The 57671-nt window shown below is 44.6% G+C and carries 41 protein-coding genes, 5 tRNA genes and 4 rRNA genes (1 of these 50 cut by a window edge); 28 read left to right on the top strand and 22 right to left on the bottom strand.

Translation table 11 applies throughout. From position 1 onward, the window contains the following. Window positions 1-104: 104 nt before the first annotated feature. From CIK80_RS07725 to CIK80_RS07690, 8 genes are all read right to left on the bottom strand, one after another. Window positions 105-180 (bottom strand) — tRNA-Ala (locus tag CIK80_RS07725). Between the two features lie 7 nt (window positions 181-187). Continuing rightward, a tRNA-Ile gene (locus tag CIK80_RS07720) sits at window positions 188-264 on the bottom strand. Window positions 265-338: 74 nt separating this feature from the next. After that, window positions 339-1877, bottom strand: a 16S ribosomal RNA gene (locus CIK80_RS07715). A 692-nt stretch (window positions 1878-2569) separates the two neighbouring features. Next, window positions 2570-2683 (bottom strand): 5S ribosomal RNA (rrf, locus tag CIK80_RS07710). 161 nt (window positions 2684-2844) lie between these two features. After that, window positions 2845-5699: ribosomal RNA gene (locus tag CIK80_RS07705) — 23S ribosomal RNA — on the bottom strand. Window positions 5700-6041: 342 nt separating this feature from the next. Beyond that, window positions 6042-6117 (bottom strand) — tRNA-Ala (locus CIK80_RS07700). A 7-nt stretch (window positions 6118-6124) separates the two neighbouring features. Then, window positions 6125-6201: transfer RNA gene (locus CIK80_RS07695), tRNA-Ile, on the bottom strand. A gap of 74 nt (window positions 6202-6275) precedes the next feature. After that, window positions 6276-7814 (bottom strand): 16S ribosomal RNA (locus CIK80_RS07690). Together the 16S, 23S and 5S rRNA genes with 4 tRNA genes alongside form the textbook arrangement of a ribosomal RNA operon. Window positions 7815-8836: 1022 nt before the next feature. On the opposite strand from CIK80_RS07690, the gene thrS reads away from it, so the two are divergent. The 4 genes from thrS (at window position 8837) to rnr (ending at window position 15311) form a co-directional block, all read left to right on the top strand. Next, window positions 8837-10771, top strand: coding sequence for a threonine--tRNA ligase (gene thrS / locus CIK80_RS07685; protein WP_095569470.1), 1935 nt, complete (start codon window positions 8837-8839; stop codon window positions 10769-10771). 23 nt (window positions 10772-10794) lie between these two features. Next, on the top strand, window positions 10795-11298 hold the full coding sequence (gene infC, locus CIK80_RS07680) for a translation initiation factor IF-3 (RefSeq protein WP_062845719.1): 504 nt from the start codon (window positions 10795-10797) through the stop codon (window positions 11296-11298). Between the two features lie 348 nt (window positions 11299-11646). Next, on the top strand, window positions 11647-12891 hold the full coding sequence (locus CIK80_RS07675; protein ID WP_062845720.1) for a toxic anion resistance protein: 1245 nt from the start codon (window positions 11647-11649) through the stop codon (window positions 12889-12891). A 155-nt stretch (window positions 12892-13046) separates the two neighbouring features. Further along, a complete protein-coding gene (rnr, locus tag CIK80_RS07670; RefSeq protein WP_095569469.1) occupies window positions 13047-15311 on the top strand; it encodes a ribonuclease R in 2265 nt (754 codons plus the stop codon). A 68-nt stretch (window positions 15312-15379) separates the two neighbouring features. Here the strand turns inward: rnr and CIK80_RS07665 are convergent, their stop codons facing one another. From CIK80_RS07665 to hisA, 3 genes are all read right to left on the bottom strand, one after another. Beyond that, the gene (locus CIK80_RS07665; RefSeq protein WP_257011703.1) at window positions 15380-15634 is read right to left on the bottom strand and encodes a hypothetical protein; all 255 of its coding nucleotides are present in this window, start codon (window positions 15632-15634) and stop codon (window positions 15380-15382) included. A 125-nt stretch (window positions 15635-15759) separates the two neighbouring features. Further along, on the bottom strand, window positions 15760-17385 hold the full coding sequence (locus CIK80_RS07660; RefSeq protein WP_095569468.1) for a mechanosensitive ion channel domain-containing protein: 1626 nt from the start codon (window positions 17383-17385) through the stop codon (window positions 15760-15762). A gap of 74 nt (window positions 17386-17459) precedes the next feature. Then, window positions 17460-18197, bottom strand: coding sequence for a 1-(5-phosphoribosyl)-5-[(5-phosphoribosylamino)methylideneamino]imidazole-4-carboxamide isomerase (gene hisA, locus CIK80_RS07655; RefSeq protein ID WP_062845724.1), 738 nt, complete (start codon window positions 18195-18197; stop codon window positions 17460-17462). 1075 nt (window positions 18198-19272) lie between these two features. Here hisA and CIK80_RS07650 point away from each other — a divergent pair. The 15 genes from CIK80_RS07650 (at window position 19273) to CIK80_RS07580 (ending at window position 36313) form a co-directional block, all read left to right on the top strand. Next, window positions 19273-20625, top strand: a complete 1353-nt coding sequence (locus CIK80_RS07650) for a Na(+)-translocating NADH-quinone reductase subunit A (protein ID WP_095569467.1) — start codon at window positions 19273-19275, stop codon at window positions 20623-20625. Between the two features lie 5 nt (window positions 20626-20630). Further along, complete coding sequence (locus CIK80_RS07645) at window positions 20631-21866, top strand: NADH:ubiquinone reductase (Na(+)-transporting) subunit B (RefSeq protein ID WP_062845726.1); 1236 nt, start codon at window positions 20631-20633, stop codon at window positions 21864-21866. Beyond that, the gene (locus tag CIK80_RS07640; protein ID WP_095569466.1) at window positions 21847-22761 is read left to right on the top strand and encodes a Na(+)-translocating NADH-quinone reductase subunit C; all 915 of its coding nucleotides are present in this window, start codon (window positions 21847-21849) and stop codon (window positions 22759-22761) included. Before CIK80_RS07645 ends, CIK80_RS07640 begins: the two co-directional genes overlap by 20 nt. 1 nt (window position 22762) lies before the next feature. Beyond that, complete coding sequence (locus CIK80_RS07635; protein ID WP_062845728.1) at window positions 22763-23434, top strand: NADH:ubiquinone reductase (Na(+)-transporting) subunit D; 672 nt, start codon at window positions 22763-22765, stop codon at window positions 23432-23434. Continuing rightward, a complete protein-coding gene (gene nqrE, locus CIK80_RS07630) occupies window positions 23434-24042 on the top strand; it encodes an NADH:ubiquinone reductase (Na(+)-transporting) subunit E (RefSeq protein WP_025652986.1) in 609 nt (202 codons plus the stop codon). The genes CIK80_RS07635 and nqrE overlap by 1 nt, the downstream gene beginning before the upstream one ends. A gap of 178 nt (window positions 24043-24220) precedes the next feature. After that, window positions 24221-25456 (top strand): NADH:ubiquinone reductase (Na(+)-transporting) subunit F, encoded by a 1236-nt coding sequence (gene nqrF, locus CIK80_RS07625; RefSeq protein WP_062845729.1) that lies wholly within the window; start codon window positions 24221-24223, stop codon window positions 25454-25456. A 319-nt stretch (window positions 25457-25775) separates the two neighbouring features. Continuing rightward, window positions 25776-26576 (top strand): SDR family NAD(P)-dependent oxidoreductase, encoded by an 801-nt coding sequence (locus tag CIK80_RS07620; RefSeq protein WP_095569465.1) that lies wholly within the window; start codon window positions 25776-25778, stop codon window positions 26574-26576. 169 nt (window positions 26577-26745) lie between these two features. Further along, window positions 26746-27864 carry an FAD:protein FMN transferase gene (locus tag CIK80_RS07615; protein WP_257011715.1) on the top strand — a complete coding sequence of 373 codons (1119 nt, stop codon included), beginning with the start codon at window positions 26746-26748 and terminating at the stop codon, window positions 27862-27864. A 120-nt stretch (window positions 27865-27984) separates the two neighbouring features. Beyond that, window positions 27985-28230, top strand: coding sequence for a (Na+)-NQR maturation NqrM (nqrM, locus tag CIK80_RS07610; protein WP_062845731.1), 246 nt, complete (start codon window positions 27985-27987; stop codon window positions 28228-28230). Between the two features lie 351 nt (window positions 28231-28581). Then, a complete protein-coding gene (locus tag CIK80_RS07605; protein ID WP_095569463.1) occupies window positions 28582-29844 on the top strand; it encodes an MFS transporter in 1263 nt (420 codons plus the stop codon). A gap of 94 nt (window positions 29845-29938) precedes the next feature. Further along, entirely contained in the window at window positions 29939-30781 is an 843-nt protein-coding gene (locus tag CIK80_RS07600; protein WP_095569462.1) for an arylesterase, read from the top strand. Continuing rightward, window positions 30781-31479: an ABC transporter ATP-binding protein gene (locus CIK80_RS07595; RefSeq protein ID WP_095569461.1), complete on the top strand. Its 699-nt coding sequence runs from the start codon at window positions 30781-30783 to the stop codon at window positions 31477-31479. Before CIK80_RS07600 ends, CIK80_RS07595 begins: the two co-directional genes overlap by 1 nt. Then, window positions 31479-34100 carry an FtsX-like permease family protein gene (locus tag CIK80_RS07590; protein ID WP_095569460.1) on the top strand — a complete coding sequence of 874 codons (2622 nt, stop codon included), beginning with the start codon at window positions 31479-31481 and terminating at the stop codon, window positions 34098-34100. The genes CIK80_RS07595 and CIK80_RS07590 overlap by 1 nt, the downstream gene beginning before the upstream one ends. 10 nt (window positions 34101-34110) lie before the next feature. Next, window positions 34111-34401, top strand: a complete 291-nt coding sequence (locus tag CIK80_RS07585; protein WP_095569459.1) for a DUF3969 family protein — start codon at window positions 34111-34113, stop codon at window positions 34399-34401. 586 nt (window positions 34402-34987) lie between these two features. Continuing rightward, window positions 34988-36313, top strand: coding sequence for a valine--pyruvate transaminase (locus CIK80_RS07580; RefSeq protein ID WP_095569458.1), 1326 nt, complete (start codon window positions 34988-34990; stop codon window positions 36311-36313). Between the two features lie 36 nt (window positions 36314-36349). Here CIK80_RS07580 and CIK80_RS07575 read toward each other — a convergent pair whose 3' ends face one another. The 3 genes from CIK80_RS07575 to hisB all read right to left on the bottom strand — a co-directional run bounded on the left by CIK80_RS07575 (window position 36350) and on the right by hisB (window position 38328). Continuing rightward, window positions 36350-36739, bottom strand: coding sequence for a hypothetical protein (locus CIK80_RS07575; protein WP_095569565.1), 390 nt, complete (start codon window positions 36737-36739; stop codon window positions 36350-36352). Window positions 36740-37045: 306 nt separating this feature from the next. Continuing rightward, window positions 37046-37681, bottom strand: a complete 636-nt coding sequence (hisH, locus tag CIK80_RS07570; protein ID WP_095569457.1) for an imidazole glycerol phosphate synthase subunit HisH — start codon at window positions 37679-37681, stop codon at window positions 37046-37048. Beyond that, entirely contained in the window at window positions 37681-38328 is a 648-nt protein-coding gene (gene hisB / locus CIK80_RS07565; protein ID WP_062845739.1) for an imidazoleglycerol-phosphate dehydratase HisB, read from the bottom strand. Before hisB ends, hisH begins: the two co-directional genes overlap by 1 nt. Before the next feature lie 361 nt (window positions 38329-38689). Between hisB and CIK80_RS07560 the strand changes: the two genes are divergently transcribed. Both CIK80_RS07560 and CIK80_RS07555 read left to right on the top strand, forming a co-directional pair. After that, window positions 38690-39112 (top strand): hypothetical protein, encoded by a 423-nt coding sequence (locus tag CIK80_RS07560; protein WP_095569456.1) that lies wholly within the window; start codon window positions 38690-38692, stop codon window positions 39110-39112. Window positions 39113-39235: 123 nt separating this feature from the next. Further along, window positions 39236-39311, top strand: a tRNA-Phe gene (locus CIK80_RS07555). 81 nt (window positions 39312-39392) lie between these two features. Here CIK80_RS07555 and CIK80_RS07550 read toward each other — a convergent pair. Next, window positions 39393-39740: a hypothetical protein gene (locus CIK80_RS07550; protein ID WP_143516789.1), complete on the bottom strand. Its 348-nt coding sequence runs from the start codon at window positions 39738-39740 to the stop codon at window positions 39393-39395. 167 nt (window positions 39741-39907) lie between these two features. Between CIK80_RS07550 and CIK80_RS07540 the strand changes: the two genes are divergently transcribed. Beyond that, complete coding sequence (locus CIK80_RS07540) at window positions 39908-40408, top strand: DUF4385 domain-containing protein (RefSeq protein ID WP_095569453.1); 501 nt, start codon at window positions 39908-39910, stop codon at window positions 40406-40408. Between the two features lie 11 nt (window positions 40409-40419). Here the strand turns inward: CIK80_RS07540 and CIK80_RS07535 are convergent, their stop codons facing one another. After that, a complete protein-coding gene (locus tag CIK80_RS07535; RefSeq protein WP_095569452.1) occupies window positions 40420-41265 on the bottom strand; it encodes a DMT family transporter in 846 nt (281 codons plus the stop codon). A gap of 314 nt (window positions 41266-41579) precedes the next feature. Here CIK80_RS07535 and CIK80_RS07530 point away from each other — a divergent pair, with 314 nt between their 5' ends. Then, window positions 41580-42272, top strand: coding sequence for a phosphoglycolate phosphatase (locus tag CIK80_RS07530; protein ID WP_095569451.1), 693 nt, complete (start codon window positions 41580-41582; stop codon window positions 42270-42272). Window positions 42273-42318: 46 nt separating this feature from the next. On the opposite strand, the gene CIK80_RS07525 is transcribed toward CIK80_RS07530, so the two are convergent. Then, entirely contained in the window at window positions 42319-43899 is a 1581-nt protein-coding gene (locus CIK80_RS07525) for a YifB family Mg chelatase-like AAA ATPase (protein ID WP_095569450.1), read from the bottom strand. Between the two features lie 216 nt (window positions 43900-44115). Here CIK80_RS07525 and CIK80_RS07520 point away from each other — a divergent pair, with 216 nt between their 5' ends. Further along, window positions 44116-46569: a penicillin acylase family protein gene (locus tag CIK80_RS07520; RefSeq protein WP_095569449.1), complete on the top strand. Its 2454-nt coding sequence runs from the start codon at window positions 44116-44118 to the stop codon at window positions 46567-46569. Between the two features lie 335 nt (window positions 46570-46904). Then, window positions 46905-48446, top strand: coding sequence for an oxygen-independent coproporphyrinogen III oxidase (gene hemN / locus CIK80_RS07515; RefSeq protein WP_095569448.1), 1542 nt, complete (start codon window positions 46905-46907; stop codon window positions 48444-48446). A 221-nt stretch (window positions 48447-48667) separates the two neighbouring features. Here the strand turns inward: hemN and CIK80_RS07510 are convergent, their stop codons facing one another. The 3 genes from CIK80_RS07510 to CIK80_RS07500 form a co-directional block, all read right to left on the bottom strand. Further along, window positions 48668-49528 carry an SPFH domain-containing protein gene (locus CIK80_RS07510; protein WP_087041727.1) on the bottom strand — a complete coding sequence of 287 codons (861 nt, stop codon included), beginning with the start codon at window positions 49526-49528 and terminating at the stop codon, window positions 48668-48670. 12 nt (window positions 49529-49540) lie between these two features. Next, entirely contained in the window at window positions 49541-50038 is a 498-nt protein-coding gene (locus CIK80_RS07505; RefSeq protein WP_218830309.1) for an NfeD family protein, read from the bottom strand. Between the two features lie 192 nt (window positions 50039-50230). Then, window positions 50231-50770, bottom strand: a complete 540-nt coding sequence (locus tag CIK80_RS07500; RefSeq protein ID WP_095569447.1) for a porin family protein — start codon at window positions 50768-50770, stop codon at window positions 50231-50233. A 286-nt stretch (window positions 50771-51056) separates the two neighbouring features. Here CIK80_RS07500 and CIK80_RS07495 point away from each other — a divergent pair, with 286 nt between their 5' ends. After that, on the top strand, window positions 51057-52289 hold the full coding sequence (locus CIK80_RS07495) for an 8-amino-7-oxononanoate synthase (protein ID WP_095569446.1): 1233 nt from the start codon (window positions 51057-51059) through the stop codon (window positions 52287-52289). A 65-nt stretch (window positions 52290-52354) separates the two neighbouring features. After that, window positions 52355-53179 (top strand): methyltransferase domain-containing protein, encoded by an 825-nt coding sequence (locus tag CIK80_RS07490; protein ID WP_257011702.1) that lies wholly within the window; start codon window positions 52355-52357, stop codon window positions 53177-53179. Window positions 53180-53237: 58 nt separating this feature from the next. On the opposite strand, the gene dnaK is transcribed toward CIK80_RS07490, so the two are convergent. Next, the gene (dnaK, locus tag CIK80_RS07485; protein WP_095569444.1) at window positions 53238-55181 is read right to left on the bottom strand and encodes a molecular chaperone DnaK; all 1944 of its coding nucleotides are present in this window, start codon (window positions 55179-55181) and stop codon (window positions 53238-53240) included. Between the two features lie 179 nt (window positions 55182-55360). After that, window positions 55361-55960, bottom strand: a complete 600-nt coding sequence (gene grpE, locus CIK80_RS07480) for a nucleotide exchange factor GrpE (protein WP_095569443.1) — start codon at window positions 55958-55960, stop codon at window positions 55361-55363. A 454-nt stretch (window positions 55961-56414) separates the two neighbouring features. On the opposite strand from grpE, the gene CIK80_RS07475 reads away from it, so the two are divergent. After that, window positions 56415-57671 carry the 5' portion of an alpha/beta hydrolase gene (locus tag CIK80_RS07475; protein WP_095569442.1) on the top strand. Its footprint extends 159 nt past the window's final position, so 1257 of the gene's 1416 nt are visible here — the first part of the coding sequence; the start codon lies at window positions 56415-56417; its stop codon lies off the right edge, out of view.

Here is a 57671-nt window from a genome sequence, read left to right as displayed (position 1 = left end):
TCATAGATTTCCGTATAAAACAGAAAGAAGTAATCTTATTAAAATCACTTATTTCTATTTAATACCTATTTTATTTATTCGCACTCTAAGCTTAACTAAAGTAGTGGTGGAGCCAAACGGAGTCGAACCGTTGACCTCCTGCGTGCAAGGCAGGCGCTCTACCAACTGAGCTATGGCCCCATATAAATGGTGGGTCTAAGTGGACTTGAACCACTGACCCCCGCGTTATCAACACGGTGCTCTAACCAGCTGAGCTACAGACCCAATACGTTCGCTAAAACGTAAGCTTAAACTAAAGAACAACTTGTTGTGAATTCTTGCTGACCGAATGCTGTCTATAAGGAGGTGATCCAGCCGCAGGTTCCCCTACGGCTACCTTGTTACGACTTCACCCCAGTCATCAACCACACCGTGGTGATCGCCTTCCTTACGGTTAGGCTAACCACTTCTGGTGCAATCAACTCCCATGGTGTGACGGGCGGTGTGTACAAGGCCCGGGAACGTATTCACCGCGGCATTCTGATCCGCGATTACTAGCGATTCCTACTTCATGGAGTCGAGTTGCAGACTCCAATCTGGACTACGATAGGCTTTTTGAGATTCGCATCACATCGCTGTGTAGCTGCCCTCTGTACCTACCATTGTAGCACGTGTGTAGCCCTGGTCGTAAGGGCCATGATGACTTGACGTCGTCCCCGCCTTCCTCCAGTTTGTCACTGGCAGTATCCTTAGAGTTCCCGGCTTAACCCGCTGGTAACTAAGGACAAGGGTTGCGCTCGTTGCGGGACTTAACCCAACATCTCACGACACGAGCTGACGACAGCCATGCAGCACCTGTATTCTAATTCCCGAAGGCACTCCCGCATCTCTGCAGGATTCTAGATATGTCAAGACCAGGTAAGGTTCTTCGCGTTGCATCGAATTAAACCACATGCTCCACCGCTTGTGCGGGCCCCCGTCAATTCATTTGAGTTTTAACCTTGCGGCCGTACTCCCCAGGCGGTCTACTTATTGCGTTAGCTGCGTCACTAAGTCCTCAAGGGACCCAACGACTAGTAGACATCGTTTACGGCGTGGACTACCAGGGTATCTAATCCTGTTTGCTACCCACGCTTTCGAGCCTCAGTGTCAGTATGATGCCAGAAGGCTGCCTTCGCCATCGGTATTCCTCCAGATCTCTACGCATTTCACCGCTACACCTGGAATTCTACCTTCCTCTCACCTACTCTAGCCTGACAGTATCAGATGCAGTTCCCAGGTTAAGCCCGGGGATTTCACATCTGACTTATCAAGCCACCTACGCTCGCTTTACGCCCAGTAATTCCGATTAACGCTTGCACCCTCTGTATTACCGCGGCTGCTGGCACAGAGTTAGCCGGTGCTTATTCTGCAGCTAATGTCATCGTCTCCGGGTATTAACCGAAGAGTCTTCTTCACTGCTTAAAGTGCTTTACAACCAAAAGGCCTTCTTCACACACGCGGCATGGCTGGATCAGGGTTTCCCCCATTGTCCAATATTCCCCACTGCTGCCTCCCGTAGGAGTCCGGGCCGTGTCTCAGTCCCGGTGTGGCTGATCATCCTCTCAGACCAGCTACAGATCGTCGCCATGGTAGGCCTTTACCCCACCATCTAGCTAATCCGACTTAGGCTCATCTAATAGCGAGAGCAACAAGTTGCCCCCTTTCTCCCGTAGGTCGTATGCGGTATTAATTCGAGTTTCCCCGAGCTATCCCCCACTACTAGGTAGATTCCTAAGTATTACTCACCCGTCCGCCGCTCGTCATCTTCTAGCAAGCTAGAAATGTTACCGCTCGACTTGCATGTGTTAAGCCTGCCGCCAGCGTTCAATCTGAGCCATGATCAAACTCTTCAGTTTAATCTTGCTATGAAGCTCTTTAAAGAAGCTTCTAAACTTGGCTCATCTAATCTGGCAAAATCGCTAAAAATTATGTTCGTAATGAATTAACTTTGAGTTTTTCTGCTGTCTTAAATGATAATTTTTATAGTTAATAATCTTCCCGAAAAGAAAAGATAGTCAACTTTATTTTTTAGCATCCTGAATCAGCAAAAATCCACACAAGTTGTTCTTTAGTTATGCTTTTAAATAATGCCTGTCACTGTCGTCCAGTAGCAGTTATCTCTTAACTAATTATTACATAGCCAATGTGGCTTATCCTAATTAGCGAGCTGACTATCATATCATGTTTTAATAGACTGTCAAGCTTCTTTTTTAATTCGTTTCAATAAGTTAGCTCGCTAATTTTAGTGATTACTCACTCAGTTATTAACTGCTTTGCCTTAATGAGGTGCGTATTATAGACGCTTTATTCTTAGTGTCAAGGGTTTATTTTAAGTTTGTTTGAATGACCTGAATCAATCAGATACTCAATTAACCTTCCCTTTCGACTGGGTGGCATTATACGCTTGTTTGAGGCTGGGTCAAGGTCAATTGACAGTTTTTTTAAGATTATTTTACTGAGTGACATTTGAGTCAGGTGGCCAGATTAAACAGCCACACAAAGAAAAGCCCCTTGATACGTTAGTATCAAGGGGCTAGTCAGAATAGAGAGCTGACGATGACCTACTCTCACATGGGCGAACCACACTACCATTGGCGCTACGATGTTTCACTTCTGAGTTCGAGAAGGGATCAGGTGGTTCCATCGTGCTATTGTCGTCAGCAAAGGGGGTTAGATATGAGTCTGTTTGTGTGACTTTGATAAGTACCACATAACCTAACTGAATCAAGGTTAACGGTGATATCGAAATGTTCTTTCTTATTCTAAAGCTTTCGCTTTACAAGATAGATTAATTAGACTTGATACAAACCACTTGGGTGTTGTATGGTCAAGCCAAACGAGCAATTAGTACAGGTTAGCTACACGCATCGCTGCGCTTCCACACCCTGCCTATCAACGTCCTAGTCTTGAACGGCTCTTTAGGGAAATCTAATCTTGAGGTGGGCTTCCCGCTTAGATGCTTTCAGCGGTTATCCCATCCGAACGTAGCTACCGGGCAATGCCACTGGCGTGACAACCCGAACACCAGAGGTTCGTCCACTCTGGTCCTCTCGTACTAGGAGCAGATCCTCTCAAATTTCCAACGCCCACGGTAGATAGGGACCGAACTGTCTCACGACGTTCTAAACCCAGCTCGCGTACCTCTTTAAATGGCGAACAGCCATACCCTTAGGACCTGCTTCAGCCCTAGGATGAGATGAGCCGACATCGAGGTGCCAAACACCGCCGTCGATATGAACTCTTGGGCGGTATCAGCCTGTTATCCCCAGAGTACCTTTTATCCGTTGAGCGATGGCCCTTCCATACAGAACCACCGGATCACTAAGACCTACTTTCGTACCTGCTCGACTTGTGGGTCTCGCAGTTAAGCGCGCTTTTGCCTTTATACTCTACGACCGATTTCCGACCGGTCTGAGCGCACCTTCGTACTCCTCCGTTACTCTTTAGGAGGAGACCGCCCCAGTCAAACTACCCACCATACATTGTCCTCGGTATTGTTATACCTGAGTTAGAACCCCAACATGACCAGGGTGGTATTTCAAGATTGGCTCCACCAAGACTAGCGTCTCGGCTTCAAAGCCTCCCACCTATCCTGCACAAGTCAGGTCAAAGTTCAATGTAAAGCTGTAGTAAAGGTTCACGGGGTCTTTCCGTCTAGCCGCGGGTACACAGCATCTTCACTGCGATTTCGATTTCACTGAGTCTCTGCTGGAGACAGCGCTGCCATCATTATGTCATTCGTGCAGGTCGGAACTTACCCGACAAGGAATTTCGCTACCTTAGGACCGTTATAGTTACGGCCGCCGTTTACTGGGGCTTCGATCAAGAGCTTCGCTTACGCTAACCCCATCAATTAACCTTCCAGCACCGGGCAGACATCACACCCTATACGTCCACTTTCGTGTTTGCAGAGTGCTGTGTTTTTAATAAACAGTTGCAGCAGCCTGGTATCTGCGACTGCCAATAGCTTACGGAGCAAGTCCTTCACCATCAGCAGCGTACCTTCTCCCGAAGTTACGGTACCATTTTGCCTAGTTCCTTCAGCAGAGTTCTCTCAAGCGCCTTGGTATTCTCTACCTGATCACCTGTGTCGGTTTAGGGTACGATTCGTTTATGACTATCGCTTAGAAGCTTTTCCTGGAAGCATGGTATTTGCCACTTCGCTGTACAAGTACAGCTTGCTATCAGATCTCGGTATAAAATAGCCCGGATTTACCTAAGCTATAAACCTACATCCTTCCACCTGGACAACCATCGCCAGGCTGGCATAACCTTCTCCGTCCCTCCATCGCATCATAAACAAGTATCGGAATATTAACCGATTTCCCATCGACTACGCCTTTCGGCCTCGCCTTAGGGGTCGACTCACCCAGCCCCGATTAACGTTGGACTGGAACCCTTGATCTTCCGGCGTGCGAGCTTTTCACTCGCATTATCGTTACTCACGTCAGCATTCGCTCTTGTGATACCTCCAGCATGCTTTACAACACACCTTCACAGGCTTACACAACGCTCCCCTACCACTTGAAAACAAATTCAAATCCGCAGCTTCGGCTCCTAGTTTGAGCCCCGTTACATCTTCCGCGCGGGCCGACTCGACTAGTGAGCTATTACGCTTTCTTTAAAGGATGGCTGCTTCTAAGCCAACCTCCTAGCTGTCTATGCCTTCCCACCTCGTTTCCCACTTAACTAGGAATTTGGGGCCTTAGCTGGCGGTCTGGGTTGTTTCCCTCTCCACAATGGACGTTAGCACCCACTGTGTGTCTCCCGGATATCACTCATCGGTATTCGGAGTTTGCATCGGTTTGGTAAGTCGGTATGACCCCCTAGCCGAAACAGTGCTCTACCCCCAATGGTGTTCGTCCGAGGCGCTACCTAAATAGCTTTCGGGGAGAACCAGCTATCACCGAGTTTGATTAGCCTTTCACCCCTATCCACAAGTCATCCCCTGGCTTTTCAACGACAGTGGGTTCGGTCCTCCGGTGCCTGTTACGGCACTTTCAACCTGCTCATGGATAGATCACTCGGTTTCGGGTCTATACCCTGCAACTAGACGCCCTATTAAGACTCGGTTTCCCTACGGCTCCCCTAAACGGTTAACCTTGCTACAGAATATAAGTCGCTGACCCATTATACAAAAGGTACGCGGTCACCCAACAAGTGGGCTCCCACTGCTTGTACGCACACGGTTTCAGGTTCTATTTCACTCCCCTCACAGGGGTTCTTTTCGCCTTTCCCTCACGGTACTGGTTCACTATCGGTCAGTCAGGAGTATTTAGCCTTGGAGGATGGTCCCCCCATCTTCAAACAGGATTTCTCGTGCCCCGCTCTACTTAATATGTTAATGCTAATGTTTCGAATACAGGACTATCACCTACTACGGTCAGCTTTCCCACGCTGTTCTTCTACATTAGTACTAATCGGCTTCTCCCCGTTCGCTCGCCGCTACTAGGGGAATCTCAATTGATGTCTATTCCTAAGGGTACTGAGATGTTTCACTTCCCCTCGTTCGCTTCCTAATAAATTAGGATACCTAGCTTATGCTAGGTGGGTTTCCCCATTCAGAAATCTCCGGATCACAGGATATTGCCGCCTCCCCGAAGCTTATCGCAGGCTGTCACGTCTTTCATCGCCTCTGACTGCCAAGGCATCCACCATGTGCGCTTCATTACTTGACCATACAACCCCAAGTAGTCTTTCGACTAAGTAGTGTCATACACTCTAATTAATGATAACGATATCACCTATGTTTACGCTTGATTCAGTTCTCTTATTTCTTTTTAGCAATCAACCCCTGGGATAACAACTGATGTCGTTAAAGAGCTGATTGCTAAGGTTAAGATGTGCGCGTGAACACGCTCATCCTAACCCAGACTCATATCTATGTTTTTAAATAGTCTCTATGCTCTCGTCGAGTCATAGATTTCCGTATAAAACAGAAAGAAGTAATCTTATTAAAATCACTTATTTCTATTTAATACCTATTTTATTTATTCGCACTCTAAGCTTAACTAAAGTAGTGGTGGAGCCAAACGGAGTCGAACCGTTGACCTCCTGCGTGCAAGGCAGGCGCTCTACCAACTGAGCTATGGCCCCATATAAATGGTGGGTCTAAGTGGACTTGAACCACTGACCCCCGCGTTATCAACACGGTGCTCTAACCAGCTGAGCTACAGACCCAATACGTTCGCTAAAACGTAAGCTTAAACTAAAGAACAACTTGTTGTGAATTCTTGCTGACCGAATGCTGTCTATAAGGAGGTGATCCAGCCGCAGGTTCCCCTACGGCTACCTTGTTACGACTTCACCCCAGTCATCAACCACACCGTGGTGATCGCCTTCCTTACGGTTAGGCTAACCACTTCTGGTGCAATCAACTCCCATGGTGTGACGGGCGGTGTGTACAAGGCCCGGGAACGTATTCACCGCGGCATTCTGATCCGCGATTACTAGCGATTCCTACTTCATGGAGTCGAGTTGCAGACTCCAATCTGGACTACGATAGGCTTTTTGAGATTCGCATCACATCGCTGTGTAGCTGCCCTCTGTACCTACCATTGTAGCACGTGTGTAGCCCTGGTCGTAAGGGCCATGATGACTTGACGTCGTCCCCGCCTTCCTCCAGTTTGTCACTGGCAGTATCCTTAGAGTTCCCGGCTTAACCCGCTGGTAACTAAGGACAAGGGTTGCGCTCGTTGCGGGACTTAACCCAACATCTCACGACACGAGCTGACGACAGCCATGCAGCACCTGTATTCTAATTCCCGAAGGCACTCCCGCATCTCTGCAGGATTCTAGATATGTCAAGACCAGGTAAGGTTCTTCGCGTTGCATCGAATTAAACCACATGCTCCACCGCTTGTGCGGGCCCCCGTCAATTCATTTGAGTTTTAACCTTGCGGCCGTACTCCCCAGGCGGTCTACTTATTGCGTTAGCTGCGTCACTAAGTCCTCAAGGGACCCAACGACTAGTAGACATCGTTTACGGCGTGGACTACCAGGGTATCTAATCCTGTTTGCTACCCACGCTTTCGAGCCTCAGTGTCAGTATGATGCCAGAAGGCTGCCTTCGCCATCGGTATTCCTCCAGATCTCTACGCATTTCACCGCTACACCTGGAATTCTACCTTCCTCTCACCTACTCTAGCCTGACAGTATCAGATGCAGTTCCCAGGTTAAGCCCGGGGATTTCACATCTGACTTATCAAGCCACCTACGCTCGCTTTACGCCCAGTAATTCCGATTAACGCTTGCACCCTCTGTATTACCGCGGCTGCTGGCACAGAGTTAGCCGGTGCTTATTCTGCAGCTAATGTCATCGTCTCCGGGTATTAACCGAAGAGTCTTCTTCACTGCTTAAAGTGCTTTACAACCAAAAGGCCTTCTTCACACACGCGGCATGGCTGGATCAGGGTTTCCCCCATTGTCCAATATTCCCCACTGCTGCCTCCCGTAGGAGTCCGGGCCGTGTCTCAGTCCCGGTGTGGCTGATCATCCTCTCAGACCAGCTACAGATCGTCGCCATGGTAGGCCTTTACCCCACCATCTAGCTAATCCGACTTAGGCTCATCTAATAGCGAGAGCAACAAGTTGCCCCCTTTCTCCCGTAGGTCGTATGCGGTATTAATTCGAGTTTCCCCGAGCTATCCCCCACTACTAGGTAGATTCCTAAGTATTACTCACCCGTCCGCCGCTCGTCATCTTCTAGCAAGCTAGAAATGTTACCGCTCGACTTGCATGTGTTAAGCCTGCCGCCAGCGTTCAATCTGAGCCATGATCAAACTCTTCAGTTTAATCTTGCTATGAAGCTCTTTAAAGAAGCTTCTAAACTTGGCTCATCTAATCTGGCAAAATCGCTAAAAATTATGTTCGTAATGAATTAACTTTGAGTTTTTCTGCTGTCTTAAATGATAATTTTTATAGTTAATAATCTTCCCGAAAAGAAAAGATAGTCAACTTTATTTTTTAGCATCCTGAATCAGCAAAAATCCACACAAGTTGTTCTTTAGTTATGCTTTTAAATAATGCCTGTCACTGTCGTCCAGTAGCAGTTATCTCTTAACTAATTATTACATAGCCAATGTGGCTTATCCTAATTAGCGAGCTGACTATCATATCATGTTTTAATAGACTGTCAAGCTTCTTTTTTAATTCGTTTCAATAAGTTAGCTCGCTAATTTTAGTGATTACTCACTCAGTTATTAACTGCTTTGCCTTAATGAGGTGCGTATTATAGACGCTTTATTCTTAGTGTCAAGGGTTTATTTTAAGTTTGTTTGAATGACCTGAATCAATCAGATATCCAACTAACCTTCCCTTTCGACTGGGTGGCATTATACGGGGTTTTATCTTGTTAGCAAGCGCTTATTCGAGTTAATTGTTGATTTTATGCTTATTGACCTTATATAACTACAAAGACAATGTGTAATACTATTTTGCTAAACCAGATCACGGTCTTAATGATAATGACTTGGCCGTTACTATTTACTATTTCTTTAAGGACTGTCAGTCCCTTGCTATCTAGTGTTTGTAGACAGTTTTTGCTATAATGGTTGATTGCATTGCATTGTTTTTCTTCTTTACTATCAAATCTCTTCTATATAGGTAAAATACTGCTCCTTATTATATGGTCCAGTCAGGTGTTATCCATGATTGGTTTTTAAGGTTGTATGCAGATTATCTAAGATAAGAAAGAGCATGCATGTAGTTTTATTAAATATCACAATGATTGAATATAATTGATGTGATCTTGCGGTTATATGATTGATGGTTGCAATCATCACTGCCAACGGATCCAAAAACAGGTGAATAGATTATGGTAGCGATTACTTTACCCGATGGTAGCGTAAAAAACTTCGAAGGCAATACAACAGTCATGGAAGTGGCGCAAAGTATTGGGACAGGACTTGCCAAGGCAACGGTTGCAGGACGTGTGAATGGGCATTTGGTCGATGCGCATGATCCTATTATTGCTGATGCTAATGTCGAAATCGTAACACCAAAAGACGCCGATGGTGTTGATATTATTCGCCATTCTTGTGCTCACTTATTGGGTCATGCCGTCAAACAACTGTATCCTGATGTAAAAATGGTGATTGGCCCGGTTATTGATGATGGCTTTTATTATGACATTTTTAGCGAAACACCATTCACACCTGATCACATGGAAAAAATTGAAAAACGCATGATGGAGCTGATTAAGCAAGATTATGACGTGATCAAAAAAATGACCCCACGTGATGAAGCGATTGACATTTTTCAATCACGCGGTGAAGACTATAAGCTCAAACTAATTAATGATATGCCGGGCGAAGAAGCCTTTGGTCTTTATCATCATCAAGAATATGTTGATATGTGCCGTGGCCCGCACGTACCGAACACACGGTTTTTAAAAGTATTTAAATTGACCAAGATGTCTGGTGCTTATTGGCGCGGCGATGCAAAAAATGAACAGCTACAACGTATCTATGGTACGGCATGGGCAGACAAAAAAGATCTGAAAGCTTACATTCAGCGTATTGAAGAAGCAGAAAAACGTGATCATCGTAAGATTGGTAAAGCGCTCAACCTGTTTCATATGCAAGAGCAAGCGCCAGGTATGGTGTTTTGGCACGCTAATGGTTGGACGATTTATCAAGTACTTGAGCAATATATGCGTAAAGTACAATATGATAATGGCTATGAAGAAATCAAAACGCCTCAAATCGTCGATCGCAGCTTGTGGGAGCGCTCAGGTCACTGGGGCAACTATGCGACCAATATGTTCACCACTGCCAGTGAAAACCGTGATTATGCTGTAAAACCCATGAACTGCCCTTGTCATGTACAGGTATTTAATCAAGGCCTAAAGTCCTACCGTGACTTGCCACTGCGCATGGCGGAGTTTGGCTCGTGTCATCGTAACGAACCGTCAGGTTCATTGCATGGTCTGATGCGTGTGCGCGGATTTACTCAAGATGATGCGCATATTTTCTGTACGCAAGCGCAAATTCAACAAGAAGTGGCCGACTTTATCAAACTAACCCTTGCGGTTTATGAAGATTTTGGCTTTGATAACATTATTATGAAGCTCTCTACCCGTCCTGAAAAACGTGTCGGCAGCGACGAATCTTGGGACTTTGCAGAAAAGGCTCTAGCAGATGCGCTTGATAGCTCAGGTCTTGATTGGGAATATCTGCCTGGCGAAGGCGCGTTTTATGGTCCGAAGATTGAATTTAGTCTGAAGGATTCTTTAGGACGTGTTTGGCAGTGCGGCACCATTCAGGTTGACCCCAACATGCCTGAACGCCTTGATGCAGAGTTTGTCAACGAACAGAATGAGCGTGAAGTCCCTATCATGCTACACCGTGCCATTTTAGGTTCATTTGAACGCTTTATCGGTATATTGATAGAAAACTATGCTGGTTGGATGCCCGTGTGGTTAGCACCGCAGCAAGTTGTGGTAATGAATATCACTGACAAACAAGCTGACGCTTGTGAAAACGTAGTTAGTGAGCTAAAAAATGCTGGTATTCGTGCTATTAGCGACTTGCGTAACGAAAAGATTGGATTTAAGATACGAGAGAAAACATTAGAACGTGTTCCCTATATGCTAGTATTAGGGGATAAAGAAGTGGAATCGGGCAGTGTCAACGTCCGAACACGCGAAGGTGAGAACCTTGGTGTGATGAGTATTTCTGAATTCACGACATTAGTACAGAACGCTGTCAGTAAAAAAGGCCGACAGACCCCAAAAACAGATGAGGAGTAATACCTATTAAACAGTCAAACCGTTTGAACATCAACGAAGATATCAATGTCAAAGAAGTCCGTCTCGTTAAAGAAGACGGCGAGCAAATGGGCGTGGTTGATATCGAAACCGCGATGAAAGCGGCACGTGATGAAAACCTAGATTTGGTTGAATTAGTTCCTGAAGCTAAGCCGCCAGTATGCAAAATCATGGATTATAAGCATTTCCTCTATGATCAAAAGCAAAAGGCAAAAGAAGCTAAGAAAAACCAAAAGCAGACTCAGCTTAAAGAGATGAAGCTACGCCCTAGTACCGAAGAAGCTGATTATCAAGTCAAATTGAGAAAGATCGTTAGCTTCTTGGAAGATCAAGACAAAGTTAAAATTAGCATCCGTTTCCGCGGACGCGAAATGGCGCACCAAGATATTGGTCGCAAACAACTTGATCGTATCATTGAAGATACCGCTGATATCTCAAACGTCGAACAGTATCCTAAGATGGAAGGTCGTCAAATGGGCATGCTGCTTGGGCCAACTAAAAAGAAATAATCGGCTCAATCGATTGTTTGTTAGTGGTGACTGTTGGTCGATGCTGTTATTCGATATAAACACCTGTCATTTGAACCATCAATATACCGTGCGATATTGATGGTTTTTTCATATTTCGCCCTTATATATTTATATGCATATAATAAGTCGACGCTACTTTACAAAACCTATCTTCTCAACCTTTTCATTACCAGTTAGTCTAAAGATCTGCTGCACTCTTTCACTATTATTCAAATAAAAACAGATAGGTGCATAAAAATTCCATTGATTATTAAGATGAGGTACGTTTCATACTATCTATGATCATTGGCTCAAATATTGTCCATTTTAGATACCATAGGAACCTTCATGCAAGAATTGACCCCACCAGAAAACGCGACAACTCCTAGTATTTCGCTGACAGCACCAGAACCTGTTAAAGAGATACAAAAAAGTGAAGCTGATCAGATGGTCAAGTTGGATGACAGCCAAATTCCAGAACTTGATGCCAAGGTCGACGCTTTTGTCGATCATGTGATTACCAACTCTGTGCACAGCCCAGAGTTTCAGCAAAATGTGCAATCCATTCATAATTTGGGTACGAAAGAGATTCGCGAATCGGCACAAGTTTCCAATCGCATGCTAGAGTTACCCGCAAAGAGTCTAAACGATAGCCTATTCGATAACTCCCCTATTGCTAAATCACTGACTGAGCTACGCGGCATCGTAGAAGATTTAGATCCCAGTAAAAAAGAGCTCACCAGCTCTCGCAAATTATTTGGTCTCATTCCATTTGGGAACAAAGTACAAGATTACTTCCGTCAGTATGAATCTGCGCAGTCGCATATCAATGCCGTTGTCACCAGTCTCTATAATGGTAAAGATGAGCTGCTCAAAGACAATGCCATGATTGAGCAAGAAAAAGTTAATATGTGGGAGCTGATGCAGTCTATTCGCCAATATATCTATGTTGGCAAAAAAATAGATGAGCAGCTAGAGCAAAAAGTTTATGCGATAGAAGCCACTGACCCCGAAAAAGCGCGCATTATCAAAGAAGAGATGTTGTTTTATGTGCGTCAAAAAAATACAGATTTTTTAACTCAGCTGGCGGTCAATGTACAAGGATATTTGGCGCTAGACACGATACGCCGTAACAACTTGGAACTCATTAAAGGGGTTGATCGCGCGACAACCACGACAGTGTCTGCCCTACGTACCGCCGTCGTCGTTGCGCAGGCCATGACCAATCAAAAACTGGTACTTGACCAAATTACTGCGCTCAATAAAACCACCAGTAGTTTGATTGAATCTACGTCGGCGATGCTCAAACGTCAGTCTGGTGAGATTCATGAGCAGGCTACCAGTAGTAGTATTGAGCTTGATAAACTCCAAAATGCCTTCAATAATGTCTATGATACGATGGATATGATTAGTAATTATAAAATTGAAGCACTAGAAAACATGAAGCAGACGGTCAATACGCTGACTACTGAGGTTGATAAAGCACAAAAATACCTCGATAAATCTAATCAGACCACTGTTTTAGAAGTCTCCAAAGAATTGGATAGTAAAAAAATCACCAGTAAATCAAATACCGTCGATATCGATATTTGAGTATTTATAACGTTTTTACCCCATACAGTTATTGCCTAATAAAGGTGATATCTCCAGCTATCGAATACATATAAGACAATTGACGCAAGATATTACAGCGTCGTTCGTGTTAAGATAGTACCTATTAATAATTTTAAAAATAGATACGGTAATTTATGAGTTGGAATGATCCAAACGCCTCAATTGAGGCAAAAAGATATGACAATCCTATTCCTAGTCGTGAGCTGATATTGAGCACGATTAATGAACATGGTGAAGTCACGCATCAACAGTTGGCCAAAGCCTTCAATATTGATGACCCAGACCAGTTTGATGCTTTAGGCAATCGATTAAAAGCAATGGCTCGTGATGGACAAGTAAACCGTGACGGTCGTCCTTATCGCTATCGTACGGTGACTCAGCAAGATATCGTCACAGGTACAGTATCGGCGCATCCTAAAGGCTTCGGTTTTGTCGTATTAAGCGATATGCCAGATTTGTTCTTACATGAAAAGCAAATGCGCTGGGTATTTAATGGCGATACAGTAGACGCCGTCGGTACGTCAACAGACAACCGTGGTCGTACAGAAGGCCGTATTGTCGATGTGGTTGAACGTCGTCAAAACAATTTTATTGGTACGCTAGCACGTGATGAAGATGGCTATTGTGTTGAGCTTGGTAGCCCAAACAATCACCAACCAATCACCGTCACTGATGATAATGTCCAAGCATTGAACATTAAGCAAGGTGCGCCTGTCAAAGTTGACATCATCGATTGGCCAAATCAGCACGAATTTGCCACAGGTAAAATCACTGAAGTATTGTCTGATGACAATGATCGTGAACTGATTATCGAAACCACGCTGCTCAATTATGATATTCCATCAGATTTTAGTGAAGCTGCGCTGAAGCAAGCTAGTGATTATCAAGAGCCAACAGAGAAAGATTTGAAAGGTCGTAAGGATTTACGTGACTTGCCACTCGTTACAATCGATGGTGAAGATGCACGTGACTTTGATGATGCCGTATATGCCGAAAAACGCTCTGGCGGTAATTATCGAGTAGTCGTAGCGATTGCAGATGTGAGCTATTATGTCACGCCAAACTCACCTCTTGATCAAGACGCGTTTGAACGTGGTACATCCGTCTACTTCCCGCATCGTGTGATTCCAATGTTGCCTGAAGTGCTGTCAAACGGACTGTGTTCATTGAACCCAAATCTTGATCGCCTCTGTATGGTCGCTGATATCAAGATATCGCGCGCAGGCAAGGTCACAGGATACGAGTTTTATCCATCAGTCATGCACTCACAAGCACGCTTGACTTACAATCAAGTAAATGCCTATCTTGAGAATCCACAAGATAAAAGCGTACCCACGTCACTGACTGGCAATAAAAATGTCAAAAAATCTATTGATACCCTTTATCAGTTATACGAGCTATTGCTTAAAAAACGTGAAGAGCGTCATGCAATGGAGTTTGAGACTGTCGAGACGTATATTAAGTTCAATGAAAAAGGTGGCATTGATGCTATCTTGCCACGAACTCGTGGTGACTCTCAAAAACTTATCGAAGAATGTATGTTACTTGCCAATACGTGCGCGGCAAATTTTGCCTTAAAGCACGAATTGCCAGTCTTGTATCGTAACCATGATAAGCCGGATAGCGAAAAGTCGATGCGTATCCATGAATATGCTAAAAACTTTGGCTTGCCGTTCCCTGAAGAGAGTCCAACACAGGCAGACTATCAGCGTATTATTGAAGCGACTAAAGACCGTCCAGATGCCATTAGCATCCACAGTATGCTGCTGCGTTCTATGATGCAAGCAAACTATGCACCTGACAATATCGGTCACTTTGGTTTGGCTTATGACGAATATAGCCACTTTACCTCACCCATTCGCCGTTACCCTGATTTGATGTTGCATCGTGCTATCAAAGCAAAGGTGACCAATAGCAAACAGCCAGTCATGGACTTTTCTTTGGATGGTGCTGGTACACAGACATCAGACACAGAACGTCGTGCAGAAAAAGCATCACGCTATGTTGAGTCTTGGCTAAAGTGTCATTATATGACCGATCATGTTGGCGAAGAGTTTGAAGGTGTAGTCACTACCGTGACCAATTTTGGCTTATTTGTGACATTGACTGATTTGTACATTGATGGCTTGGTCCATATCTCAAACGTCGGTGATGATTTCTTTGTTTACGATGAGCAGCAGCAACAGCTTATCGGTAAAGACAAAGGCACCTTATTTGGGCTTGGTGATTTGGTCAAAGTAAAAGTGGCTGGCGTGAACATGGATCTGCTACAAATTGACTTTGATTTGAAAGAAAAGCTGCAATCTAGTGAGATGAATCAAACGAAAAAAGGCCAGTCTAAAAGAAGTCCAGCAAAAAAAGGCAACAGCCGTAGTAGAAGCGCTAATAAGAAAAGCTAATATTAGCTAAAACGTCAAAACCATAAAAAAGGCTAACGTCATCGTTAGCTTTTTTTATGTGTACTATTTTACTTTGCTTCATCATCCATTTGTGCCAGTCGCGCTTGGTCAGTTTGTTGAGCTTGATCAATTTTAGTAGTGGCATCATCCAAGATGGCTTTGGGCTGCTCACCAAGCGGTTTATTAGCAATATTATTTGAGTTGCTTGTATCAGATACCAGTGTGTGCGCCGTTTTTTGCTCAGAAGTAGTGCTACTTAAAGCCATCTCTCTGTCTTTTTCACGCTGATAATCATTGATGATATTAAAAGCCAATAATGCCATTATCCCAACCAATGAAAATATAATCAGATGTTTTATTTGGATAAAAAATGTCTCGTATGTCATTAAAAAGTCTATATACGTTTTACTGCACTTTTTATGCCCAATTTTTAGATTGCCTATGTCGCTTACTCTTGTGGACTGGCACTGTCTAATAAATCGGTTTCATCTGAGCTTTCCGCAATTTCTTGCTCGACCTTTTCCATTAATTTATCGTTGGGACGCGCATCCAAAACCTCCTTGGCATCGTGACCTTGCAAAATATGCTTGGCTCGAGCTTTGGCTTTTTGCTTATCTTTATCGTCAATACTTGGCAGTTCATCATGATCATCGTGAGTAATAATGGGTGTGGCTGAAACTCGCGGTTTATGAGCAGTAGCACTACTGGTATCTAAGCTTCCTTGCATATGCTCAAGCGCTTTTTCGAGTTTTTTGTTGAAGCGTAGGCGGTAAATAGGTTCTGGTAAGCTAAATCCTGCGTTTTCTAAGGCATGCTTGGTCTCACGAATGGCAATACTACGCGCTTTAGCAAAATCTGTTTCTGATTGATTCACCCATATTTGAAACTCTAAGACAATGTTCGAATCGCCAACATTGGTAATCACCGCCATTGCTTTCGGATTGTCTAACACAAAAGCCAAATCATTGATGGCGTCAACGCCGACTTTGATAGCGGCCAACGGATCGTTATTGGCATCCACGCCCAACTCAAAGGTAAAACGGCGCTCAGGATTTTTGGTGTAATTTAAGATAGTGCCTTTAAAGACTTCAGCATTAGGAATTCGAAGCTGGTTACCATCTAAGGTCATCAATATGGTTGCACGTGACGTCAAACGCACCACAATACCTTCTTGCTGGTTGATCACGATATGATCACGGGCGCGAAAAGGTTGACGAATACTGAGCATCAAGGATGCAATATAATTTTCGATGGTATCTTTGACGGCAAAACCAACGGCGATACCAATGACACCCGCACCACCCAGCAAAGTACCCAAAATGGTTTCTGCACCGATTAAGCTCAATGCCAGAATAAGACCAAAAACAATAAAAATAACTTTTACCGTTTGGGCTAATAACTCAGCGACAAACGGATTGGGCGTTAAACGCTCCCACATTTTTTTGCGGTTCGACAGCCAACTGCCGAGCCATGTCACCAGTATGAATATCACCAAACCGACCAATAATAAAGGCAGCGCTTTGACCAAGTTTTTGACTTGTGCTTTTAGCGTTTGATAAACCGTCGTGACGTTGTCTTGTACATCCAGAGTACGGTCAATTCGATCATCAACAGTGACCACATCGGTCAAGCGATTGGTCAAATTAATGGCTTGTTGTGCCTTTTTCTCGTTTGGTGTCTCACCCGTTAAGGTGACAACCCCTTGGGCAACGCTAACATCGACAGCTTGCAGCCCTTCGATTTCAGAAAAAATACCTTTGATACGTTGACGAATGTCACTGTCTGTTTGTAGAGAGGGCGTGGTTTCGATTTGAGCATTGTTGGTGCTCTGACCATTAATTACTGGCGGAGCAGGCAAGGGTTCAGACGATTCCGCTACCTCGTTTGCTGATGTAGTAGAATCATCTGTTACCACTTGCTCGGTGGTCTCTATTCCTAATGCGGTGGTTATGCTGCTCACTTCTTCATCAGCAGCATGCGCAGGCAACCAGCAAATGACGATCAGTAGCAACCATGCCTGACCCCACGTTTTTAAACAACTACGTATTATCGAGTGGTCAAGATAAGCGGCCATAAGTATCTTCTACTGGGTTTTTATCGGCGTTTTTTATTGCAAATCTCTCTTGCTACAAAGATTTGCGTTAATTGTTAACGATCTAAATAAACCTGCGCTTCAGCCAAATTCAACGTACCTTCGTAGATTGCGCGACCAGTAATGATACCTTCGATACAGTCGCCGTATGGCTTTAATAGCTCAATGTCTTTCATATCTGTCACACCGCCTGAGGCGATCACCGGCAATCCACCTTCACGGGCTAAATTCACTGTTTGCTCAACATTCACGCCTTGCATCATACCATCACGAGCAATGTCAGTATAAACAATCGAGGAGACACCCACATCTGCAAAACGCTTAGCCAGCTCAGTTGCTTTAGTATCCGTCACATTTGCCCAGCCATGAGTGGCAACCATACCGTCTTTGGCATCAATACCGACGATAATGTGTCCTGCAAACTCGCGACAAGCCTCAGTGACAAAGCTAGGATCTTCAACGGCTTTTGTACCAATGATGATGTAAGTCAATCCCGCCGTAATATACTGCTCAATCGTGTTCATGTTTCTGACACCGCCGCCCAGCTGAATAGGCAAGTTTGGATATGCCTTGGCGATATCATGAACCACTTGTCTATGCACTGGCACACCATCAAACGCACCGTTTAAATCGACCAAATGAAGCCTACGTGCTCCTTCCTCTACCCAGCGCGCCGCCATGGCCACTGGATCGTCAGAAAATACCGTATCATCTTCCATACGGCCTTGTTTTAAGCGCACACATTTACCATCTTTTAAATCAATCGCCGGGATAATGACAGGCACAGCACACATACAGCATTCCTTATCTTATAAAGCAAAGTATTAAATAAATTTTGGGTATTAACCCTTAAAAATCAAACAGTAATAGACAGATATCCTCTAAGACGCTCATTTAGACCATATAGTCGCCAAGACAGATAACAAAACAAATCGTGCTTAAAGAGGATATGACTGATTGTGGGAAATAAATACTCATAACCACAAGTTTTGATATATCTATTTACTGTAAACATGAGGTAAATTCAATTACTGACTGGCAATTTTAGGTCAATTTAGCGTATAATCCTAGGTAAATTTTTATTTGTTTCTATGTGATAGTAACCATACGCTATGCTTTTAACTGAGTCATTCTTGGCTTAAGGTTGCATAGCAGTCAGGAAGAATCAGGCAGGAATTTACCGCATCTGTACGATGTTGGCTAATACCTTGCTAAGAAGGGTTATATTAGAAATTTCAACTGGTGGACGTTAAACCGTCTACTCTGCACTACCAAAATCTAATTAGATACCTTCTACGATGTCTCTATCATTAGTTAACTATTACTAACAGTCATTACTAGCGCTATGACAACTGATTGTAATAAGTGAGACTCACTTATCGGTTGCTCAGCTGGTTTGTCTTTTAACCAGTTTGCTATCTATTTTCATAGATTATTATTTGACTATTTTTTCTATTGAGCGTTGTTTTGTAAGACCTCAAACTGATAAGGAAAGTCAATCATACTGGCGTTACAAGCTTTAATTTTCAATGAAACGTGTGATAAGGCTGTTTGTTTTGAAAATAGTCACTTTTAGCTCACTGCTTTAGCGATTAATTTTGATGGAATGGTTTTAGCATACACCTTGGTAGCCAGTCGCCACTTTGGTAATTCGAATAAGACATTAACGTGTTGTTAAGGAGTCTGAGGTCAGCGTTAATACTCTTACTAGTAGTTTTGATCGTGCATTGTTTTAAAAAACCCGTTATCGCTATCCTACTATAGGAGTAGAGATTTGTGGGCTTTATTTAATGACGCAAATGTTCATGCTACCGATATACCAAACAGGACGTCTGGTATCGTTTTAGACTATGGACTAAGTTTTCGCTTATGATTACCATCAAAAAAGGTTTGGATTTGCCCATCACTGGTGAACCCTCCCGCGAGATATCTGAGCACCAACCTACACATGTAGCGGTTATTGGCTATGACTATGTGGGTATGAAACCCACGATGAATGTCAAAGAAGGTGACATTGTAGCCAAAGGCCAGCCCGTTTTTGAAGACAAAAAACGCGTTGGCGTGATCTACACTGCCCCTGCTGCTGGTAAGGTTATCGCGGTCAAACGCGGTGAACGTCGTGTGTTTGAAAGTCTTGTGATTGCGGTTGACCCAAACGGTGAAGAAGTAGAATTTGAGCGCTATGACTCCCAGCAACTTGCTGACCTAGATTCTGAAGTCGTTGAAACCCAGCTACTTGCCTCTGGCGAATGGACGGCGTTTCGCACGCGTCCTTACAGTCGTGCTCCAGAAATCGGTGCCCGTCCACACGCTATCTTTGTCACGGCCATGGATACCAATCCATTGGCTCTTGATCCGATGATGCTGATTAATGAACAGTTACAAGCGTTCAATGACGGTCTTGCTGTACTATCAACCCTTAGCCCCAAGACTTTTGTTTGTCATCACGGCAATACACCGTTGACGCCAGTTGCAAAAACGGCTGCCAATAATGTCACTGAGTATCATGGCTTTGCTGGTAAACATCCAGCAGGATTGGCTGGTACACACATTCACTTTTTGCATCCAATCATGCGCGGTGTTAGCGTATGGACGATTGGCTATCAAGATGTGATCGCTATTGGTAAGCTATTTACTACAGGGCGTTTGTATACGCGTCGTATGATTAGCTTGGCGGGTCCGGCAGTCACCAACCCACATCTAGTGGCTACTGAGCGCGGTGCTGACATTACTGCCCTTACAAAAGGTCAATTAGCAGCTGGCGAGAATCGTATTATTTCAGGTTCTGTCTTGTCTGGTCGCAAAGTGTTTGACAATATCGCTTATCTTGGTCGCTTCCATGACCAAGTCAGTGTGTTGCCTGAAGGTCGCGAGCGCCCTGCGTTCCACTTCTTTAGTGCGGGTGCAAACCGTTTCTCTAAATTGCCTATCTATATCTCTCAGTTCTTTGGTGGCAAAAAGTACAACTTCACCACGACAAGCAACGGCTCACCAAGAGCCATGGTGCCTATCGGGGTTTATGAAGAAGTGATGCCACAAGACTATCTGCCAACACAGTTACTACGAGCATTGATTGTCGAAGACATCATCAGTGCTGTTGATTTAGGCGTACTCGAATTGGACGAAGAAGATTTAGCATTATGCACCTTTGTATCTCCTGGCAAATATGAATTCGGTGATATTTTGCGTGATAACTTAACGCGCATTGAGCTGGAGGGCTAACCACGATGAAATTTTTACACAATATGTTCGATCGTATGGAGCCGTCTTTCACCAAAGGTGGCAAACACGAAAAATACTATGCCATTTTTGAGATGTTTGATACGTTCTTGCGTCAACCAAGCTCAACGACTTACGCATCTTCACACGTACGTGACGGTATAGACCTTAAGCGTATTATGATTACCGTATGGCTTTGTACGTTCCCAGCGATGTTTTGGGGTATGTACAACATCGGTCATCAAGCGCTAACTGCGATCGATCAGCTTGGCTTGCAGCCTGAAGGCTGGCGCACTGTCATCACTAGCATGGTAGGCTATAATCCAGAGAGTATCTGGGCGAGCTTCGTTTATGGTGCTATGCAGTTCTTACCGATTTATATCGTCACCTTTGCGGTCGGTATTCTTTGTGAGATTATCTTTGCCGTGGTGCGAGGACATGAAGTCAACGAAGGTTTCTTTGTGACCTCTGTCTTATTTGCCTTATGTCTACCACCAGATATTCCATTATGGCAAGTTGCCCTAGGTATTATCTTCGGTGTGGTAGTGGCCAAAGAAGTATTTGGTGGTACAGGTAAAAACTTCCTTAACCCTGCCCTATCAGGTCGTGCCTTCTTGTACTTTGCTTATCCAGCCTATATGTCTGGTGACTCAGTATGGACGGCAGTAGATGGTTTCTCAGGGGCGACGCCTCTTGGTCTGGCTGCCCTTGGTGTGGTTCCTCAAGATTTTGTTGATGTGTATGGCAATGCCATCACATGGGGCGATGCATTCTTAGGCAACATGCAAGGCAGTATCGGTGAAGTATCAACACTTGCAATTTTGATGGGTGCCGCTGTTCTACTATGGACGCGCATCGCTTCATGGCGCATCATGGCAGGGTGTGTGGTCGGTCTTGTTGCCACGTCTCTTGTATTCAATATGATTGGCTCTGAAGACAATATGATGATGAACCTGCCATTTTATTGGCATTTGGTTATCGGTGGTTTTGCATTCGGTGCTGTCTTTATGGCGACCGATCCTGTATCAGCTGCGCACACCAATAAAGGTCGCTGGGCATATGGTATCTTGATTGGTTTTATGACCGTATTGATCCGTGTGATTAACCCTGCTTTTCCAGAAGGCATCATGCTAGCCATTCTTTTTGCCAACTTATTTGCTCCATTGTTTGATTATTTTGTGACCCAAGCAAACATCAAACGCCAAACAGCTCGGAGGGTTCGCTATGTCCAAGCCCAAAAGTAACAATGCGAAAACCATCAGTGTGGCATTGACGCTATGCTTGGTGTGTTCAGTACTGGTATCAGCAGTTGCTGTTGGTCTCAAACCAGCACAAGTCGAAAATGCTCGCTTAGACCGTAACAAAAACATCTTGGTAGCAGCGGATATGTATAACGCTGAATCTGATACCGCAGAAGATGTTGCTGAGCGCTTCAAAGACTTTGATGTCGAAATTATTGATTTAAATAAAGGTACTTATCTTGATGATAGTGCCTTAGCAGACGCTGGCATCCCTGATCGTAACGCTTATGATGCAAGTCAAGCAACCAAAAACCAAGCATTGAGTGAAGACTTGGGTGACAACGATCCTGCTGGTATTGGTCGTAAGCCCAAATATGCCAAAGTCTATGTCAAAAAAGATGACGCGGGCAAACCTGAAGTGGTTGTACTGCCGATTCAAGGGTATGGACTATGGGGTACTATCTACGGTTTCTTAACCCTTGAAAGCGATATGAATACCATCAAAGGTATCAGTTTTTATGAGCATAAAGAAACCCCAGGTCTTGGCGCACGTATCGAAGAGCCAGAATGGCGTGCAAAGTGGACGGGTATCCAGTCCTATGACGAAAACGGTGATGTTGCTACTGGTGTAACCAAAGCAGGTGCGCCGAAAGAAAACTGGGTAGATGGTATCAGTGGCGCGACGCTTACTAGCCGCGGTGTCAGTAATATGATTCAGTTTTGGTTAGGTGATCAAGGCTACAAGCCGTATCTAGATATGCTACGTAAAGAAAGTGGTCAAACAGTTGAAGATGCTGATACGCAGGCGAATCAGTCAACGCAATCAAAGACCAGTCCAGCTCAACCTAATACCGAACTGGCAGCATTGCAGCCAGTAGCAAACGGCAAGGAGGCATAACATGGCTGACACGAAAACTATTTTAACCTCACCTATTTTTGATAACAACCCGATTGCGTTACAGATCCTAGGTATCTGTTCGGCATTGGCGGTCACCACGAGCATGGCCAATGCCATGGTTATGTGTGTGGCGTTGACATTAGTAACAGCATTTTCGAGCTTCTTTATCTCGATCATTCGTAAACAAATCCCTTCGAGCATTCGTATCATCGTACAGATGACCATTATTGCCTCGTTGGTTATTTTGGTCGATCAGGTACTAAAAGCGGTCGCTTATGATGTGAGTAAAGGCTTATCTGTCTTCGTTGGTTTGATCATTACCAACTGTATCGTTATGGGCCGTGCAGAAGCGTTTGCAATGAGCAATCCACCTGTACCTAGCTTTTTAGATGGTATCGGTAACGGTCTTGGTTACTCTGCGGTACTGCTGTTTGTTGCAACTGTCCGTGAGATATTAGGCGCAGGTACTTGGTTTGGTATTACCATTCTACAACCAGTCACTGACGGCGGTTGGTATTTGCCAAACGGTCTATTATTATTGCCACCATCAGCGTTCTTTATTATTGGTTTGTTTATTGCCATTGTTCGTATCTGGAAACCAGAACAGGTCGAAGAAGCTGAATTTGTAATGAAGCCGCAGTCTAAAGGCATGGCACATGGAGGCGGTCACTAATGGGACATTATGTTAGTTTATTTATAACCTCAGTCTTTATTGAGAACATGGCGCTGGCCTATTTCTTAGGTATGTGTACTTTCTTGGCAGTGTCAAAGAAAGTATCAACAGCCATTGGTCTTGGGGTTGCCGTGGTTGTCGTTATGGCGATTACCGTTCCGCTAAATAACTTACTTTTTCAGTTCATCCTAAAAAATGGTGCGCTGGCATGGGCAGGTTTCCCTGATATTGACTTAAGCTTCTTAGGGTTGCTCAGTTATATTGGTCTTATTGCTGCGACGGTACAGATCCTTGAGATGTTTTTGGATAAGTTTGTACCAAGTCTTTATAACGCGCTTGGGGTGTTTTTGCCTCTTATCACTGTAAACTGCGCCATCTTAGGTGGGGTTCTGTTTATGGTTGAGCGTGATTATAACTTTGGTGAATCCATGGTTTATGGTGTGGGTGCAGGTTTTGGTTGGGCACTTGCTATTACTGCGTTGGCCGGTATTCGCGAGAAGCTAAAGTACTCGGACATCCCAGCACCGCTACGTGGTCTTGGTATTACCTTTATTACGGTTGGTCTTATGTCGCTCGGCTTTATGTCGTTCGGTGGTATGTCCATTTAAACCGTTTGGTCTAGCGTTATTGACTCATAAAAGCATGACTTTCTTATCAGTTGATACGCTATCTTCAAGACCTTATTTAGCTATTTGACCTATTTAATTCATTTATTCGGTAGGCGTTCGGGTACAGCATAACATCCATGCCCCCGCACCCCTACCCCATAGATTAAGGATACATATCATGGATTATGCTACGGCGATTGGTGGCGTGGCTATGTTTACCTTGATCATCATGGGCCTTGTTGCCATTATTTTGGCAGCTCGTTCAAGATTGGTCAGTTCAGGTGACGTTACCATTCATATCAATGATAATCCCGATAATGATGTAGTGACACCAGCAGGTGGTAAGCTACTGCAAACACTTGCAAGCGAAGGTATCTTTTTATCTTCAGCATGTGGTGGTGGTGGTACCTGTGCACAGTGTCGCTGCCGTGTTATTGAGGGTGGCGGTTCTATATTGCCCACCGAAGAAGGCTATTTTACTCAAGGCGAAATCCGTGATCACATGCGCTTGGCTTGTCAGGTAGCTGTCAAACAAGACATGAAAATCGAGATTGACCCTGAGTTTTTTGATGTACAAAAATGGGAATGTGAGGTTATCTCTAACGATAACGTGGCAACCTTTATTAAAGAATTGGTACTTAAAATTCCAGAAGGCGAAGAAGTTAACTTCCGAGCTGGTGGTTATGTGCAGTTAGAAGCGCCACCGCACGAAGTTCACTATAAAGACTTTGTGGTAGATGAAGAGTACCGAGAAGATTGGGAAAAATTTGGCATTTTCAAATATGTGTCAAAAGTTGATGAGCCAGTGATTCGCGCTTATTCAATGGCCAACTACCCAGAAGAAAAAGGCTTAATCAAGTTCAACATTCGTATCGCAAGTCCACCGCCACGCGGCCCTGACAACATTCCACCAGGCAAAATGTCTTCTTGGGTGTTTAGCTTAGTACCTGGCGACAAAGTTACGGTTTCAGGTCCGTATGGTGAGTTCTTTGCCAAGAAAACGGAAGCTGAGATGATCTTTGTCGGTGGTGGTGCTGGTATGGCACCAATGCGTTCTCACATTTTTGATCAGTTGAAACGCTTAAACACCGATCGTAAGATTAGCTTTTGGTACGGTGCACGCTCTATCCGTGAGATGTTCTACGTTGAAGATTACGATCAATTGGCGGAAGAGTTTGATAATTTTGAGTGGCATGTGGCCTTGTCTGATCCATTACCAGAAGATAACTGGGAAGGTCCAACAGGCTTTATTCATAATGTCTTACTTGAAAACTACCTGAAAGACCATCCAAACCCTGAAGACTGTGAATTTTACATGTGTGGGCCACCAATGATGAATGCGGCGGTAATCGACATGTTACACAGTTTGGGTGTTGAAGATGAAAACATCATGCTTGATGACTTCGGTGGTTAGATTGTCTGATTAAGCAAAAAAGCTTGTTTAAGAATGTCTATAGAAAAGAGTCTCAATTGAGGCTCTTTTTTTGTTTGGATAACCCGTTCAAAATAAAATCGTTACATAGATAGCTACGTAATACTGGTACAAATTGTTTTTGCTTACTGATCGCAAGCGTGACAGAGGCTATAAACACTTTATACCAGTAGCATCTTACAGTTTTTAAAATAAATCGATTATAAGAAATACGCTTAGCCGTTAGTACTACAAATTAAAATGGTAGGTTGCGTTGTCTATCCTATATGATTGATGACTTAACCAATAAGAAGGGACACTTATGACAACCAAATATAAAGAACTGACCATATGGATAACAGGTGCTTCTAGCGGTATCGGTGAAGCCTTAGCCATAGCATTTGCTAAACGCGGTGCAACCATGATATTGAGTGGACGCGATCATGATAAGTTAGCAGCGGTAAAACAACGCTGCAAACATACTAAAAAGCATCTGGTCGTGCCTTTTGATCTTAGTGATGCTGAACAAGCAAAAGAAGCCTACAACATGGCTAAGGCTCACACGGGTAGCATTGATTGGCTAATCAATAATGCTGGCGTGAGTCAACGCTCTCTTATCGTGGACACTGCAGAAGAGGTGGAACGACAAATTATGGAGATAGATTACTTTGCGCAAACACGTCTAACCAGATTGGTATTACCAGACATGATGGCACAGGGTGGTGGCAAAATAGTCATGATCTCTAGCGTCGCAGGGCTATTAGGAACTCAATATCGCAGTGCGTACGGTGCTGCCAAAGCTGCCATTCATATGTGGGCCAACAGCTTACGTGCCGAATTGCATGATCAAGGAATAGAGGTCGCAACGATATTTCCTGGATTTATTCAAACCAATGTGTCCATTAACGCCCTGACAGGTGATGGAAGCCGGCAAGGTACGATGGATGAGGCGACCAGTAAAGGATTAACAGCGGCGGCATTCGCCAAACAAGCTGTCAAAGCACTCACAAAAGGGGAAGAATACATTATCATCGCAGGGGCGAAAGAAAAGCTGGCCACCAAGGTAAATCGAGTATCACCGCCTAGGCTGTATAAGCTTATCCGTGAATCAAAGGTAAAATGATAAACATCCCATGAATGATGTCTTTCATACTATATTGTTTGCTTAATTTTATTGATATTGGCTTTATGGGCGGTACGGGGTGTAAAATAGGTATCGCTTATTATCCAAAGCCACATTCACTTTCCGCTATAGCAACGAACTTATGAAAACTACATTCTTCGCTTCATCCATGCATGCTTTATCTTCTACCAAAACGACGCGCGCTACTTTGTATAGTGTCATCGGTCTTACCATTGCCTTGAGTCTCAGTGCTTGCCAGCAATCGCCAGAATATAACTATCTGAGCGGTGAGACGATGGGTACCAGCTATCACATCAGTTATGAGCTTCCTGATGATGCGGATGAAGCTGCCATACAAGCAGACATAGATAAGCGTTTGCAGGAAATCAACGACAGCATGTCTACTTATCAAGCAGACTCAACCATCTCTACATTTAACCGTGCAGCCAAAGACACCCCCATCACTATTGACACAGATTTTGATCGTGTGCTCGATGTATCTCGCATCGTATATAAGCAATCGGGCGGTGCATTTGATCCTACGGTCATGCCATTGGTAGACACTTGGGGATTTGGTAGCACCATGACGGTTGAGCGCCTGCAAAGTCCACCAACGGCTTTAGAGATTGCTCAAGCGAAAGCTTTAGTCGATTTTGAAGGCGTTATACAACAGGATAAAAAGATCCATAAAGTCAAAGGTGGTATCGGTCTTGACTTCTCAGCTGTCGCTAAAGGTTATGGTGTCGATGTGATTGCTGATGTACTCAAAGATAACTACCAGATTCGCAATTATATGGTCGAAATTGGTGGTGAAATTGCGACCTCTGGTGTCAATAACCAAAAACAGCCATGGCAAATCGCGATAGACGCCCCTATCAAAGACAGCACTGTGAGCGAGCGCCAGACGATATCCGCTATTCGCCAGCCAATCAATACCGACAACCAGATGCATTTGGCAACTTCGGGCAACTATCGTAACTCTGTCATCTTTGATGGAAGACGCTATACCCATACCATTGATCCTACGACTGGCGAGCCAATTGCTGGCGGCGCACCTTCAGTAACGGTTGCTGCAAAGTCAGTGGCACTGGCAGACGCTTGGGCAACAGCTCTAACGGCCATGCCTTATGAAAAAGCATTAGCGCTTGCTAAAGATAAAAATTTGGCCGCGATGTTTGTGGTATTGGCTGATGGCGTCGAAATGGATGGGACACATGACAGTGTTGACGATTGGCAAGTCGTGCAAACCCCTGCCATGCAGGCCTTACGTGCTGATAAAAAGCCCTAACTTTTGGTGACTCACGTTGAGTACACGATTAGCAACAACGAATCGCACAAAATTTGCTATACTATTAAGTAGTTAACATAAAAAACGACTGCCCTATCTTTAAAAATTGAGGTTTCCTCTATGCTTAGTCAATTGCTTCCCATGCTTGCCATCACCTTTTCGGTGTTTATTTTATTCTTTGTCTTTATGGGCATTGGTTATATGGTTAAAAAGAAGCCTCTGAGAGGGTCTTGCGGGGGCGTTGCTAAACTTATGGGGGATGAAAATTGCTCATTTTGTGGTAATGATCCCAATAAATGTGATTCTCTTATTGCTGAACAACAAGAGCATGCCTTAAAAGCCGCTCAACTAGGAAAATCCGTATAAACCTTTGATTTATTCTGGTACGCTGGTAGCTTTTACTTTACATTTGTTCTTATAATAGCGTCTAGTCCTTTAAAAGGGCTGGCGCTATTTTTCTTTGTGCCATTAGATATTTATAGGTGACTTCTCAAAGCCATTATCGACGAGAATCCCTACTCGTACATGATGCTACCTTGTCTCACCATCTAAAGTAGTAAGCTTATCTATCTTATGTTGTACTAGTAACTTCTTGTTCTAGTTTGCGATGTCGGTCACCGTCTTGGTGTGTTTTCTTTAGTGTTGTTTGCAAGCGGCGATTTTTCGACGCTGTGTAATGACGTGTCTTTTTTTTATACTCATAATAGGCGTATTGCTATGTCTACCTCTGGTTTGCCACCCAACTCTCACTTATCTCCTACCTCCGCATTTAAGCCATCACTCACGCCATCGAAGCGCTTTACTTTTTGGCTAGTATTGTGTGCCATGATTTTATTGGCCACCAATATGCGTGCGCCTATCGTTGCGCTTGGCTCTATTGCGCCAGTCGTCCAAGCGGCACTCGATATTTCTGAGACACAAATTGGCTGGCTGGGCGCTGTACCGATGCTCACTTTTGCCATCGGTGCCCTAATCTCGCCCTCTATTGGCAAACGATTCGGGCTTGAGAATACGCTCATTGTGATGATTGGGCTGTTAACCGTCGGTATGATCATCCGAACGATATTTCCCACTTGGATTGGATTTTTGGTTGGTACTTTGATGCTAACGCTCGCGATTGGGTTTGCCAATACATTAGCGGCGCCGGTTATCAAGCAACGTACACCCAAACACATTCCCCTAATCACAGGTCTATTCAGTCTTGTCATGACGGTGACCGCAGGCGTAGTAGCAGGCGTGGTATTGCCATTGTCTAAGCAAGTGGGCTGGCAATGGGCATTAGGAGGTTGGTCGCTGCTCGGCATCTTTGCCATCGTTATTTGGATATTTTTGCGTTTACGTCTTGGTTCATCCAGTCATCAGGCAGCGGATATACCGACGGCTGGACATTCAGATATTTCGATGTGGCGCACGCCTTTTGCGTGGCAGATCGCCGTCTTTATGGGTTTGCAGTCGTTATTGTTTTATACCGTTGCCAGTTTTTTGCCATCCATTTGGTTGAGTAAGGGCTTGCCTGCGGTTCAAGCAGGACAAATGAATTCGGTGTTTCAGTTTATGGCACCGATATCGATTTTGAGTTTGACGTGGTTGATTAATCGCGGGCGCCCTATTCAAGCATTGGCCGTGCTCGCGGCAGTGTTAAACGTGATAGGCGTGCTGGGCGTCAGTTATTTATCGACTGATCTGGCTTGGTTGTGGTCAGGTCTGATGGGCATTGGTTGCTCAGCGATTTTTACCTTGAGCATGATTTTGTTTTCTTTGCGCACTTATACGACCAATCAATCTAGCGAGCTGTCGGGTATGGCACAATCGGTCGGTTACTTGATTGCGTTTTTTGGTCCATTAGGAACCGGCTGGCTACATGAAGCCACGGGCAATTGGGATGTACCGCTTTTTATTATGCTGATATTAATGGTGGTCAACGTTGTCATTGCTTGGATGGTCAGTCGTCCTATAATGGTTGATGGCGAAAAAATGTAATGCTTTAAAGGAGATAAAGTAACCTTAGGATAATATTGGTGGCTGTCTTATTTTGCTACACTGGTTTTATTGACTATAGGACAGAACCATTACTATGAATGTATCCTCTCGTTTTACTCGTTACTTACACGCCGTGGCTATTTTGACCCTCGCTATGGTCATGAGTGGTTGTCAACAAGAACCCGAAACTGACATGACGGATGACAGTCAAAACACCACCAATCAGACTGCCAGTACGCAAACGTCTGAGGCAATGCCTCAAACCCAGCAAACAGCCCAATCAATCGAGCAGCACCAAGCGCCATTAACGATATTAGCGCTTGGTGACTCTTTGACCGAAGGGCTTGGCGTTGCTAATGACGACAACTACCCTGCGCAGTTGGAAGCGCGCCTGCATGAACAAGGCTATAAAAATGCCAAAGTGATTAACTCAGGTCTGAGCGGGGAAACCAGTACGGGTTTGGTCAATCGCTTAGATTGGGTATTACAGACCAAGCCAGATGTCACAATTTTGACCATTGGTGCCAACGATGCGATTCGCGGTATTGACGTGGCGACGGTTGAGGCTAACATTCGTACTGCTGTGAAGCGTCTGCAAGACAACGGTAGTGAAGTGATTTTGGGCGGTATGCAGATTTATGACAACCTTGGCTCTGATTATGTCAAATCGTTTGCCGCCATTTATCCTCGCGTCGCTAAAGATATGAATGTCACGCTGATTCCTTTTTTCTTAGAAGGTGTGGGCGGTGACCCTGCGCTGAACCAAGCTGATGCCATTCACCCAACCAAAGAAGGTTATACCATCATTGTTGATGACAATATTTTGCCTATCTTAGCGCCCAAGCTTGAGACATTTAAATCTGACGATGTGGCTGCCACTACGGTCGCCGATGACCCTGAGCCAGCACCCAAACTTATGCCAACAGAGGCCCTGTAATGACATTATCCAATGCAGCTAGCGCTTCTCATTCAAACATCTTGCTCAATGCCTCAAAACTTACCAAGACGGTACAAGTAGGCGAGCAAACACTGTCCATTATCAAAGAAGTCGACATCTATATCAATGCCGGCGAGTTCGTGGTCATCATGGGCAAATCTGGCTCTGGCAAGTCAACGCTGCTAGGGTTACTTGCCGCGCTAGATTATCCCGATAGTGGCTCAGTAGCATTGGCAGATCAGATGTTAAGCGATCTTGATGAAGATGCGCTCGCGGTCATTCGTCAACGCGACATGGGCTTTGTGTTTCAATCGTTCCATCTATTGCCAACATTGACGGTGGCAGAAAATATCGCTTTTCCGTTAGATATCGCAAGACGTCCAAATCAAGCGCGCGTGGACGAGCTGATTGAGGCAGTGGACTTGGGACACAGACGTGACAGCCTGCCCAATCAGTTATCAGGCGGTGAGCAGCAGCGTACGGCAGTTGCACGGGCGCTGGTATCGCATCCTAAGATTGTGTTTGCAGATGAACCAACAGGCAACTTAGATGAGCAAAATGCCAATCAAGTCATGCAGCTGCTATTGAACTTACGCCAACAGGTTGGCTCGGCACTGGTGGTTGTGACGCATGACCCAGCACTGGCAGAAATGGCAGATCGCGTCATCACCATGCATGATGGACGGATTGTATCTTAATGACCAAAACCTCAACTGATAAGTTGTCCTTGAACAGCACTCTGACTACTAACCACTCTGAGTCTCTCATCAGCCGAATATTTGCGCGTCATTTGGGCTCAAAAGCCTTAAGTCGTAGCTGGTGGCAACGCTGGGTCTATCCCGTGCTGTTTTCATTGACGCTCACTCTATCGCTTGCCACTTACCTGACTCTCGACTCCATCCAGCAGTCGGTTGACAGCTATGTCAATGACAATCAGCGCGCGCTCGTTGGTGGTGATTTGGTATTGAACAGTCAGCAAGACTGGCCAAGTGAGGTGTTGACGCAGGTAGATACCATCGCTGACACCCAAAAGGTGTTTGATTATCAATTTAGTGCGATGGTCGTGACCGATAAGCAGACGTTACTTGCCCGCGTCAAAGCGGTGTCGCCCAATTATCCGCTTTATGGCAAGGTAGAGCTGGCCTCAGGAAATGATTTGTGGCAGCAATTGACCTCGGATAGCGTCGTGGTCGCCCCTGAAGTGCTCAGTAGCCTAAATGCTCGTATCGGTGATACAGTCACTATTGGTGATGCGCAATTTACCATTAGTGATGTGCTGACCAAAGAGCCTGACCGCCCATTGACTGCCTTTGGCTTTGGTGGTCGTGTCTTAATGAAACAAGATGCGCTAGCCGCTACCAATCTATTGGGGCAGCGTAGCCGCGTCAATTATCGCATTGAGCTGGCAGGCGCGCCTGAATTGATCGCCCAGCAGCGTGATAGCTTCACGCAAATACTGAGCAATTATCCTGATATTGAGCTGTCTGATGCTGATTCGGCGGATACCTCGGTCTCACGTATCTCTGATAATGTGCTGATGTTTTTAAAACTGCTCGTCATTGCCGTGCTGTTGTTATCAGCAGTTGCAATGTATGGCGTCATTACAGCGTTTGTGACCAAGCAGCAATCCAATAATGCGATTCGTTTGGCGTTGGGTGAGACGCTTAGCTCAGTCAAACGCAGCTACTATCAGTTACTGGTCGTCACCTCTATCATTGCTTGTATCGCTGCGGTCGCTCTTAGTTTTGGCCTGCTTAAAGTGGGTCAGCCGTATCTTGTGGCTATCTTGCCGCCAGACGTGGGCCTTGCCATTAATCCCATCAGTGCGATTAAGACCACCGTCATTGCCTTGGTGCTGACTTTACTAATTGCTCAACGTGGCTTGAGTACCCTGAATACGACCAAACCTGCTACCTTGCTCAATCAAGGCACTGGCTCGCCTTCACAAAACTTGCCGTGGTATCGACGCATGCCCTTACTGTGGTACGGAGTCATGCTGGCTGGGCTGTATGCGTTTTTTGCCTATGAAGTCGGTTCATGGTTGTTGGGCGCGCAGCTGCTAATAGGGTTAATTGCATTTGTGGCGGTATTTTGGGCATTGGCTCGCGGTTGGTTATGTCTACTTGCCAAGCTCGCCAAACGCTCTAATATTGGCTGGATGCAGCGTATTGCGATTCATAACCTTGCGCGTAAAGGCAATCAATCCGCACTGTTTTTTGTGACCTTATCGCTATCGGTCGCGGTTTTGACCCTGATTACCACGCTCAATCACAGTATCAATGCGCAGTTTATCAATGCGTATCCTGAAGATGCGCCCAATTTGTTTTTGCTTGATATTCAAAGCGACCAACATGACGAGATCGATAGATTGATCGGTGCGCCTGTGAGCTACTATCCGGTCATCCGCTCACGCGTGGTCACTGCCAATGATGTGCCCGTACAGGATATCGAGCCTGCCGATGGCTTTGATGATCCCACGCGTGTCTTTAATTTAAGCTACGCCGATACGGTCATGGATACCGAATACATCGTTGATGCTGTAGAAGACGATCAGCTGTATGCACCTGTAGATACACAGAACGAGCAAAATCCTGATCAAGCCGTCGTACCTATGTCCGTTTTGGACACGGCAGCTGACCTGCTCAATGTCGGTATGGGTGATCAGGTACGTTTTAATATTCAAGGTATCGAAATCGTTGGGCAGATCACCAGTATTCGCTCGCGTTTTGAGCAAGGCCCAAGTCCTTTTTTCTACTTCTTATTTGAACCATCCGTATTGGCAGCAGCACCGCAGATTCAGTTTGCCACTGCGCATGTCCCAGCCGATGATATTCCAGACATACAAGGCAAGCTGGTACGCGAGTTCCCAGCTGTCACGACCATCAATGGCACGGCCATCGCGCAGCAAATCCAAGAGCTGGTGGTACAAATGAGCCGCTTGGTCTATGTCTTTACCCTACTCGCTCTACTGACGGGCGTGATGGTGTTGATTAGCTCGTTGCTATCGACCTCACAAGATCGCATGAAAGAAAGTGCATCGTTCCGATTGCTTGGTATGCAAAAGCGCGACTTATATTTGCTCAATATCTTAGAGCTGAGTGTGCTGGGTATCAGTGCAGCTGTATTTGCGGTCATTATCGCAAACGTTGGCGCATGGGCGGCCATTACGCAATGGTTTAGTCTTCGCTTTAGTGTGCCGTGGATGAGCTTGGGTATTGGCGGTGCGGCATTGATCGGCTTACTGCTTGCGATTGCCGTGATTTATGTAAGATTGGTGATTGGGCGCGGGATTATGGCAAGGGTACGGGCGATGGTTTAGGAGATATACTATGAATTCAAATGACATGATAGTTAGTACTTTTTTGATAGGAATTATTCGACTTTTACGCCTTGGTGAAATTAGCATTGACCAAGCTCACTTTTTGATTTTTTGTCCTGGTGCGTTATCAAGAATTGAGGAAAATAATGACTTAAAAGGACTAGCGCCTATTATCACTCAGGCGCTTGAACTCGAAGATATATTGTCTATATTAGGTATTGAAAAGTATCAGCAGGAACTGACACAGCTTGAACAGATCTTGGTCAAGCGCTTAACATTTGATGGTCATGAGTTTTTATGACACGTCAAAGGTGATAACTTCACTAGGATTAGAGAATAAGTAGTACTAAATTAGCGTTGTTTAGTAAATTTTAAGTGTATAGCTAATCCTTATATTCACTATTAGTTGCTATCTTAGGTATTGTTGTCAAATGTAGTTCCGTAGAAGTATAGGTTAGTTAGCAAATGCATAATCTACCAAATTAAATTGTATTTAAGATTACTAAACATCGTAACAAACATGAATTTATTCTGTACGCAAACGCGAAAAACTTGAATCATCATAATTTTTAGAATTAATAGTTTTTTTCTTAACTTTTATAATTTCTTCTAAGAAGATGATTACTTGAATGTAGAATATTATTGTGCTCAGTTTCTATGCGTCATAGGTTGCCAACTACAAGCTTAAAAAAGTAGGAGTAACTACAAAACTCTCAGCTACAAATTCCAAAACGCCCTCTATTCATTTAGTGGGCGTTTCTCATTTACTTGACGTATAAACATATAAACCAATATCAATACTACTACGTGCTCACCTCATCCAAACCATTTGCTATACTAGCCCACTTTATCACTCACATAATCTCTTAAACATTCACGGTAACCTTATGAAGTTCTCAAAGTTCGGTCAGAAATTTACCCAGTCTACTGGCATCTCGCAATTGATGGATGATCTTGGCGATGCACTAAAAAGCGATCAGCCGGTCAACATGCTGGGTGGCGGTAATCCTGCCAAAATTGAGGCCGTTAATGAGTTGTTTTTGGAGACGTATAAAGCACTGGGCGTTGATAATGATACAGGCGAAGCCAATAGCAGTGCCATTATCAGCATGGCGAATTATTCTAATCCGCAAGGGGATGCAGGCTTTATCAATGCCTTGGTAGATTTCTTTAATCGTCATTATGATTGGAATCTAACGGCAGAAAACATCGCCCTGACCAATGGCTCGCAAAACGCGTTTTTCTATTTGTTTAATTTGTTTGGCGGTGCGTTCACAGACGAGCAGAACCAATCTATCGATAAGTCTATTTTATTGCCATTAACCCCTGAGTATATCGGCTATAGTGATGTGCATGTGGAAGGTCAGCATTTTGCGGCGGTATTACCACATATCGATGAAGTGACGCATGATGGCGAAGAAGGTTTCTTTAAATATCGTGTGGATTTTGAGGCGTTAGAGAACTTGCCCGCGCTAAAAGAAGGTCGTATCGGGGCGATTTGCTGCTCACGTCCGACCAATCCGACGGGGAACGTGCTGACCGATGACGAAATGGCGCATCTGGCCGAGATTGCCAAGCGTTATGATATTCCGCTGATTATCGATAACGCTTATGGCATGCCTTTCCCCAATATCATTTACTCTGATGCGCACCTGACATGGGATAACAACACGATCCTTTGCTTTAGCTTGTCCAAAATCGGTCTGCCCGGTATGCGTACGGGTATTATCGTGGCCGATGCGAAAGTGATCGAAGCGGTCAGCGCGATGAATGCCGTGGTGAACCTAGCACCGACACGCTTTGGTGCCGCGATTGCCACGCCATTGGTCGTAAACGATCGTATCAAGCAGTTGTCTGATAATGAGATTAAACCATTTTATCAAAAGCAGGCAAAACTCGCGGTGAAGCTATTAAAAGACGCATTGGACGATTATCCGCTCATGATTCATAAGCCTGAAGGCGCAATATTCTTTTGGCTATGGTTTAAAGACTTACCGATTAGCACGCTTGAGCTATACGAGCGGCTAAAAGAAAAAGGCACCTTGATTGTGCCAAGTGAGTATTTCTTCCCCGGTGTCGATGTCAGCGATTATCAGCATGCACACGAGTGTATTCGCATGAGTATCGCGGCGGATGAGCAGACGCTAACAGATGGTATTAAAGTGATTGGTGACGTGGTTCGCGAGCTGTATGATGACGCTAAAAGCAAGTAACCATACCTGCAACTCAAAAAGTAAAAAACGGACTGATTAATAGTCCGTTTTTTTATGGCGTCTGGTCAATGCAGTGGGTTTATTGGTTGGTCGAAAGACAGTCGTCCACTTATTCAGCGCAAAAAGTACATAGGTCAGCAGACACGTATTGATTAAATCACGGATACTTGCAATCAGCTGTTCGCGGCTTAAGCCTGCCAAACCTAGCGATTCAATCGTTTCTCGATTGTCCAAATACTCGCCCAAAAGCGCAATGCCAGTCACGATAATTAAAGCTATAAATGATCGAATACCTTGGCTTTTGATGATAGGACGTAGCACCATCAGACAAAGCAGATAAATACCGACGCCAACATAGATATGTAAAGCGTCTTTGGCAAGGCCAGTTGTTTCAACAACATTGAGTTTAAAATCGGTAAAATCCACTGAGATATTCCAAATATAAGCGAGCAGAAAGTAATTGAGCGTATCACTAAACAATAATATAGTCAGTGAAACATAATATCGATACATCACACTCTGCTGATATTAATTTTCTTGCTGGCTGTGCCTACGCAGACAGAGGCTACAAAAAACTGATATCAGCAGTACCGTAGCGTTTTTATAGTATGTTGATCATCACTAAAAATGAATTTTGAAGAATGACAGTAGTAGACAGTAAAAAAGGTAGATTATACAAGTGATAATCTACCTTTTGCTAAATTAAATCGTCAACTCGCGTTGATTGTCTATTTATACATTCCACTCTACAAAATTCTTTAATAACTGCAAGCCATCGGTATGGCTTTTTTCTGGATGAAACTGAGTCGCAAACAAGTTATCTTGGATGATACTGGCACAAAACGGTTGACCATAATTGCAAACCGCCGCCACTTGCGTACTGTCAGCAGGCTCACAATAATAGCTGTGTACAAAGTAAAAATGCGCCTTGTCTTTGATACCCTGCCAAAGCGGATGGTCAAAATCCATACCGCTGATGGTATTCCAACCCATGTGCGGCACTTTGATGGTTGCGCCTTGCTCATCTGTCCACGTCGGATCGAACGCTTTTACTTGGCCTTTTAAAATATCAAGACAAGCGGTGCCGCCGTTTTCAGTAGATTGCTCAAATAACGCCTGCATACCGACGCAGATGGCCATCACAGGCTTGTTGAATATCGCCTGCCTTACGACGTCATCAATGCCTGCATCACACATGCCAGCGATACAGTCGCGCATGGCACCGACACCTGGGAAGACTATCTTATCGGCAGCAGCGGCCACTTTTGGGTCGTTTGTGATAGCGACGTCAGCACCGACATTGGATAGCGCCTTGCTCACAGAGTGCAGGTTACCCATGCCATAATCTAATAATGCTACTTTGGTCATTAAAACGCCTCTTTAGTCGATGGCAGGGTATTGAGCGCGCGCTCATCGTACTCACAAGCCATACGTAGCGCACGTGCAAACGCTTTAAAAGTTGATTCGATTTGATGATGGCTGTTTTTGCCTTTGAGATTGTCCAAATGCACCGTCATCCATGAGTGGTTGACGAAGCCATAAAAGAACTCGCTAAACAAATCAACATCGAAACGGCCGACGTGCGAGCGCGTAAACGGAATGTCCATATGCAGACCCGGACGTCCTGAAAGATCCACAACGGCACGAGTAAGCGACTCATCTAGTGGCGCATAAAAATGCCCATAACGGCGAATGCCTTTTTTATCACCAAGTGCTTTATTAAAGGCTTGTCCAAGCGTGATACCCGTGTCTTCGACGCTATGATGGTCATCGATAAAGGTATCGCCTGTACATTTGATGTCCAAATCAAACAGACCGTGACGCTTGATCTGATCGATCATATGATCCAAAAATGGCACGCCCGTATCGACGACGCCTTTGCCTGTACCATCAAGGTTTACAGTACAAGTGATTTGCGTTTCGGCAGTATTGCGTTCCACTGTTGCGATGCGCTCAGGGCGACCATATAAATTTAGGTTTGTTGCTTGGTTTTGCTCAGTTGCATTGGCTGTCATGGCTATTCTCTATCCGTTTTTTATCAGTGAAAAGCGGTCAATTATAAATAGGACAAAATATCGCCCATTACTGTATATTACCTCGCCGCTAGTGCTTCGATCAGCACCAGCAAAAAGTGATATATACAAATAATATCAATATATTAGGGTTTGTACGTACGACATATTATTTAGCCTCATCATAGCAAACCCTAACATTTACCGCCACGACCAAGCCGTAAACCATGCACAAATTTGTGTCATTCTGCTAAAATAGTGACTTAAGTTTAATCAATCATAACCGAAACTTAATCAATCATCACCGACTCTATCATGCCGCGCTGTATTGGCTTATAAAAACGGTCTGTTTATAGGAACTCCTATGCCTTTAGAAGCGATTGCCATCAATAGCTTGGATACGCCCCTGATTAAAAAGCCTGCGCGCAAGAATGAGCTATCAGAGCGTCTGCACGCCTTATATGACAGTGATAATGCGCAGCCTAGTGGCGCAGAAGTCTTAAGTCTCGTTGAACAAGGTTTTAAACGCGGGCAATATCTCTACGTCGGTATGTTCAATGACAAACCGATCGCCGCTGTTGCCTGCTTTGATGATGGACAAACCGATGCCAAACGTTTGCAATACCTAACAGTCCATCCGCAAAACCGCGACCGCGCCATCGATGCAAAATTTATCAAGCTGGTCTATGATGCCGAGGTCAAAAAAGGCGTCCGTGAATTTGTCCCTGCTGATGCCGATATTCATCGCATTATGAGCGAGTACGAATTATTGCGGGTCAAAGGCTAAATGAGGCACAAAAACCACTGATTTTGACCAAATCAAATTATTTATGATCTTTTATCACATATAATGCAGAAATAGCTTGACAGTGGCACGTATATTTAGTTTAATAGCGTCCTCAACGAAGACGGCTCGATAGCTCAGTAGGTAGAGCAACGGATTGAAAATCCGTGTGTCGGCAGTTCGATCCTGCCTCGAGCCACCATTCGTTACTAGATTCTGAAAAGCCCCGAACAGCGATGTTTGGGGCTTTTTTTTATGCCTAAAAAATTTTAAGCAGTACTGCTTACGACAAGCGTCTTCGCAACAATAGCTCGCAGCGCTCGCGTGAGTCCAAATCATAAATCGTTGCGCGGTAATCAATGCCGTGACGCCCTTCAAAAAACACAACTCGATCACCCACAGCTAGGAAACAAGAGCTACGGGCATCATAGATAAATCCATCAATGACAAATGCCAAATCACGGTCAATCTCTCTGACTGTGTAAGTCTCACCTTGCGGCACTAAACTCTCAAACCACGCACCATGAGCAACTGGCGTCGCTAGAGCGCCTACTGTGAGCATTGCCGACATGGTGGTGCCAATTTTTGACGACCTCATAAAAGATGAGCAAAGGGTCAGTATTTTATTCATGATAGATGGAGTCCTGATTATTGATTACGCTGGCACGCTTGCCGTATTTTATAACAACTCGTCTGCAAATCACGCTCAAACTGTCACAGCTGCACAACATTTTTGGCCTATTTTTTCAACCGCTTGTCTCAGTATACTAAATATCGATTCCCTTAGCAGATACCATTATGAGAGAGTTTGATTACGATTTGGATTACAAAAACTTAGACTTGCGCGAGCAGCCTGAGCTGTATCGAGTCGGGCGCGGTGAGCAAGGCGTCTTATTGGTTGAGCCTTATAAGTCTGAAATACTGCCACACTGGCGCTTTGCCACGCCTGACATTGCCCGCGAGAGCAGTGAGACGATCTATCAGATGTTTTTAGATTATCTGGCAGCGGATGATTTTGTCGGTGCGGACATGGCGCGTAAATTTATTCAAATGGGTTATACCCGTGCGCGTCGTTATGCCAATCATAAGGGCGGCAAAAAATACAAAGGCCCTGTACCTGATGATAAAAAAGGTCAAAGCGGTGCGCATGGGCGTGATGAGCTGCCTAGGCAAGTCGAAGACCCAATCAAGGCAGAATCAGCACGTATTTTTAAAGCGAAATGGGACGAATGCCGTGAGAACAAAGATTATTTAAAAATGAAAAAAGCCCATCGCGAGCGCTATAAAGATGTTGAGTAAACGCCTATTTCCTATTTGGCAAAACGTAGCAACACAGCACCTACTAAGGTGGTGAAGGTTGAAAGTACTTTTACCAAGTTAATCCGCTCTTTAAGGAAGAAAACACCGATTAATAAAGCAAAAACGATGCTGGTTTCTCGTAAAGCTGTAACCAGTGCAATGGGCGCTTTCGTAAATGCCCATGTGACAATGGCATAAGCGATAAAAGACGCGCTACCGCCGAATAGGAATACACTGCGGCCTTTTGTTGCTATGTTTTTTAGAGCCATTTGTGCGCTGAGCGATAAGTAAATGCCCATCAGAAAGCCATTACCAATCGCCAGACAGCTAAAAAATCCTAACGACGTGCCTGAGATGCGAGCGCCTAAACCATCAATCAAAGAATAACTGGCAATGAACAAGCCTGTTGTTAATGCAAGTAGTGCGGCCTGATTGTTTTTTTGTCCATCTGCTTGTCTGACCAAAGCCAGACTGATAATACCGCCACCTATAATGAGAATAGCCAGTATCTGTATTGGATCGAGCTGGACACCTAACATAGTCACAGAAAATAGGGCGACAATCAACGGCGCTGACCCACGGGCAATTGGATAGACTTGGGTTAAATCCCCAGTTTCATAAGACTTTAGCAGAAACAACTGATAGCCGAAATGAAGCAAGATACCCGCTGCTAGATATGGCATACTTTCGAAAGCTGGCATTGGGAAAAAGAATAGAACCAACAATGCAATGGGCATATGACCCAGAACAACGGCGCCCATACTCACTTGTTTATCAGAGCCACTTTTGACTAAAGCGTTCCAAGCAGCGTGCAACACAGCTGCGCCAATCACGGCAACAAACACCAATGTACTCATGACTGAAATCCTCATTTTTGTGAGATTGTGACTGTGATGGACAGTGGTTGCGCTTGTGAGAGAAACAAAAACGCGAGATATAAGGTTGAATGGCTTAAAAGGACGTCAACACCAATCACTCAAATGAAAAACCTTTATAAAGATAGCGAATAAACATGGAACCTATTATTAAATAATCTACAACACTTCGAAAATTAAAAAATTTGATAATAGTCAGCTATAAACAGATGTGGCAACGATTGAACAATTTATTGTGTTACGCTAATGAGCAATCACCATTTTATTTAAAAATCCTTATCCTTGGACAACCAATAATGACAATAGACAATAAAAAACTTTTGATTTTTGACTTTGATGGCACCTTGATCGATAGTGTACCCGATTTGGCCGATGCGACCAACGCGATGTTGACCACACTTGGCAAAGATACCTACCCTATCGACACGATACGCAATTGGATAGGGAACGGCTCGCGTCTACTCGTTGAACGCGCTTTGGTTGGCAAGGTAGACGTGGCAGAAGGCGATCTAACGGTCGAGGAAGCCGATCATGCCGAGCAACTGTTTTTTGAGGCGTATACTAATATTGGTGGTAGCAAAACCATCGCCTATCCTGATGTCGATAGCGGCCTAAAAAAACTGCATGACGCTGGTTACACGCTTGCTTTGGTAACCAATAAGCCCATTCGTTTTGTCCCAAAAATACTGCAGACCTTTGGCTGGCAAGACCTGTTTAGTGAAGTGATGGGCGGTGATAGTCTGCCTACCAAAAAACCAGATCCAGCGCCTCTATTGTACGTCTGTACTCAGCTGGGTATTACTCCTGACCAAGCACTCATGATTGGTGATTCTAGAAACGACATATTGGCGGGTCAAAACGCCAATATGGACACGCTTGGTCTGTCTTATGGTTATAACTACGGGCAAGATATCCGCGATTTAAACCCGACCGCAGCGTTTGATCATTTTGCCGATTTGGTTGATTGGATTATGCAAAATAACGCTTAATTTATCAAAAGTCACACTATAGATACTAACTCTCAAACGGTGGTTATTATTTACCACGATAGCTGAGTGCTTCAGATACATGCGCGCTGGTGATATCGACACTCGCCGCAAGATCGGCAATCGTCCTTGCCACTCGTAGGACACGATGATAGCCGCGCGCGGACAGATTTAAGCGCTGCTGCGCGATTCGTAATAATTGCTGTTCGCTGTCACCTAACTGGATGTATTGATCAATCTCACTAGGGCTAAGCTCGTTATTCACTTTCTGCTGTCGCTTCAATTGATACTTATAAGCGGTCGCGACCCGAGAGCGCACTTGCTCGGAAGTTTCTCCTGCTTGAGCATTTTGCAAATCTGCAATTGGTAGCGCAGGTACCGTGATATGCAAATCAATGCGATCCAGTAGCGGACCTGATAACTTGTCTTGATAACGTCTGATCTGCTCAGGTCGACAGCGACAACGCCCTGAGGTATCGCCATCGTAACCACACGGGCATGGATTCATCGCCGCCACCAATTGAAAATTAGCAGGAAAAGTCATTTGAGAATTGGCACGGCTAATGGTGATTTGTTTGGCTTCTAACGGTTGGCGCAATACTTCTAGCACCGTACGATCAAACTCTGGCAACTCATCAAGGAACAAAACGCCTTTATTGGCGAGTGTAATCTCACCAGGTTTGGGCCGTGAGCCACCGCCAACCAATGCCACTGCTGATATGGTGTGATGCACTTGTCTAAAGGGTCTGGTGCCATAATCGTAATTGCTATCGGCAACCGAATACGTGCTGGCAACTTCTAACGCATCCTCAGGACTCAAATCTGGCAAGATGGTCGGTAGTCGCGAAGCCATTAATGTTTTGCCCGAACCGGGCGGCCCTGTGAATAGCAATGAATGCCCACCTGCTGCCGCAATCTCCAGCGCGCGCCTCGCATGATGCTGTCCTTTTACATCAGCTAAATCCACTTGATAGCCAACTTGCTGTGGCGCAGGACTTGGCTGCACTACCTGCAATTGCCTATCAGAATCTATAACACCTGATAAAGACTGTAAATGGTCACAAACGTCTTTTAAGCTGGGTGCGGCGAGTATCGTTATGCCGTCAACTCGACTGGCTTCAGCACCATTGTGGCTCGGTACAATGAGGTGTGGCGTCGCTTGCAATGCCGGTAGTGTTGGGCTGTACGATTCGCCTTTATCCTCGACTACTTGCGACATCTTAATTGCCAACCCTTCAGCCTTGATTGCTCTTGCTACTGCCAGGCTACCCGTCACTTGTCTCAACTCGCCATTGAGTGCCAACTCACCAATAAACTCAAACCCTGATAGCACGTCTGGTGCTAACTGTCCGCTTGCCGCCAATATGCCTATCGCAATGGGCAAATCCAAACGAGCACCATCTTTAGGCAAGTCAGCGGGTGCCAGATTGATCGTTAGACGCCGATTGGGAAACTGAAAACCAGAATTAAGAATCGCAGAACGCACGCGATCTTTACTTTCTCGTACCGCCGCTTCAGGCAGGCCAACGATGGTGAGGGCTGGCAAGCCTTGTGATAAATGTACCTCAATGATGACTTTGGGTGCATGCAAACCAACGACTGAACGGGTATAAACTTGAGCAAACGACATGATGGCTTCCTAATGTAGGTAGAGGCTGATGATAAAGTATTATAGATTAGTGCGCAAATGTCGTGTCTTAAGGTCCGATTTATTTACTGGCGTAGACATCAAAAATTGTTATATGATAAATGGGCAATAAAAGGATTTTATTGATCATATAAAGCTCAATGATGGCTGTTTTCTACGGCTTTATACAACCCTACTTAACCATGGATGGATAAGCTTATGAGCATTCAAGTGCTTAATCGGCGCGTGCCTAGACTCGCGTTTATTACCGTGGCGGTCTCAATAGGACTGTCTGGTTGTTTTGGAGATGACGACGATAACAACTCGACTCCTCCTCAACAAACTTACTCAGCAGATATACAGCGGACTGAATTTGGTATACCTCATATTACGGCCAGTGATTACAAAGGACTGGGCTATGGCGTAGGTTATGCCTTTGCCGAAGACAATATCTGTTCGCTCGCACGTGAAATCGTCGTCGCCAAAGGTCAAAGCATGTTGTATTTGGGCGATCAAGGCAACGTGGCAAGCGATGTTTTTTATACTTGGTATAACTCTCCCGAAAGACGTGCGACCTTCTTGGCCGCACAAGACAAACAAGTAGTCGACGCCGTCACAGGTTATGCAGCTGGCTATAGCCGATACCTACGTGACAAAGGGGTTGATAATATTGATCCTGATTGCGCAGGGGCTGACTGGGTACGTGAAATCACCATTGATGACTTACTAGCACTCTATGGCAAAGCCAACCTACGCGGTGGCTTATCTAACTTTGTCGGTCCAATCGTCGCAGCAGCGCCTCCCAATCAAGATACCGTCATGAGTAGCAGTCGAATGCGTACCGTTGGCCCAGAGCCAGACGTTGAGTTCGACATGTCTACGATTAATGTGATGAATGGCGGTAGCAACGCTTATGCGTTTGGTAGCGAAGTCACTGGCACTGATAGCGGTGTGCTGTATGGCAACCCTCATGAACCATGGGAGGGCGTGCAGCGTTTTTATGAGTTTCATTTAACCATGCCAGGCGAGCTTGATGTCATGGGTGTTGCACAACAAGGGCAACCCTTCCCCAATATTGGCTTTAATAAAGACGTTGCATGGAGCCATACTGTCTCTACCGCCAAGCGGTTTACACTTTACCAGCTTAGTTTGGTCAATGGGGATCCGATGAAGTACAATTATAAAAACAGTGGAGGTGTCTTTGAGCAGCGCGATATTGAACAAGTGCCTGTCACCATCCAACTGCCAGACAATCAGACGTTGGTTCGTCCTATCTATCTGTCGCAGTATGGGCCGATGCTTGCCGCTAATTTACTTAATAGCCAACTGCCCACATGGGGCGCCAATAACTTAGCCTTCACCATCCGTGATGCCGCATCTGAAAACCCACGTGCACTCAATCAATGGCGCAGTATGAACCAAGCAAAAAGTGTAGAAGATTTGGTCGATAGAATGCAGGACACGCTTGGCCTTGGGTTTGTCAATACCATTGCGACTGACCGCTACGGCAAAGCCTTGTATGCAGATATCTCAACCGTACCGCACGTCACCAAGCAACAGCTAGAGGCTTGTAGCGCCAATGCGGGTCCATTCCTTGGCGCATTGATTGCTTCAGACTTGCCAGCGCTCAATGGTAGTACCGCTGACTGTGAATGGGGCAATGACGCCGACTCGCCGCAAGCAGGTATTTTTGGCCGCTCAAACTTGCCTTTCTTAATTCGTGATGACTATGTAGCCAACTCAAATGACAGCTACTGGCTAAGCAATCCTAAGCAGCCATTGACTGGCTTCTCACCTCTGTTGCGTCGTCATCTAGTACCTTTCTTAGGGCCAAATCCTGTCAATGGGGTACCTTTATTGATGCGTACTCGCATGGGATTAACTCAGATAGCTGACCGCTTAAGCAATAAAGACAACCTTGGTAGCAACACCTTTAACCTAGATAACTTGCAAGACGTCGTCTATGGCAACCGCAGCTATGTCGCCGAGTTGGTACTGGATGATGTGTTGGCAGACTGCCGAGCCAACCCAGCGTTGCCATTGACCAGCGGTGGTACGATTGACGCCACTCAAGGGTGTTCTGTCCTTAGCAACTGGGATCGCCGTAACAATCTCGATAGTAAAGGCGCTCATGTGTTCAGAGAGTTTTGGCGCAAGGTCAAATTCGATGAAACCACTGACAATGCCTTTAGCGTAAAATTCGACGTTAATGACCCTGTGAATACGCCGCGTGGTCTTATTATTGATGACAATACACGTAAGGCGCTCGGCGATGCGATTGCTTTCTTCAGCACCAAAAACATCGCCCTTGATGCGTCTTTAGCAGATTTGCAATACGTCATTGATGCAGGCAACAATGATACAAAGATTGCGATGCATGGCGGACTTGGACGTGAGGGCGTGTTCAACGTGGCTCAAGGTCCAGGTCTCAACGATGATGGTACTTACAAACCTATCAATACAGGGCCAACCTATATGCAGACCGTGACCTTTGATAGTCAAGGCCCTGTTGTAGAAGCGCTATTGGCTTACTCACAATCAGCAGATAGCACGCGACCTTATCATCGTGATCAAACAAAGCGCTACTCAGCCAAAGACTGGATTCGCCTGCCCTTTAGTAAGGCTGAAATCAACAATAAAGCTGTTGGTAACCCAATTCAATTAAGAGAATAGCAGTTGCAAAAATTCAAACGAAAGACAAAAACCTCAGCTCCACGCTGGGGTTTTTTGAATCAAGGAAAACAATATCTTTAATAAAGAAGGACACACGCTGACCACCCCACTGCAAATAAGGATTTGCTATAATGGTTGCTCTGTATGTAGCCATTGATGATATATAGTTAAAGAACAATAAAAGCGCTACGGTACGGCTCATATCAATTTTTGCAGCCTCTATCTGCGCACACGCAGCAAGCAAGAAAATTGATATCAGCCATGCATGATGTATCGATATTACTTTTCACTGACTATATAAGTCACCATCCTAGAGTCAAAACAAGGAATACCGCATGACAGACCACTCAGAACGAAATGACCCGCAACCTTACAATCGTGCGGAAGAGCAACCGTCGACCACGCGCCCAGTTGTACAAATAGAAAGCCCTTATGCCAGTACACGCGGCAGTATCACGACTAAGCAACTGCCCCCCTTCGATGAAACGATTATCAATAAATACAACCGTTCAGGGCCACGCTACACGTCTTATCCAACCGCTCTAGAGTTCACCCCTATTCCCGATGGACTTGAGACCAAAATACTTCAAAATCGCGAAACGCGTGCGCCCTTGTCCTTATATTTTCATATTCCGTTTTGTCGTCATCTTTGCTACTACTGCGCCTGCAATAAAATCATCACCAAAAAAAATAGCGATTCAGGGGATTACTTGCAGTATTTGATCGCTGAAATCAAACATAAGCGTCGTTTATTATCCACGTCTGAGGATGGCCGCAAGCCTTTGGTAAAGCAGCTGCATTTGGGCGGCGGTACACCCACGTTTTTACGGGATGAAGAAATAACTCAACTTTGGACATTTTTACAGACCCAGTTTGAATTTTTGCCTGAAGAGGAAGGTGATTACTCCATTGAGATTGACCCGCGTGAGCTGAGTGATGACACGCTAAAGGTACTACGCAATCTTGGTTTTAATCGGATCAGCTTGGGGGTACAAGATTTAGAGGAGGCGGTTCAAATTGCGGTCAATCGGGTACATTCTGCGGAATTAATTGAAAATGTTTTAAATGAGGCACGCGAATTGGGTTTTCACTCCATCAATATCGATCTCATTTATGGTCTGCCGCATCAAACACCAGAAACGCTAGACAGTACAGTGCGCCGCATCATTGAGATGTCACCCGATCGTCTGTCCGTGTTTAATTACGCGCATTTGCCTGAGCGCTTTAAAGCCCAGCGCCAAATTAAAGACACAGATTTGCCAGACCCAGCGGCCAAACTTACGATGCTTGGCAACACCATCAATACCCTGACAGAAGCTGGTTATCAATACATTGGGATCGATCATTTCGCCAAGCCTGATGATGAGCTGTCAGTGGCTCAGCGCGAAGGCAAGTTACATCGTAACTTCCAAGGTTATACCATCATGGGCGACTGTGACTTACTCGGTTTTGGCGTGTCCTCTATCAGCCAGATTGCCAATGCCAATACTCGCTACATCCTGCAAAATGAGACAGATTTGCAGGCTTATCAGGCCAATATTGATGCCGCAAAAAACAACCCTATGGTCATGCCTGCGGTCAAATACATCAAAACCTCAATTAAAGATCGCTTGCGTGAATACGTCATTATGAATTTGCTGTGTCACGACTATATCGACTTCAAAGATGTGAATCAAAAGTTCGGTATCGATGCGATTACCTATTTTATTAATGAGATTCAGCAATTGGGTGAAATGCAGTCAGATCGCCTCATTGATATGGATGCCGCAGGTATTCGTGTCCTACCCAAAGGTCGCCTACTTGGTCGCAACGTCGCCATGGTATTTGATGAATATCTTGATAAAAAACACAAAAACCGTTTTTCGAAAGTGATTTAGAAAAATGACACTTTAAGCTACTATAGCCAATCCATTTTAAAATGGCACAGATCTACTGGGATAAATTTTCGAAGCATCTGTCACGCTTGCGAACAGCTAGCGAGAAGAATTTATACCAGTAGATTGTTACGATCTCACGTACTACTTTTACTTTGGATTGACTATGTCAGCCACAAAAAAGACCTCAAGTGAGGTCTTTTTTTAGCATTGCTTTGTTAGGTTTACACTTTTAACTTATCGCCAACCATACCTTTTACCGTACTCAAAATATCTGCCGGTAACACCACCATTTTTGCATTGTCAGATTCTGCCAACTCGCGGATCGCTTTAATATACTGCTCACCCAATAGATAAACAATTGGCATCTCTTCCTCACCCATCGCATTGGTAATGAGTCGAATCGACTCTTCAGACCCTTTGGCAAGCACTACTTGCGCTTCTGCATCACGGCGCGAGGCTTCTAGACGGCCGTCCGCTTCTAAGATAGCAGCTTGCTTTTGACCATCGGCACGAGTCACTATCGCACGGCGTTGGCGCTCTGCTGCTGCCTGCTCTTCCATCGCCGTTTGCATAGTATCAGAAGGGTTGATGTCCTGAATTTCTACGGTTTTTAGGGTAATACCCCAATCAGAGATGTCTTCTGAGATGGCATGTTTGAGCTTGGCCTTGATTTCATCTCGGCTAGACAAGGCATTATCTAGATCCATCTCACCGATGATTGAACGTAATGAGGTTTGTACCAAATTGCGAATACCATACTCATAATCTTCAATACCATAGACCGCTTTATCAGGACGGACAATATTAATATAGGCAACCGCATTGGCGATAATCACAACGTTGTCTCGAGTGATCACTTCTTGTGATGGGATATCTAACACGATGTCTTTGGTCGTGACTTTATACGCCACATCATCAACAAAAGGAATAATCAGGTTTAGCCCTGGTTCTAGTGTTTGGCTATATTTGCCCAAGCGCTGTACCACCCATTTATACCCTTGCGGTACGATTCGAACCCCTTTAAAAATAGTGAACACAACCAGCGCAACCAGTACGATCATGACAATACTAAAGCTTTCCATATCTCACCCCTATTATTGTACGTGCATGTTTTTATTGATGACAGCTTGCGATTTCATACTACTCACAACCAGCTCGTTACCCACAATATCCGTGACCACGACCCGCTCACCGACTGCTATCGTCTCTCCTGTGGTACGGCACATCCATTCCGCCGCGCCGACAATCGGTACGCTAAAACGTACGACACCTGCTCTATCAGGTAGAGGTTGTACGACAATCATACCTGTTTCGCCAACGATGACACTGCCACCCAATCCGGCTTTGGTGCGATCTACTGACAACGGCTTCACAAACTTGAACCAAACCACCAAAAAGACAGCAGACAGTACCAACCAAACCATGATTTGAACAGAAATAGAAATAGGAAGTAACCAAGTCAGCGCCGCCACAATAATAGCAGCGGCCCCAAACCAAAGGCTTGCAAACGTTGGCACAAACATCTCAACAATCAGCAATATAAAACCCAGTACCAGCCAATGCCACGGTTCAATCATCCATAGAGTTTCCATAACTGCCACCTTCCCTATCGTTGCCATTCCAGTTTTTAATGTAACACACTTTTGGACTTTATAATTTCTTAACAATCATTAATATACGCTACGCGCACTACGAAAAATTTATTCATAAAAAGGGAATTAACATAAAAAAAACGACCACTTGAAGTGATCGTTTTTTTGCTTTATGACTTATTAACTAAGAGTTTAGAATTTTAGTTGAGCGCCAACCGTCATTAGGTCTGCGTCACTACCTAGCATATCATACTCAGCTTCAACACTGAAATCAGGATTCACTGAATAACCAAGACCTACACCACCAGCAAGATTGGTATCTTTATCTGACTGTGATACGTTGACTGGACCAACGTTATAGTTAGATTCTACTTCAGTTCTAGCAACACCTAGCTTACCTTTGGCATATAGGCCTGTATTTGGGAAAGCATAACGATAAGTACCGTAGGCGCCGTATGTTTTAGCATCGATATCGCCGCCTCTGTAGTCAGCGTCGTCTGAACCAACATACTCAGCTTCAATACCGAAGTTAGGATCGAAGTTGTAACCACCATAAATACCATAAGCAGTCGGATCATCAGCGCCATCAACGTCTAGATCGAACTGACCTACTTTTGCACCAACGTATGGTTGACCAGTGTAGCCATTGCCATAAGAGACAGCTGCTTGAGCACCCATGCTTAGTAAAGAACCGGCTGCTACTGCAAGTAGTGTTTTTTGTAGAGTTTTCATTATTAGCTCCTTAGAAAAGTTTTGACAAACAAGTTATCTATTTATATTGGTCTTTTAACCGCATCGCCTTGTTTGCTAACGATGAGTACATAGTAACAAACTATTTCAAACAATCTGTCAGTGTTTGATGGTATGAGAGTTAAGATTTGAAAGTATTTATCAGTGTGTGGGTTACAAAGACTGAGATATGAAACTTTCTGTTACATCTCTTGATTTTGTGCAATACTTCCTACTCGCTATATCATCTATTGCTCTTAGCTCAGAAAATATCAAAGGACACTTCATTATGCTGGCTCCTATACATGACCGATTGAAAGCTGAACTTGCTCAGTTAAAAGAACAGCAGCAGTATCGTCAGTTACCCAACCTTGAACATAAAGGACGTCATGTCATTAGTAATAGTAAAACGCTCCTTAATATTGCCAGTAACGACTATTTGGGGCTGGGCGGTGACACCGCACTACAGCATGAGTTTTTTGAATACTTACAACAGCTGCCTGCTACTGATTTTCCCAAAATGAGCGCTACTTCGTCACGTCTTTTGACAGGGAATGATGCGCAGCTACAACTATTAGAAGAAGAGCTGGAGCAATGGTATGAAGTGGCAGCAGGTGAAAAAGACAGCGCCAGAAAAAAGGCAGCGTTGGTTATAAACAGTGGTTATCACGCCAATATTGGTATTTTGCCTGCCTTAACAGCACTGCCTGTCAAAACACTCATTCTGGCAGATAAGCTGGTGCACGCCAGTATCATCGATGGTATTCGCTTGAGCCAAAACAAAGCGTGTACCTATCGGCGCTATCGTCACAATGACTATGAGCATTTGGCAATGTTACTGGCACAAGCTGAAGATACCGTAGAGCGTATTATTATTATCACCGAAAGCATTTTTAGTATGGATGGTGACCGCGCAGATTTGCCAGCCTTAGTACGGTTAAAAGCCCAAGATGCTCGCATTGAGCTTTATGTAGATGAAGCGCACGCAGTCGGTTTGCTGGGCAAGCAAGGATGCGGGCTCGCAGAAGAAACGCAAACGCTTGCTGATATTGACTATGTGGTAGGTACATTTGGTAAAGCGTTCGCTTCGATTGGCGCTTATATCTTATGCGATGACACTGTGAAGTCATGGTTGGTCAATCACATGCGCCCGCTTATCTTTAGTACAGCGTTACCACCGATAAATCATGCATGGACCCGTTTTATTTTGGCAAAAATGCCAGAACTGCAAGCAAGCAGACAACATCTGGCTCAGATATCTGTCCAGCTTGGCCAAGCCATTAGCTCCTCACATCGAGCCTCATCAGCGCCGCAAGACGTGTCTTATCAATCCCCTATTGTGCCTTATATCTTGGGCGATAATGCCAAAACCATCACTAAAGCAGCGCAGTTACAGGCAGCTGGATTTTATGCCCTGCCCATCAGACCGCCTACCGTTCCTGCCAATACCGCGCGCATTCGCTTGGTGATGAATGCCAAAATAACCACGGCAGACTGTGCGCGTTTGATTGAACATTTATAATTGATATAAACCCTATCATTGATATGGCTCACATAACCATTTACACCATTTCGGATTGAATGAACATGATGGAAAACCCTACTCCTTGGTCTGATTTGAGCGCTCGCAAGCAGACCATCGCTCGTCATTTTGCCCAAGCCAATACCTATGATCAGCATGCTCATATTCAACAACATATTTGCCAAAACCTACTGGCTCGTATCGCGCATCGGTCTCAAGACAGTGTGCTTGAGGTAGGCGCAGGTACAGGACAAATGACTCAGTTATTAGCAACATCGTTACAAAGTAAACGCTGGATCATTAACGAGCTGTGCGCAAAGCAAACTGCCCATTTGCAATCCATATTGCCCACAGCTCAGCTGCGTATTGGTGATGCTGAAACCATGGATTTGGATGCAAACCATAGCTTAATTATTAGTGCCAATGCCATACAGTGGTTTGATGATCCTCTGCGTTTTATAGCACAATCTTCTATGCGGCTAAAAGCAGGCGGCCAGCTATTATTAAGTACCTTTACCGCCAATAATTTTTTGCAGATTAAATCCCTTACTGGTCAAGGATTGCATTATCCAAATATCACAGCGTGGCAAGCCGCATTGCATGACCATGGATTCGATCAGATTCAGCTATCGACGCAGCGCTTTGATATACCATTTACCAAGCCCTATGAGGTGCTCAAGCATATGAAAGTGACTGGTGTATCAACCAATCAAACGCAATTACTGAGCGCAGGAGAAGAATCAGAAGCAACGCCTTTTACATGGACGAAAGTACGTTTGCAGCAGTTTGAGCGTGAATACTGGCAGAAGTTTTCGGGGCAAGATGACCACGGGCAGCCTTGCGTCTATCTGACCTATGAGGCATTGATAATCAATGCCTATCAGCCATAAAAAAACGCACCTCGAAAGGTGCGTTTTTTATATTGATATTATTTGGCTTTAAGAAATATTATTTCTTATCGTCATTTACTTCAGTGAACTCAGCATCAACGACGTCATCATCAGCTTGGTTGCTTTCTGCTGCATTATCCGCACCTTGTTGGAACTGGCTTGGATCCATACCTTCTGCGCCCGCGCCGCTATCCGCATAAATCTTCTGGCTGATTGGCAAGAAAGCATTGTCTAATGCTTCAAGCTTGGCTTTGATGTCATCATGATCATCCTCTTTAGCGGCTGTTTCAAGTTCAGTGATCGCAGTATCGACGGTTGATTTTTCTTCGTCAGTTACTTTGTCGCCTGCTTCTTTCAACGCTTTTCGTACCGCATGGATACGACCATCTGTTTCGTTACGCACTTGCGCAAGATTCGCAAATTTTTCATCTTCAGCTGCGTTGGCCTCAGCGTCACGAACCATTTGTTCGACTTCTTCATCTGACAAACCAGAGTCTGCTTTGATCTGGATGCTTTGCGCTTTACCAGTACCTTTGTCTTTCGCTGAGATGTTCATGATGCCATCAGCGTTGATGTCAAAAGTAACTTCGATCTGCGGTAGACCACGTGGTGCTGGTGGAATGTCCGTCAAATCAAAACGACCAAGCTGTTTGTTTTGGTTAGCGATTTTACGCTCACCTTGATACACCTGAATCGTTACCGCTGGCTGGTTGTCTTCTGCTGTTGAGAATACCTGTGATTTCTTAGTCGGAATCATGGTGTTTTTCTCAATGATTGGTGTCATTACACCGCCCATTGTTTCGATACCAAGCGTCAATGGCGTCACATCAAGTAGCAATACGTCAGTTTTGTCACCAGACAGTACCGCGCCTTGAATTGCTGCACCAGCTGCTACTGCTTCATCAGGGTTCACGTCTTTACGTGGCTCTTGACCGAAGAACTCTTGTACGTTTTGTTGTACAAGCGGCATACGAGTTTGACCACCAACTAAGATGACGTCATCGATATCGCCGATTTTTAGACCAGCATCTTCAAGGGCAATTTTACAAGGGCCCATGGTGCGCTGTACCAATGCTTCAGTCAAACTTTCTAGTTTTGAGCGGCTGATTGTTACCACCAAGTGCTTAGGACCACTGCTGTCAGCAGTAATGTAAGGTAAGTTTACTTCCGTGCTTTGCGCGCTTGATAGCTCAATTTTTGCTTTTTCTGCGGCTTCTTTTAGACGCTGCATTGCCAAAGAATCGCCTTTTAGGTTGACGTCTTGGTCTTTTTTGAACTCATCAACTAAATAATCAATCAATGCTGAGTCAAAATCTTCACCACCAAGGAATGTATCACCATTGGTTGCAAGTACTTCAAACTGCTGCTCGCCATCTACGTCAGCGATTTCAATGATTGAGATATCAAAAGTACCACCGCCCAAGTCATAAACAGCAACGGTGCTATCGCCTTGCTTTTTATCCATACCGTAAGCAAGTGCTGCGGCAGTTGGCTCGTTGATGATACGTTTTACATCAAGACCGGCGATTTTACCCGCATCTTTAGTAGCTTGACGCTGTGAATCGTTAAAATAAGCAGGTACTGTTACGACCGCTTCAGTTACGGTTTCACCAAGATAATCTTCTGCTGTTTTTTTCATTTTTTTCAAGATTTCAGCAGAAACCTGTGGTGGTGCTAATTTTTTGCCGTTGATTTCTACCCATGCATCACCGTTATCTGCTTTGGCGATTTTGTAAGGCACCATGCCGATGTCTTTTTGCACGACTTTGTCATCAAAACGACGACCGATCAAACGCTTAATCGCAAACAATGTGTTGTTTGGGTTGGTGACCGCTTGACGCTTGGCTGATTGTCCAACCAAAGTTTCATCATTTTTATATGCGACGATCGATGGGGTGGTGCGAGTGCCTTCAGCGTTTTCGATGACTTTAACTTTGTCACCTTCCATCACTGCCACACATGAGTTAGTTGTACCTAAATCAATACCAATTACTTTACCCATAGTCAATTACTCCTAATTGTTTTAAATATAAATGGTGTTAAATGCTGACCGCTATCGGTCACTTGTTGCTTTATATCGGTTTGTCTGTTGCTTTTTTCAAGTCAACAATCTAGCAAAATTGGTCTTTCCTGTGATTTTTTGTGATAAACCCTAATATAAGTAGGGTTTATCACAAAATCTTATTGTCCGACACGTACCATGGCTGGGCGCAAGAGACGACCATTCAAGCTGTAGCCTTTTTGCAATACAGTCCCAACGGTGTCTGCTTCGGCATCGGCATCAATACCCACCGCTTCATGCAAGTCCGCGTTGAATTTTTCGCCTTGTGGATCAACGGCTTCTACACCGTTTTTGTTGAGGACGGCGACAAGCGCTTTATGCGTTAGTTGAACGCCTTCAGCCACTGGATCGTTGGCATCTGCATTTTCCATCGCACGCTCTAAGTTATCGACGATTTCTAATAATTCTTTCGCGAATTTTTGTAACGCAAATTTTTTGCTTTTATCGGCTTCTTGTTCCATACGCTTTTGCGCATTATAAGCCTCTGCATTGGCGCGAGCAGTGCCTTCTTTAGCCTGCTTCACTTCGCCTTCTAATTCAGCAATGCGAGCTTTGAATGTCTCTAGATCGATCTCACTGTGGACAGTCAGGTCTTCATCTGAGTTATTTCTTGGATCAAACTCTTTCATGGTCTCTTCTAAAATACTATCACTGTGCTCAATATTATCATGCGCCACATTTTGCTCTGGGGATTCGTGGTTGGTCTTTTGCTCGCTCATGATGACTCCTTAGAATGTTAATAATGACGATTGGTATTAGGCACAGTCAATTGGCTAATCGCTAGCTCTTCTGCGCCTTTATTGTATGCTTAACGGTTGTTACTCATTGTTTTTATGAATGCGCTTTACTAGCTGCTTGATAAAGGTCATGGCCATAAATTTCAAGCCTAAAACGAAGGAATTTTTCTCATTTGCAACAAATACCGTTTAAACAAGGCGCAAAATGGGTGCTAAACCTTATGTTGTCTCATTAAGAACTGTGAGTACAAACGACTAATCCACTTATAGAGGTAGCCGCTATTCCCAATCGTTTACTATTAAGTCCTAAGTTATTACCAAAAAACACGCAGTGTTGAAATGGCTTCCTCTATCATTATGATAAATAGTGTGATTTACACTAAAGTAACCGCTGTGATAAGACAGCAGGTACTGACCATCATTTATGAGAAGTATTATGTTCAAATCAAAAGAATCGTCAGTCAACAGTCTATTGAATAAGGCATTGACCACGCTAAAACTTGCGACGACCGCTCAAATGGAGAGCGATCTAGAAAACAGTCGCATTTGTGCAAAGCCTCTGACTATTAAAGAAAAAATATTGAGATACAAACCACTAACCAGTTGCCAGACTCATACATTGCATCATGCTATGAAAGGGTTGGGCTATCTGCCTGCACCCGTACTTGAAAGTTTAACGAGCTATCTGGGAGGGCCTACAGCAGAGCAATATCCGCATGCCAATGCTCATCTTCGTCTGATTCTCGCTGTCAATCGCAAGCTTAAAACCCCACTCGATCTCATGCCGATGCAGGAATTGCGTGAAAAATTTGCGACCGATGCTGTCGCTATGCAAGCGCCAAAAGTATGGAAACAAGCCAGCGATACCATGCTAAGCAATATCAAGCGCAACAACATTAAGCCCTTCACTAAAAAAGGGCAAACGCTGGTTCGCTGGGAAGATAAGATTATTGCGGATGCGGACAAAGGCGATATGACGATTCGTTGCTATCAAGCGAGCAAGCGCTCTAGTAGAATTGGTCTAAAAAAACGTCATATTACCAATCCTGATAAAACCGTCATGTTATTTTTGCATGGTGGCGGTTTTTGTATTGGTGATATCGACACCCATCATGAGTTTTGCCATACCGTTTGTGAGCGTACTGGATGGTCAATCGTCAGTGTGGATTATCGCTTAGCACCTGAGAACCCTACTCCAGCGGCGCTCAGAGATTGTATTACTGCCTATGCTTGGCTCGCTGAGAATTGCCATACGTTAAATGCTTTACCATCACGGATTGTCTTAGCGGGTGATAGTGCGGGTGGTGGGTTGGCTACCTTAATGGCACAGCAGCTGACCGCGCCATTACAAAACGCTTGGCTAGACTTAGGTATCGACGGGCAAAAGATGTTTGAGTTATTAGAGCGTTTGCCCAAGCCACTGGCACAAATGCCTATATACCCTGTCACCGATATTGAGACTGATTATCCAAGTTGGGAGTTGTATGGTGATGGCTTATTATTGGATCATGCCGATGTGGCAGTATTTGGTGAGGCTTGTTTTAAGAACAGTGCATTGCCTCGTATCCATGTTCTCAACTCTCCTATGCTTGGTGACAACAGCAAAGTATGCCCCACTTATGTCATCGTTGCCGAATTGGATGTGTTGCGCGACGAAGCCATTGCTTATGCCGAGCAAATAAACCGTTATGGT

Origin of the sequence: Psychrobacter sp. JB193 (assembly GCF_002285555.1) — a bacterium.
In the GTDB taxonomy this organism is placed as follows: Bacteria; Pseudomonadota; Gammaproteobacteria; order Pseudomonadales; family Moraxellaceae; genus Psychrobacter; species Psychrobacter alimentarius.
Note: the sequence above shows the minus strand (reverse complement) of the source record. Positions and strands in the feature narration are given on the sequence as shown.

What these genes read in the sequence shown, in the direction of transcription:
- CIK80_RS07595 (WP_095569461.1), top strand. Translation starts at nt 30,781, where the DNA reads ATGACATTATCCAATGCAGCTAGCGCTTCTCATTCAAACATCTTGCTC.
- nqrE (WP_025652986.1), top strand. Translation starts at nt 23,434, where the DNA reads ATGGGACATTATGTTAGTTTATTTATAACCTCAGTCTTTATTGAGAAC.
- rnr (WP_095569469.1), top strand. Translation starts at nt 13,047, where the DNA reads ATGAGTTGGAATGATCCAAACGCCTCAATTGAGGCAAAAAGATATGAC.
- hisA (WP_062845724.1), bottom strand. Translation starts at nt 18,197, where the DNA reads ATGTGTGCTGTGCCTGTCATTATCCCGGCGATTGATTTAAAAGATGGT.
- CIK80_RS07585 (WP_095569459.1), top strand. Translation starts at nt 34,111, where the DNA reads ATGAATTCAAATGACATGATAGTTAGTACTTTTTTGATAGGAATTATT.
- CIK80_RS07490 (WP_257011702.1), top strand. Translation starts at nt 52,355, where the DNA reads ATGATGGAAAACCCTACTCCTTGGTCTGATTTGAGCGCTCGCAAGCAG.
- CIK80_RS07615 (WP_257011715.1), top strand. Translation starts at nt 26,746, where the DNA reads ATGCATGCTTTATCTTCTACCAAAACGACGCGCGCTACTTTGTATAGT.
- CIK80_RS07500 (WP_095569447.1), bottom strand. Translation starts at nt 50,770, where the DNA reads ATGAAAACTCTACAAAAAACACTACTTGCAGTAGCAGCCGGTTCTTTA.
- nqrF (WP_062845729.1), top strand. Translation starts at nt 24,221, where the DNA reads ATGGATTATGCTACGGCGATTGGTGGCGTGGCTATGTTTACCTTGATC.
- hemN (WP_095569448.1), top strand. Translation starts at nt 46,905, where the DNA reads ATGACAGACCACTCAGAACGAAATGACCCGCAACCTTACAATCGTGCG.
- CIK80_RS07520 (WP_095569449.1), top strand. Translation starts at nt 44,116, where the DNA reads ATGAGCATTCAAGTGCTTAATCGGCGCGTGCCTAGACTCGCGTTTATT.
- CIK80_RS07535 (WP_095569452.1), bottom strand. Translation starts at nt 41,265, where the DNA reads ATGAGTACATTGGTGTTTGTTGCCGTGATTGGCGCAGCTGTGTTGCAC.
- CIK80_RS07650 (WP_095569467.1), top strand. Translation starts at nt 19,273, where the DNA reads ATGATTACCATCAAAAAAGGTTTGGATTTGCCCATCACTGGTGAACCC.
- CIK80_RS07550 (WP_143516789.1), bottom strand. Translation starts at nt 39,740, where the DNA reads ATGAATAAAATACTGACCCTTTGCTCATCTTTTATGAGGTCGTCAAAA.
- CIK80_RS07640 (WP_095569466.1), top strand. Translation starts at nt 21,847, where the DNA reads ATGTCCAAGCCCAAAAGTAACAATGCGAAAACCATCAGTGTGGCATTG.
- nqrM (WP_062845731.1), top strand. Translation starts at nt 27,985, where the DNA reads ATGCTTAGTCAATTGCTTCCCATGCTTGCCATCACCTTTTCGGTGTTT.
- dnaK (WP_095569444.1), bottom strand. Translation starts at nt 55,181, where the DNA reads ATGGGTAAAGTAATTGGTATTGATTTAGGTACAACTAACTCATGTGTG.
- CIK80_RS07580 (WP_095569458.1), top strand. Translation starts at nt 34,988, where the DNA reads ATGAAGTTCTCAAAGTTCGGTCAGAAATTTACCCAGTCTACTGGCATC.
- CIK80_RS07675 (WP_062845720.1), top strand. Translation starts at nt 11,647, where the DNA reads ATGCAAGAATTGACCCCACCAGAAAACGCGACAACTCCTAGTATTTCG.
- CIK80_RS07530 (WP_095569451.1), top strand. Translation starts at nt 41,580, where the DNA reads ATGACAATAGACAATAAAAAACTTTTGATTTTTGACTTTGATGGCACC.
- CIK80_RS07540 (WP_095569453.1), top strand. Translation starts at nt 39,908, where the DNA reads ATGAGAGAGTTTGATTACGATTTGGATTACAAAAACTTAGACTTGCGC.
- CIK80_RS07660 (WP_095569468.1), bottom strand. Translation starts at nt 17,385, where the DNA reads ATGGCCGCTTATCTTGACCACTCGATAATACGTAGTTGTTTAAAAACG.
- CIK80_RS07635 (WP_062845728.1), top strand. Translation starts at nt 22,763, where the DNA reads ATGGCTGACACGAAAACTATTTTAACCTCACCTATTTTTGATAACAAC.
- CIK80_RS07495 (WP_095569446.1), top strand. Translation starts at nt 51,057, where the DNA reads ATGCTGGCTCCTATACATGACCGATTGAAAGCTGAACTTGCTCAGTTA.
- CIK80_RS07620 (WP_095569465.1), top strand. Translation starts at nt 25,776, where the DNA reads ATGACAACCAAATATAAAGAACTGACCATATGGATAACAGGTGCTTCT.
- CIK80_RS07505 (WP_218830309.1), bottom strand. Translation starts at nt 50,038, where the DNA reads ATGGAAACTCTATGGATGATTGAACCGTGGCATTGGCTGGTACTGGGT.
- CIK80_RS07600 (WP_095569462.1), top strand. Translation starts at nt 29,939, where the DNA reads ATGAATGTATCCTCTCGTTTTACTCGTTACTTACACGCCGTGGCTATT.
- hisB (WP_062845739.1), bottom strand. Translation starts at nt 38,328, where the DNA reads ATGACAGCCAATGCAACTGAGCAAAACCAAGCAACAAACCTAAATTTA.
- CIK80_RS07605 (WP_095569463.1), top strand. Translation starts at nt 28,582, where the DNA reads ATGTCTACCTCTGGTTTGCCACCCAACTCTCACTTATCTCCTACCTCC.
- thrS (WP_095569470.1), top strand. Translation starts at nt 8,837, where the DNA reads ATGGTAGCGATTACTTTACCCGATGGTAGCGTAAAAAACTTCGAAGGC.
- grpE (WP_095569443.1), bottom strand. Translation starts at nt 55,960, where the DNA reads ATGAGCGAGCAAAAGACCAACCACGAATCCCCAGAGCAAAATGTGGCG.
- CIK80_RS07665 (WP_257011703.1), bottom strand. Translation starts at nt 15,634, where the DNA reads ATGGCATTATTGGCTTTTAATATCATCAATGATTATCAGCGTGAAAAA.
- CIK80_RS07590 (WP_095569460.1), top strand. Translation starts at nt 31,479, where the DNA reads ATGACCAAAACCTCAACTGATAAGTTGTCCTTGAACAGCACTCTGACT.
- CIK80_RS07645 (WP_062845726.1), top strand. Translation starts at nt 20,631, where the DNA reads ATGAAATTTTTACACAATATGTTCGATCGTATGGAGCCGTCTTTCACC.
- CIK80_RS07510 (WP_087041727.1), bottom strand. Translation starts at nt 49,528, where the DNA reads ATGGAAAGCTTTAGTATTGTCATGATCGTACTGGTTGCGCTGGTTGTG.
- hisH (WP_095569457.1), bottom strand. Translation starts at nt 37,681, where the DNA reads ATGACCAAAGTAGCATTATTAGATTATGGCATGGGTAACCTGCACTCT.
- CIK80_RS07560 (WP_095569456.1), top strand. Translation starts at nt 38,690, where the DNA reads ATGCCTTTAGAAGCGATTGCCATCAATAGCTTGGATACGCCCCTGATT.
- CIK80_RS07525 (WP_095569450.1), bottom strand. Translation starts at nt 43,899, where the DNA reads ATGTCGTTTGCTCAAGTTTATACCCGTTCAGTCGTTGGTTTGCATGCA.